General features: G+C 70.3%; 59 protein-coding genes and 1 pseudogene (1 of these 60 cut by a window edge). 24 read left to right on the forward strand and 36 right to left on the reverse strand.

Going from position 1 to position 54,991, the window contains the following annotated elements; genetic code table 11:
• Window positions 1–19: 19 nt before the first annotated feature.
• The 5 genes from nadE to ACFUN8_RS06270 form a co-directional block, all read right to left on the reverse strand.
• Window positions 20–862 (reverse strand): ammonia-dependent NAD(+) synthetase, encoded by an 843-nt coding sequence (gene nadE, locus ACFUN8_RS06250; protein WP_383632269.1) that lies wholly within the window; start codon window positions 860–862, stop codon window positions 20–22.
• A 98-nt stretch (window positions 863–960) separates the two neighbouring features.
• Window positions 961–2,085 (reverse strand): GuaB3 family IMP dehydrogenase-related protein, encoded by a 1,125-nt coding sequence (locus ACFUN8_RS06255; RefSeq protein WP_383632272.1) that lies wholly within the window; start codon window positions 2,083–2,085, stop codon window positions 961–963.
• A 130-nt stretch (window positions 2,086–2,215) separates the two neighbouring features.
• A complete protein-coding gene (guaB, locus tag ACFUN8_RS06260) occupies window positions 2,216–3,718 on the reverse strand; it encodes an IMP dehydrogenase (protein WP_382571985.1) in 1,503 nt (500 codons plus the stop codon).
• A 165-nt stretch (window positions 3,719–3,883) separates the two neighbouring features.
• Window positions 3,884–4,459 (reverse strand): sigma-70 family RNA polymerase sigma factor, encoded by a 576-nt coding sequence (locus ACFUN8_RS06265; RefSeq protein WP_329076557.1) that lies wholly within the window; start codon window positions 4,457–4,459, stop codon window positions 3,884–3,886.
• 277 nt (window positions 4,460–4,736) lie between these two features.
• Entirely contained in the window at window positions 4,737–5,348 is a 612-nt protein-coding gene (locus ACFUN8_RS06270; protein ID WP_003948568.1) for a response regulator transcription factor, read from the reverse strand.
• Window positions 5,349–5,789: 441 nt separating this feature from the next.
• Here ACFUN8_RS06270 and ACFUN8_RS06275 point away from each other — a divergent pair, with 441 nt between their 5' ends.
• Window positions 5,790–6,113, forward strand: coding sequence for a WhiB family transcriptional regulator (locus tag ACFUN8_RS06275; RefSeq protein WP_069625260.1), 324 nt, complete (start codon window positions 5,790–5,792; stop codon window positions 6,111–6,113).
• A 118-nt stretch (window positions 6,114–6,231) separates the two neighbouring features.
• Here ACFUN8_RS06275 and ACFUN8_RS06280 read toward each other — a convergent pair whose 3' ends face one another.
• Complete coding sequence (locus ACFUN8_RS06280; RefSeq protein ID WP_383632277.1) at window positions 6,232–7,131, reverse strand: LysR family transcriptional regulator; 900 nt, start codon at window positions 7,129–7,131, stop codon at window positions 6,232–6,234.
• A gap of 94 nt (window positions 7,132–7,225) precedes the next feature.
• On the opposite strand from ACFUN8_RS06280, the gene ACFUN8_RS06285 reads away from it, so the two are divergent.
• From ACFUN8_RS06285 to ACFUN8_RS06315, 7 genes are all read left to right on the forward strand, one after another.
• Window positions 7,226–7,942, forward strand: a complete 717-nt coding sequence (locus ACFUN8_RS06285; protein ID WP_383632280.1) for an MOSC domain-containing protein — start codon at window positions 7,226–7,228, stop codon at window positions 7,940–7,942.
• Between the two features lie 87 nt (window positions 7,943–8,029).
• Window positions 8,030–8,833 (forward strand): SDR family NAD(P)-dependent oxidoreductase, encoded by an 804-nt coding sequence (locus ACFUN8_RS06290; RefSeq protein WP_383632283.1) that lies wholly within the window; start codon window positions 8,030–8,032, stop codon window positions 8,831–8,833.
• Window positions 8,834–8,961: 128 nt separating this feature from the next.
• On the forward strand, window positions 8,962–10,050 hold the full coding sequence (locus ACFUN8_RS06295; RefSeq protein ID WP_383632286.1) for a substrate-binding domain-containing protein: 1,089 nt from the start codon (window positions 8,962–8,964) through the stop codon (window positions 10,048–10,050).
• Between the two features lie 126 nt (window positions 10,051–10,176).
• Window positions 10,177–11,517 (forward strand): ABC transporter substrate-binding protein, encoded by a 1,341-nt coding sequence (locus ACFUN8_RS06300; RefSeq protein ID WP_383632289.1) that lies wholly within the window; start codon window positions 10,177–10,179, stop codon window positions 11,515–11,517.
• Complete coding sequence (locus ACFUN8_RS06305) at window positions 11,514–12,506, forward strand: carbohydrate ABC transporter permease (RefSeq protein WP_383632292.1); 993 nt, start codon at window positions 11,514–11,516, stop codon at window positions 12,504–12,506. The genes ACFUN8_RS06300 and ACFUN8_RS06305 overlap by 4 nt, the downstream gene beginning before the upstream one ends.
• Window positions 12,503–13,444: a carbohydrate ABC transporter permease gene (locus ACFUN8_RS06310; RefSeq protein ID WP_383632295.1), complete on the forward strand. Its 942-nt coding sequence runs from the start codon at window positions 12,503–12,505 to the stop codon at window positions 13,442–13,444. Before ACFUN8_RS06305 ends, ACFUN8_RS06310 begins: the two co-directional genes overlap by 4 nt.
• A gap of 61 nt (window positions 13,445–13,505) precedes the next feature.
• A complete protein-coding gene (locus ACFUN8_RS06315; RefSeq protein ID WP_383632298.1) occupies window positions 13,506–14,540 on the forward strand; it encodes a hydroxyacid dehydrogenase in 1,035 nt (344 codons plus the stop codon).
• 119 nt (window positions 14,541–14,659) lie between these two features.
• On the opposite strand, the gene groL is transcribed toward ACFUN8_RS06315, so the two are convergent.
• Together groL and groES are read right to left on the reverse strand one after the other, a co-directional pair.
• On the reverse strand, window positions 14,660–16,285 hold the full coding sequence (gene groL, locus ACFUN8_RS06320; protein WP_383632301.1) for a chaperonin GroEL: 1,626 nt from the start codon (window positions 16,283–16,285) through the stop codon (window positions 14,660–14,662).
• A 99-nt stretch (window positions 16,286–16,384) separates the two neighbouring features.
• A complete protein-coding gene (groES, locus tag ACFUN8_RS06325) occupies window positions 16,385–16,693 on the reverse strand; it encodes a co-chaperone GroES (RefSeq protein ID WP_185028083.1) in 309 nt (102 codons plus the stop codon).
• 400 nt (window positions 16,694–17,093) lie between these two features.
• Between groES and ACFUN8_RS06330 the strand changes: the two genes are divergently transcribed.
• Window positions 17,094–17,666, forward strand: coding sequence for a dihydrofolate reductase family protein (locus ACFUN8_RS06330; protein ID WP_383632305.1), 573 nt, complete (start codon window positions 17,094–17,096; stop codon window positions 17,664–17,666).
• A gap of 91 nt (window positions 17,667–17,757) precedes the next feature.
• On the opposite strand, the gene ACFUN8_RS06335 is transcribed toward ACFUN8_RS06330, so the two are convergent.
• Window positions 17,758–18,768: a polysaccharide deacetylase family protein gene (locus ACFUN8_RS06335; RefSeq protein WP_383632308.1), complete on the reverse strand. Its 1,011-nt coding sequence runs from the start codon at window positions 18,766–18,768 to the stop codon at window positions 17,758–17,760.
• A gap of 57 nt (window positions 18,769–18,825) precedes the next feature.
• On the opposite strand from ACFUN8_RS06335, the gene ACFUN8_RS06340 reads away from it, so the two are divergent.
• The 3 genes from ACFUN8_RS06340 (at window position 18,826) to ACFUN8_RS06350 (ending at window position 20,962) form a co-directional block, all read left to right on the forward strand.
• Window positions 18,826–20,094, forward strand: a complete 1,269-nt coding sequence (locus ACFUN8_RS06340) for an SAM-dependent methyltransferase (RefSeq protein ID WP_383632311.1) — start codon at window positions 18,826–18,828, stop codon at window positions 20,092–20,094.
• A 1-nt stretch (window position 20,095) separates the two neighbouring features.
• On the forward strand, window positions 20,096–20,581 hold the full coding sequence (locus ACFUN8_RS06345; protein ID WP_383632314.1) for a hypothetical protein: 486 nt from the start codon (window positions 20,096–20,098) through the stop codon (window positions 20,579–20,581).
• A gap of 228 nt (window positions 20,582–20,809) precedes the next feature.
• A complete protein-coding gene (locus tag ACFUN8_RS06350) occupies window positions 20,810–20,962 on the forward strand; it encodes a hypothetical protein (RefSeq protein WP_383632317.1) in 153 nt (50 codons plus the stop codon).
• A 241-nt stretch (window positions 20,963–21,203) separates the two neighbouring features.
• Here ACFUN8_RS06350 and ACFUN8_RS06355 read toward each other — a convergent pair.
• From ACFUN8_RS06355 to ACFUN8_RS06365, 3 genes and pseudogenes are all read right to left on the reverse strand, one after another.
• Window positions 21,204–21,560 (reverse strand): annotated as a pseudogene (locus tag ACFUN8_RS06355) (hypothetical protein); the annotation flags it as partial.
• 155 nt (window positions 21,561–21,715) lie between these two features.
• Window positions 21,716–22,354 (reverse strand): hypothetical protein, encoded by a 639-nt coding sequence (locus tag ACFUN8_RS06360; protein ID WP_383632319.1) that lies wholly within the window; start codon window positions 22,352–22,354, stop codon window positions 21,716–21,718.
• A gap of 72 nt (window positions 22,355–22,426) precedes the next feature.
• Window positions 22,427–23,074: a hypothetical protein gene (locus tag ACFUN8_RS06365; RefSeq protein WP_383632322.1), complete on the reverse strand. Its 648-nt coding sequence runs from the start codon at window positions 23,072–23,074 to the stop codon at window positions 22,427–22,429.
• A gap of 159 nt (window positions 23,075–23,233) precedes the next feature.
• Here ACFUN8_RS06365 and ACFUN8_RS06370 point away from each other — a divergent pair, with 159 nt between their 5' ends.
• Window positions 23,234–24,034: an ArsR/SmtB family transcription factor gene (locus ACFUN8_RS06370; protein WP_383632520.1), complete on the forward strand. Its 801-nt coding sequence runs from the start codon at window positions 23,234–23,236 to the stop codon at window positions 24,032–24,034.
• Window positions 24,035–24,075: 41 nt separating this feature from the next.
• Here the strand turns inward: ACFUN8_RS06370 and ACFUN8_RS06375 are convergent, their stop codons facing one another.
• The 6 genes from ACFUN8_RS06375 to tsaB all read right to left on the reverse strand — a co-directional run bounded on the left by ACFUN8_RS06375 (window position 24,076) and on the right by tsaB (window position 28,569).
• Window positions 24,076–25,338 (reverse strand): RNA polymerase sigma factor, encoded by a 1,263-nt coding sequence (locus ACFUN8_RS06375; protein ID WP_383632523.1) that lies wholly within the window; start codon window positions 25,336–25,338, stop codon window positions 24,076–24,078.
• Window positions 25,339–25,422: 84 nt separating this feature from the next.
• Window positions 25,423–25,776 carry a YciI family protein gene (locus ACFUN8_RS06380; RefSeq protein WP_383632325.1) on the reverse strand — a complete coding sequence of 118 codons (354 nt, stop codon included), beginning with the start codon at window positions 25,774–25,776 and terminating at the stop codon, window positions 25,423–25,425.
• Between the two features lie 205 nt (window positions 25,777–25,981).
• Entirely contained in the window at window positions 25,982–26,233 is a 252-nt protein-coding gene (locus tag ACFUN8_RS06385) for a hypothetical protein (RefSeq protein ID WP_383632328.1), read from the reverse strand.
• On the reverse strand, window positions 26,230–27,327 hold the full coding sequence (gene tsaD, locus ACFUN8_RS06390; protein ID WP_383632331.1) for a tRNA (adenosine(37)-N6)-threonylcarbamoyltransferase complex transferase subunit TsaD: 1,098 nt from the start codon (window positions 27,325–27,327) through the stop codon (window positions 26,230–26,232). Before tsaD ends, ACFUN8_RS06385 begins: the two co-directional genes overlap by 4 nt.
• A complete protein-coding gene (gene rimI, locus ACFUN8_RS06395; RefSeq protein WP_383632526.1) occupies window positions 27,320–27,832 on the reverse strand; it encodes a ribosomal protein S18-alanine N-acetyltransferase in 513 nt (170 codons plus the stop codon). Before rimI ends, tsaD begins: the two co-directional genes overlap by 8 nt.
• A gap of 47 nt (window positions 27,833–27,879) precedes the next feature.
• Window positions 27,880–28,569 (reverse strand): tRNA (adenosine(37)-N6)-threonylcarbamoyltransferase complex dimerization subunit type 1 TsaB, encoded by a 690-nt coding sequence (tsaB, locus tag ACFUN8_RS06400; protein ID WP_383632334.1) that lies wholly within the window; start codon window positions 28,567–28,569, stop codon window positions 27,880–27,882.
• A 114-nt stretch (window positions 28,570–28,683) separates the two neighbouring features.
• Here tsaB and ACFUN8_RS06405 point away from each other — a divergent pair, with 114 nt between their 5' ends.
• Window positions 28,684–29,238, forward strand: a complete 555-nt coding sequence (locus tag ACFUN8_RS06405; RefSeq protein WP_383632337.1) for a hypothetical protein — start codon at window positions 28,684–28,686, stop codon at window positions 29,236–29,238.
• 15 nt (window positions 29,239–29,253) lie between these two features.
• On the opposite strand, the gene ACFUN8_RS06410 is transcribed toward ACFUN8_RS06405, so the two are convergent.
• The 5 genes from ACFUN8_RS06410 to ACFUN8_RS06430 form a co-directional block, all read right to left on the reverse strand.
• Complete coding sequence (locus ACFUN8_RS06410) at window positions 29,254–29,445, reverse strand: hypothetical protein (protein ID WP_383632340.1); 192 nt, start codon at window positions 29,443–29,445, stop codon at window positions 29,254–29,256.
• Window positions 29,446–29,673: 228 nt separating this feature from the next.
• Complete coding sequence (gene tsaE / locus ACFUN8_RS06415) at window positions 29,674–30,213, reverse strand: tRNA (adenosine(37)-N6)-threonylcarbamoyltransferase complex ATPase subunit type 1 TsaE (RefSeq protein ID WP_383632343.1); 540 nt, start codon at window positions 30,211–30,213, stop codon at window positions 29,674–29,676.
• Window positions 30,185–31,405, reverse strand: coding sequence for an alpha/beta fold hydrolase (locus ACFUN8_RS06420; RefSeq protein WP_383632346.1), 1,221 nt, complete (start codon window positions 31,403–31,405; stop codon window positions 30,185–30,187). The genes tsaE and ACFUN8_RS06420 overlap by 29 nt, the downstream gene beginning before the upstream one ends.
• Window positions 31,402–32,616 (reverse strand): alanine racemase, encoded by a 1,215-nt coding sequence (gene alr / locus ACFUN8_RS06425; RefSeq protein WP_383632349.1) that lies wholly within the window; start codon window positions 32,614–32,616, stop codon window positions 31,402–31,404. Before alr ends, ACFUN8_RS06420 begins: the two co-directional genes overlap by 4 nt.
• A 69-nt stretch (window positions 32,617–32,685) precedes the next feature.
• Window positions 32,686–33,333 carry a dihydrofolate reductase family protein gene (locus tag ACFUN8_RS06430; protein ID WP_383632352.1) on the reverse strand — a complete coding sequence of 216 codons (648 nt, stop codon included), beginning with the start codon at window positions 33,331–33,333 and terminating at the stop codon, window positions 32,686–32,688.
• Window positions 33,334–33,470: 137 nt separating this feature from the next.
• Between ACFUN8_RS06430 and ACFUN8_RS06435 the strand changes: the two genes are divergently transcribed.
• Window positions 33,471–34,331 carry a LysR family transcriptional regulator gene (locus ACFUN8_RS06435; RefSeq protein ID WP_383632355.1) on the forward strand — a complete coding sequence of 287 codons (861 nt, stop codon included), beginning with the start codon at window positions 33,471–33,473 and terminating at the stop codon, window positions 34,329–34,331.
• A 1-nt stretch (window position 34,332) separates the two neighbouring features.
• Here the strand turns inward: ACFUN8_RS06435 and ACFUN8_RS06440 are convergent, their stop codons facing one another.
• From ACFUN8_RS06440 to ACFUN8_RS06450, 3 genes are read right to left on the reverse strand one after another with little or no spacing between them, the layout of a single operon-like run.
• A complete protein-coding gene (locus ACFUN8_RS06440; protein WP_383632358.1) occupies window positions 34,333–34,539 on the reverse strand; it encodes a DUF397 domain-containing protein in 207 nt (68 codons plus the stop codon).
• Entirely contained in the window at window positions 34,536–34,745 is a 210-nt protein-coding gene (locus ACFUN8_RS06445; protein ID WP_383632361.1) for a DUF397 domain-containing protein, read from the reverse strand. Before ACFUN8_RS06445 ends, ACFUN8_RS06440 begins: the two co-directional genes overlap by 4 nt.
• Window positions 34,742–35,581, reverse strand: coding sequence for a Scr1 family TA system antitoxin-like transcriptional regulator (locus tag ACFUN8_RS06450; RefSeq protein ID WP_383632364.1), 840 nt, complete (start codon window positions 35,579–35,581; stop codon window positions 34,742–34,744). Before ACFUN8_RS06450 ends, ACFUN8_RS06445 begins: the two co-directional genes overlap by 4 nt.
• 106 nt (window positions 35,582–35,687) lie before the next feature.
• Here ACFUN8_RS06450 and ACFUN8_RS06455 point away from each other — a divergent pair, with 106 nt between their 5' ends.
• On the forward strand, window positions 35,688–35,879 hold the full coding sequence (locus ACFUN8_RS06455) for a hypothetical protein (RefSeq protein ID WP_383632367.1): 192 nt from the start codon (window positions 35,688–35,690) through the stop codon (window positions 35,877–35,879).
• A complete protein-coding gene (locus ACFUN8_RS06460; protein ID WP_383632370.1) occupies window positions 35,876–36,490 on the forward strand; it encodes a hypothetical protein in 615 nt (204 codons plus the stop codon). The genes ACFUN8_RS06455 and ACFUN8_RS06460 overlap by 4 nt, the downstream gene beginning before the upstream one ends.
• A 29-nt stretch (window positions 36,491–36,519) precedes the next feature.
• Here the strand turns inward: ACFUN8_RS06460 and ACFUN8_RS06465 are convergent, their stop codons facing one another.
• Complete coding sequence (locus ACFUN8_RS06465; protein ID WP_383632373.1) at window positions 36,520–37,020, reverse strand: MarR family winged helix-turn-helix transcriptional regulator; 501 nt, start codon at window positions 37,018–37,020, stop codon at window positions 36,520–36,522.
• Between the two features lie 124 nt (window positions 37,021–37,144).
• Here ACFUN8_RS06465 and ACFUN8_RS06470 point away from each other — a divergent pair, with 124 nt between their 5' ends.
• Entirely contained in the window at window positions 37,145–37,570 is a 426-nt protein-coding gene (locus ACFUN8_RS06470) for a Rid family hydrolase (RefSeq protein WP_383632376.1), read from the forward strand.
• 26 nt (window positions 37,571–37,596) lie between these two features.
• Here ACFUN8_RS06470 and tgmC read toward each other — a convergent pair whose 3' ends face one another.
• Window positions 37,597–38,796 (reverse strand): ATP-grasp peptide maturase system methyltransferase, encoded by a 1,200-nt coding sequence (gene tgmC / locus ACFUN8_RS06475; RefSeq protein WP_383632379.1) that lies wholly within the window; start codon window positions 38,794–38,796, stop codon window positions 37,597–37,599.
• A 22-nt stretch (window positions 38,797–38,818) separates the two neighbouring features.
• The gene (gene tgmA / locus ACFUN8_RS06480) at window positions 38,819–39,016 is read right to left on the reverse strand and encodes a putative ATP-grasp-modified RiPP (protein WP_383632382.1); all 198 of its coding nucleotides are present in this window, start codon (window positions 39,014–39,016) and stop codon (window positions 38,819–38,821) included.
• Window positions 39,017–39,218: 202 nt separating this feature from the next.
• Between tgmA and ACFUN8_RS06485 the strand changes: the two genes are divergently transcribed.
• Window positions 39,219–40,550 (forward strand): XRE family transcriptional regulator, encoded by a 1,332-nt coding sequence (locus tag ACFUN8_RS06485; protein WP_383632385.1) that lies wholly within the window; start codon window positions 39,219–39,221, stop codon window positions 40,548–40,550.
• 26 nt (window positions 40,551–40,576) lie between these two features.
• On the opposite strand, the gene ACFUN8_RS06490 is transcribed toward ACFUN8_RS06485, so the two are convergent.
• Both ACFUN8_RS06490 and ACFUN8_RS06495 read right to left on the reverse strand, forming a co-directional pair.
• Window positions 40,577–40,966: a VOC family protein gene (locus tag ACFUN8_RS06490; protein ID WP_383632388.1), complete on the reverse strand. Its 390-nt coding sequence runs from the start codon at window positions 40,964–40,966 to the stop codon at window positions 40,577–40,579.
• Window positions 40,956–41,561, reverse strand: a complete 606-nt coding sequence (locus ACFUN8_RS06495) for a TetR/AcrR family transcriptional regulator (protein WP_383632391.1) — start codon at window positions 41,559–41,561, stop codon at window positions 40,956–40,958. Before ACFUN8_RS06495 ends, ACFUN8_RS06490 begins: the two co-directional genes overlap by 11 nt.
• 321 nt (window positions 41,562–41,882) lie before the next feature.
• Between ACFUN8_RS06495 and ACFUN8_RS06500 the strand changes: the two genes are divergently transcribed.
• Window positions 41,883–43,286 carry an erythromycin esterase family protein gene (locus ACFUN8_RS06500; protein ID WP_383632394.1) on the forward strand — a complete coding sequence of 468 codons (1,404 nt, stop codon included), beginning with the start codon at window positions 41,883–41,885 and terminating at the stop codon, window positions 43,284–43,286.
• Between the two features lie 5 nt (window positions 43,287–43,291).
• Here the strand turns inward: ACFUN8_RS06500 and ACFUN8_RS06505 are convergent, their stop codons facing one another.
• The 4 genes from ACFUN8_RS06505 to glmS all read right to left on the reverse strand — a co-directional run bounded on the left by ACFUN8_RS06505 (window position 43,292) and on the right by glmS (window position 48,098).
• Window positions 43,292–44,227, reverse strand: coding sequence for a cyclase family protein (locus ACFUN8_RS06505; RefSeq protein ID WP_383632397.1), 936 nt, complete (start codon window positions 44,225–44,227; stop codon window positions 43,292–43,294).
• 112 nt (window positions 44,228–44,339) lie between these two features.
• A complete protein-coding gene (locus tag ACFUN8_RS06510) occupies window positions 44,340–45,803 on the reverse strand; it encodes an NAD(P)H-hydrate dehydratase (protein ID WP_383632400.1) in 1,464 nt (487 codons plus the stop codon).
• Between the two features lie 44 nt (window positions 45,804–45,847).
• Window positions 45,848–46,216 carry a holo-ACP synthase gene (locus ACFUN8_RS06515; protein WP_383632403.1) on the reverse strand — a complete coding sequence of 123 codons (369 nt, stop codon included), beginning with the start codon at window positions 46,214–46,216 and terminating at the stop codon, window positions 45,848–45,850.
• Window positions 46,217–46,232: 16 nt separating this feature from the next.
• On the reverse strand, window positions 46,233–48,098 hold the full coding sequence (gene glmS / locus ACFUN8_RS06520; protein ID WP_383632406.1) for a glutamine--fructose-6-phosphate transaminase (isomerizing): 1,866 nt from the start codon (window positions 48,096–48,098) through the stop codon (window positions 46,233–46,235).
• 125 nt (window positions 48,099–48,223) lie between these two features.
• Between glmS and ACFUN8_RS06525 the strand changes: the two genes are divergently transcribed.
• From ACFUN8_RS06525 to ACFUN8_RS06535, 3 genes are read left to right on the forward strand one after another with little or no spacing between them, the layout of a single operon-like run.
• Entirely contained in the window at window positions 48,224–48,721 is a 498-nt protein-coding gene (locus ACFUN8_RS06525) for an SseB family protein (protein WP_383632409.1), read from the forward strand.
• Entirely contained in the window at window positions 48,718–49,365 is a 648-nt protein-coding gene (locus tag ACFUN8_RS06530) for a hypothetical protein (RefSeq protein ID WP_383632412.1), read from the forward strand. The genes ACFUN8_RS06525 and ACFUN8_RS06530 overlap by 4 nt, the downstream gene beginning before the upstream one ends.
• Window positions 49,365–54,095, forward strand: coding sequence for a putative T7SS-secreted protein (locus ACFUN8_RS06535; RefSeq protein WP_383632415.1), 4,731 nt, complete (start codon window positions 49,365–49,367; stop codon window positions 54,093–54,095). The genes ACFUN8_RS06530 and ACFUN8_RS06535 overlap by 1 nt, the downstream gene beginning before the upstream one ends.
• A 306-nt stretch (window positions 54,096–54,401) precedes the next feature.
• Here the strand turns inward: ACFUN8_RS06535 and ACFUN8_RS06540 are convergent, their stop codons facing one another.
• The gene (locus tag ACFUN8_RS06540) at window positions 54,402–54,593 is read right to left on the reverse strand and encodes a hypothetical protein (RefSeq protein WP_383632418.1); all 192 of its coding nucleotides are present in this window, start codon (window positions 54,591–54,593) and stop codon (window positions 54,402–54,404) included.
• Between the two features lie 225 nt (window positions 54,594–54,818).
• Between ACFUN8_RS06540 and ACFUN8_RS06545 the strand changes: the two genes are divergently transcribed.
• Window positions 54,819–54,991, forward strand: the 5' portion of a protein-coding gene (locus ACFUN8_RS06545; RefSeq protein ID WP_383632421.1) for a hypothetical protein. The gene runs 1,774 nt beyond the window's last position; the window shows 173 of its 1,947 coding nt (coding positions 1–173); the start codon lies at window positions 54,819–54,821; its stop codon lies beyond the right edge, outside the window.

Below are 54,991 nucleotides of genomic sequence, written 5' to 3' on the forward strand. Positions count from 1 at the left end.
GCACCCGCCCGGTGGGTGATCAGCCCCGCCACCAGTCGTCGAGCGGCGTGACCGGTACGGTCCGCTTGTGCCGGGTCGCGAGATACACCGACTCCACCCTCGCCGCCAGATCGGGCGTGACGTCGACACCCTCCAGATAGTCGTCGAGCTGGGCGTACGTGAGCCCGAGGGCCTCCTCGTCGGGCAGCGCGGGCCGGTCGTCCTCCAGGTCGGCGGTCGGCACCTTCTCCCAGACACTCGCCGGCGCGCCCAACTCCGCCAGCAGCGCGGCTCCCTGACGCTTCGTCAGCCCCGTCAGCGGGGTGAGGTCCACACCGCCGTCGCCGTACTTGGTGAAGAATCCGGTCACCGCCTCCGCCGCGTGGTCGGTCCCCACGACGAGCAGACCCAGCTGCCCGGCGATCGAGTACTGGATCACCATCCGCTCACGGGCCTTGATGTTGCCGCGTACGAAGTCCCGCAGCCGGGGCTCGTCGCCCAGCAACTCCCGCAGCCCGAGGGCCGATTCGGCGCCGACGGCGTCCGCGCTCGGCTTGACGTTCACCACGATCGACCGGTCGGGCCGGATGAACTCCAGCGCGATCTGCGCGTCGTGCTCGTCGGCCTGTACGCCGTAGGGCAGCCGCACCGCGACGAAGACGGCCTCGTGCCCCTCGGCCCGCAGCTCCTCGCCCGCCAGCTGGCACAGCCTGCCGGTCAGCGTGCTGTCCTGGCCGCCGCTGATCCCGAGCACATAGCCCTTGGCGGGGGTGGAGCGCAGATAGTCCTTGAGGAAGTCGACCCGTCGCCGGATCTCGACCTTGGGCACGATGGTCGTCTTGACGCCGAGTTCGGCAAGAATCTGCTCACGTAGGTTCGCCACCCGTGCACTGTACTGACCGGCTTCGACCGCTGTGCGCGCAGGCGGAAATGCCCCGGACCTCGTACGGTCCGGGGCATCCGTCACACCTTCGGCAGGTGTCAGCGGCTGTGCTGCGAGTCCGCGACCGTCACCTCGACGCGCTGGAACTCCTTCAGCTCGCTGTAACCGGTCGTCGCCATCGCCCTCTTGAGCGCGCCGAAGAAGTTCATCGACCCGTCCGGGCTGTGCGAGGGGCCGGTCAGGACCTCCTCGGTCGTCCCGACGATGCCCAGGTCCACCAACTTGCCACGCGGCACGTCCTCGTGGACGGCCTCCATGCCCCAGTGGTGCCCCTTGCCCGGCGCGTCGTTCGCCCGCGCCAGCGGGGAGCCCATCATCACCGCGTCGGCCCCGCACGCCACGGCCTTGGGCAGGTCGCCGGACCAGCCCACGCCGCCGTCGGCGATCACGTGCACGTACCGGCCGCCGGACTCGTCCATGTAGTCGCGCCGGGCCGCGGCCACGTCCGCGACCGCCGTCGCCATCGGCACCTGGATGCCCAGCACGTTACGGGTGGTGTGCGCGGCCCCGCCGCCGAAGCCCACCAGCACACCGGCGGCGCCGGTGCGCATCAGGTGCAGCGACGCGGTGTACGTGGCGCAGCCGCCGACGATGACCGGGACGTCCAGCTCGTAGATGAACTGCTTCAGGTTCAGCGGCTCGGCCGCGCCCGAGACATGCTCGGCGGAGACCGTCGTACCCCGGATGACGAAGATGTCCACCCCGGCGTCCACGACGGCCTTGGAGAACTGCGCGGTGCGCTGCGGCGAGAGCGCGGCGGCCGTGACCACGCCCGAGTCACGCACCTCCTTGATGCGCCGGCCGATCAGGTCTTCCTGGATCGGCGCGGCGTAGATCTCCTGGAGCCTGCGGTTGGCGGTGGCCTCGTCCAGCTCGGCGATCTCGTCCAGCAGCGGCTGCGGGTCCTCGTAACGGGTCCACAGACCTTCGAGGTTGAGCACGCCGAGCCCGCCCAGCTCACCGATGCGGATCGCCGTGCTCGGCGAGACCACGGAGTCCATGGGGGCGGCCAGGAACGGCAGCTCGAAGCGGTAGGCGTCGATCTGCCAGGCGATCGAGACCTCCTTGGGGTCGCGGGTGCGCCGGCTGGGGACGACGGCGATGTCGTCGAAGGCGTACGCGCGGCGTCCGCGCTTGCCGCGGCCGATCTCGATCTCAGTCACGATGTGTGGCCTTTCCTCTACGTCTGCGCCTTCAGTATCCCCGACCCGGCCCGGCACATCCGTGAGGGGCGGTCCCGAGATGAACGGGACCGCCCCTCACCGACAAGCCGGACGTCGGGTCGCCAGGTCGTCAGCGACCCGTGTAGTTCGGTGCCTCGACCGTCATCTGGATGTCGTGCGGGTGGCTCTCCTTGAGACCGGCCGCGGTGATCCGGACGAACCGGCCCTTGCGCTCCATCTCGTCGATGGAGGCCGCGCCCACATATCCCATGGTCTGCCGCAGACCGCCGATGAGCTGGTGCAGTACGGCGCTCAGCGGGCCGCGGTAGGGCACCTGGCCCTCGATGCCCTCGGGGACCAGCTTGTCGTCCGAGGACACCTCGCCCTGGAAGTAACGGTCCTTCGAGTACGAACGGCCCTGGCCGCGCGACTGCATCGCGCCCAGCGAACCCATCCCGCGGTACGACTTGAACTGCTTGCCGTTGATGAACTGCAGCTCGCCGGGCGACTCCTCGCAGCCCGCGAGCAGGCTGCCGAGCATCACCGTGGACGCGCCGGCCGCGAGGGCCTTGCCGATGTCGCCCGAGTACTGGAGCCCGCCGTCGCCGATGACCGGGACGCCCGCCGCCTGGCAGACCACCGCGGCCTCGTAGATCGCGGTGACCTGGGGGACGCCGATGCCGGCGACGACGCGCGTCGTGCAGATCGAGCCGGGCCCGACGCCGACCTTCACGCCGTCCACGCCCGCGTCGATCAGCGCCTGGGCGCCGTCGCGGGTGGCCACGTTCCCCCCGATGACATCCACCGGAACACTCGACTTGATCTTGGACATCCAGCTCAGCGCGTTGCTGTTGTGGCCGTGCGAGGTGTCCACGACCAGGAAGTCCACCCCGGCCGCGACCAGTGCCTGGGACCGCTCCAGCGCCTCGGGGCTGGCCCCGACGGCCGCGCCGACGAGCAGCCTGCCCTCGCCGTCCTTGGCCGCGTTCGGGTACTTCTCGGCCTTGACGAAGTCCTTGACCGTGATGAGGCCCTTGAGAATGCCCTTGTCGTCGACGAGCGGCAGCTTCTCGATCTTGTGGCGGCGCAGCAGCTCCATGGCGTCCACGCCGGAGATGCCGACCTTGCCGGTGACGAGCGGCATCGGGGTCATGACCTCGCGCACCTGGCGCCCGCGGTCCGACTCGAAGGCCATGTCGCGGTTGGTGACGATGCCGAGGAGCTTGCCCGCGGCGTCGGTGACCGGGACGCCGCTGATCCGGAACTTGGCGCAGAGTTCGTCCGCCTCACCGAGCGTCGCGTCGGGGCGGACGGTGATCGGGTCGGTGACCATGCCGGACTCGGAGCGCTTCACGAGGTCGACCTGGTTGGCCTGGTCGGCGATGGAGAGATTGCGGTGCAGCACACCGACGCCGCCCTGCCGGGCCATGGCGATCGCCATGCGGGCCTCGGTGACCTTGTCCATGGCGGCGGAGAGCAGGGGGAGGTTCACCCTGACGTTCCGGGAGACCAGGGACGTGGTGTCCACCTGGTTCGGCAGGACTTCCGAGGCGCCGGGCAGCAGCAGCACGTCGTCGTATGTCAGCCCGAGCGTCGCGAACTTCTCGGGCACTCCGTCGACGTATGCAGTCATGACACCTTCCCCAATGGCCTTGATCGGTGCGGATGCCCATGCTAACGGGAAGCGGGGCCGTCGAATTCCACGCTCCCGCGCCGCCCTGTACCCGGCACCGCTCTGTGCCCGGCTACGGCTCCGTGCCCGGCTCACCGCTCGTGTGCGGCGTACCGCTCTGTCCGGTTACTGCTCGGCCAGCGCGCGCAGTCTGCTGAGCGCGCGGTGCTGTGCGACCCGTACGGCGCCGGGCGACATCCCCAGCATCTGGCCGGTCTCCTCGGCGGTCAGCCCCACGGCGACCCGCAGCACGAGCAGCTCGCGCTGGTTGTCCGGGAGGTTGGCGAGGAGCTTCTTCGCCCACTCGGCGTCGCTGCTGAGCAGCGCGCGCTCCTCCGGCCCGAGGGAGTCGTCGGGCCGCTCGGGCATCTCGTCCGAGGGCACGGCCGTCGAGCCCGGGTGCCGCATGGCGGCCCGCTGGAGATCGGCGACCTTGTGCGCGGCGATGGCGAAGACGAAGGCTTCGAAGGGCCTGCCGGTGTCCTTGTAGCGCGGGAGCGCCATCAGGACGGCGACGCAGACCTCTTGTGCGAGGTCCTCCACGAAGTGGCGGGCGTCACCCGGCAGTCGGTTCAGCCGGGTGCGGCAGTAGCGCAGCGCGAGGGGGTGCACATGGGCCAGAAGATCGTGCGTCGCCTGCCCGTCCCCGTCGACGGCACGATGAACGAGCGCACCGATCACCGTGGTCTCGTCATCGCGCATCGGACCATGGTGCCTCGGCGGCCGCTGATCCGTGGCACCGCGTTCATAGTTGTGCACCGAAGCGTTATGAGCAGGTGCGCCGGAACTCATCTCCTGCGCCCTCCCCTTCCGCTCGCCCGACTCGTCCCCGAGGAACTCCACAACTCAAGGATGCGGCATCGGGCGGGAAACTGTGGCGTACGGGCACCGACAACCCGCTCCGCCGCCCCGTCCGCCGCACGGCAGACGGGGTTCCACGACTCTCCGGACGAGCTGTCCGTACCGCCCCGACCAGGGCCTAACGGACCAGACCCCAGCGGAATCCGAGGGCCACGGCATGCGCACGGTCCGACGCTCCGAGCTTTTTGAACAGACGCCGGGCGTGCGTCTTGACCGTGTCCTCGGAGAGGAAGAGCTCGCGCCCGATCTCCGCGTTCGACCGGCCGTGGCTCATGCCTTCGAGCACCTGGATCTCCCGCGCGGTGAGCGTGGGGGCGGCGCCCATCTCGGCCGACCTGAGCCGGCGCGGGGCGAGCCGCCAGGTCGGGTCGGCGAGGGCCTGGGTGACCGTCGCGCGCAACTCCGCGCGGGACGCGTCCTTGTGCAGATAGCCGCGGGCACCGGCGGCGACCGCGAGTGCGACACCGTCCAGATCCTCGGCGACCGTGAGCATGATGATCCGGGCGCCCGGATCGGCGGACAGCAGCCGGCGGACGGTCTCGACGCCGCCCAGACCGGGCATGCGTACGTCCATCAGAATCAGGTCCGAGCGGTCGGCGCCCCAGCGGCGGAGAACTTCCTCACCGTTGGCCGCGGTCGTCACGCGCTCGACGCCGGGCACGGTCGCAACCGCGCGGCGCAGCGCCTCTCGGGCAAGCGGGGAGTCGTCGCAGACGAGGACGGATGTCATGGCCGCCCTCCGCAGCTGATGCGCGTCACCTTGAGCCTCCAGGCTGAGTACATGTGGTCACCTGTGCGATTGACGCCATCGGACATGTGCCCGATCGCTTGTTCCTTCAATCGCCTCGACCACTCAACGACGGTCACTCGAAAGAGTTACGGGTCCAGAACCGCCTTCGGCACTCTACGTGAGGAGGCGCACACAGAGCAGAGCCTCGCAGGTGATCCTTCGATCACTCTGAGCCATGCCCCATTTAGCGCCATTTCTTCCCTTTTGCTGGTGTCTGTGGCTAGATTCGCAATGAGTCATATTTACATCTACTTACACAGGAGATGTACGGTCGTGAGCACGATGTGGTCAGCGCGTCGGGCTCGCACCCGGCGCCCCGGGGCGCATCTCACGCCCTAGGACGCCGGTATCCGCCTCCACGGATTCAAGGGGACATGAGCAATGGCAGATTTCTCCCGCCTTCCCGGACCGAACGCAGATCTGTGGGACTGGCAGCTCCTCGCGGCCTGTCGCGGCGTCGACAGTTCGCTGTTCTTTCACCCGGAGGGAGAGCGGGGCGCGGCACGCAGCGCTCGCGAAACCTCGGCGAAAGAGGTCTGCATGAGATGCCCGGTCCGCGCGCAGTGCGCGGCGCACGCGATGGCGGTGCGGGAGCCGTACGGCGTGTGGGGCGGGCTGACGGAGGACGAACGCGAGGAGCTGATGGGGCGCGCGCGCACCCGGCTGATCGCGACGTCGGGGGCGAACGGGTCGGGTCGGGCCTGACCCGCGACAAGCATTCGAAGAAACGTTCCTGCACTTTCCGGCGGAACCTCGGCGGCACCCCGGCCGGACTTCGGCCGCACCCCGGACTTCGGCCGCACCCCGCCCGGAACGGGCCGCGTCAGCGCGACGCGGCCCGTTCCAGTTGGTCCAGCGTCGCCGCCACCGCGGGGACCCGCGCCAGATCGGGCAGCGTGAGCGCGACGATCTCGCGCCGGACGGCGGGTTCGACGGCGACCGTACGGGCGGCCTTCGGCAGCACCGACTCCAAGGCCAGCTCCGGCAGGAACGCGACCCCGAGCCCGGCCCCGACCAGGCCGATCACCGCCGGGTAGTCGTCCGTCGCGAAGTCGATACGAGGGGTGAAGCCGGCCTTCTCGCAGGCGTCCACCAGTTGGTGACGGCAGCGCGGGCAGCCCGCGATCCAGGACTCGTCGGCGAGGTCCGCGATGGAGACGGCGGCGGCCCCGGCCAGCCGGTGCCCCTCGGGCAGCAGCCCCACCAGCCGGTCCGTGAGCAGCGGTCGTACGACCAGGTCGTCCCACTCCTCGGCGCCGCCGCCGGTGGAGTCGTAGCGGAAGGCCAGCGCCACGTCGCAGTCGCCGTCGCGCAGCATCTCGACGGAGCGCGGCGGCTCGGCGTCGACCAGTGAGACGCGGGTGCCGGGGTGGGCGGCGCGCAGGGCGGCCAGTGCGGCGGGGACCAGCGTGGAGCTGCCGCTGGGGAACGAGACCAGCCGGACCCGCCCGGCGCGCAGGCCCGCGATGGCCGCGACCTCCTCCTCGGCGGCCGTGAGGCCCGACAGGATGCCCGTCGCGTGCCGTACGAGCGCTTCACCGGCCTGGGTGAGCCGCATCGCGCGGCTGGTCCTGATCAGCAGGGTCGTACCGACGGAGGCTTCGAGGACCTTCATCTGCTGGCTGACGGCCGGCTGGGTGCATCCCAGCTCCCGTGCCGCGGCGGAGAACGAGCCGGTGGTGGCGACGGCGCGCAGGACACGGAGATGGCGGGCTTCGATCACCCCTCAAACATAAGGGACGCTTGGAGGCGGGGCGAAATTCAGGGCAAGCCTTTTGAGAGGCGCGGGCGGGGCGCGGGGGGTTAGCGTGCCCGTCATGAAGCTTCTGACCGTGAATGTGGGGCGGCCCAAGACCGTCGAGTACTCGGACGCGCCGGGTGGCGCCACCGGCATCGACAAGCGGCCGGTGGACGGCCCGGTCGCGGTGCGCGATCCCGGCCCGAAGGGCGTCGGCGCCAGCGGTCTGGCCGGGGACTCGGTGTGCGATCTGCGCCATCACGGCGGCAGCGACCAGGCCGTGTATGTGTACGCGCGCGAGGATCTGGACTTCTGGGAGCGGGAGTTGGGCCGTCCGCTGGCCAACGGCAGCTTCGGCGAGAACCTGACGACATCGGGTCTCGACCTGAACGGGACGAAGATCGGGGAGCGTTGGCGGGTCGGTCCGGAACTGGTGCTGGAGGCGACCAGCGGCCGGATTCCGTGCCGTACGTTCGGCGGCTGGCTCGGCGAGACGGGCTGGGTGCGGCGCTTCACCCGACAGGGCGTCACCGGGGCGTACTTCCGGGTCCTGGTCCCCGGCGAGATCCGCGCGGGCGACCCGATCGAGATCGTGCACCGGCCCGACCACGAGGTGACGGTGGCTCTCGCCTTCCGGGCCGTGACGACGGAGCGCGAGCTGCTGCCGCGGATTCTGGCGGCCGGAGAGGCCCTGCACGTCGAGGAGTTGCGGACCGCCAGGGAGTACGTGGCGAAGTACGGGAGCGGCGTGATCGGCGGTCAGGCCGGCAGCACCGAGAACGCCGGGGCTCTGTAGGTCCGGGGATCGGGCGCCTCGTCGGGCGGCTTCCGGTGGCCGGACGGGGGCTCGCGGCCGTCGTGCGACCGTCTAACGTGCACGCCTATGACGACTGCTTTGATTACGGGCGCGACAGCGGGGATCGGCGCCGCGTTCGCGCGCCGGCTGGCGGCGGGCGGGACCTCCCAGTCCGTCGGTGTGGGAAGCGGCCACAACCTGGTGCTGGTCGCCCGCGACACCGAGCGCCTTCAGCGACAGGCCACCGAACTCCACGACCTGCACGGCATCGAGGCGGAGGTACTGACCGCCGATCTCGCCACGGACGAGGGCATCGCGGCGGTCGAGAAGCGCCTCGGCGACCGGACGCACCCCATCGATCTGCTGGTCAACAACGCGGGGTTCGGGAACAAGGGCCGGTTCCTCGACGTCCCGATGGCCGACGAACTGACGATGCTGAAGGTGCACTGCGAGGCGGTGCTGCGGCTGACGTCGGCGGCCGTCACCGGGATGAGGGAGCGCGGGCGGGGCGGGGTGGTGAACGTGTCGTCGGTGGCGGCGTTCGTACCGCGCGGGACGTACGGCGCGTCGAAGGCGTGGGTGGTGCAGTTCACCCAGGGCGCCGCGCGGGACCTGACCGGCACGGGGGTACGGCTGATGGCGCTGTGCCCCGGCTTCACGCGGACGGAGTTCCACGACCGGGCGGGTATGGGGACGGACAACATCCCCAACTGGATGTGGCTGGACGCGGACAAGCTGGTGACGGCGGCCCTGTCCGACCTGGCCCGCGGCAAGACGGTGTCGGTGCCGGATCCGCGGTACAAGGCGCTGATGGCCGGGGTGAAGCTGGCCCCGAGGGGCCTGCTGGGCGGGATCACGTCGAAGACGGGGCGGAAGTACGGCCCGCAGTAGCCGGGCCCACGGACGGTGCCGCGGCCGTGGTGACGATCGAATGATCGAAACCTTCCGTCGTTCGATCACGCCGCATTAGAGTCCTCCTACCGGGCCATCCCCTCATCACCCTCCGGAGGACTCCCACCGTGCGCGAAGGTGCCGCCGAACGTCATGACCGGCTGCTCAATCTGGTGCGCGAGCGCGGCACCGTACGAGTGTCGGACCTCGCCGAGCAGTTGGGGGTCTCGCCCGTCACCGCGCGGCGGGACGCGGAGGCCCTGGCCGCCCGGGGGCTGCTCGACCGGGCGCACGGGTCCGTGTCCTGGCCGCGCGGGCAGGGGCCCGCCGGGACCGCGCCGGGGGGCGGGAGTCCGGTCATCGGGATGCTGGCGCCGGCCGCCGCGTACTACTTCGCCGAGGTCATCCGCGGGGCGCACGAGGCGGCGGCGCGGCTCGGTGCCCGGCTGATCCTGCGCGTCTCCGACTACCGGTCCGAGGACGACGCCTCGCACGCGGCCGGTCTGCTCGCCGCCGGTGCGGAGGGGCTGCTGGTCGCCCCCAGCTGGACGGCGCCGGACCATCCCGCGCGGTACGGGGACTGGGTCGCCGGGCTGCCGGTCCCCACCGTGCTCGTCGAGCGGCTCGGGGTGCCCGGCGGGCCGCTGGACGAGCTGGACCGGGTCCGTTCGGACCACGCGCACGGGGTGCTCCTGGCCGTACGGCATCTGGTGGGGCTCGGGCACGGCACACCGCTGCTGGTCGCCAGGGCCGACAGTCCGACGTCGATGGCCGTGCGCGGGGGATACACCCGGGCGCTGGACGTCATGGGGCTGCGGGCGCCGCTGCCCGTGCTCGACTCCTCGTCGGCCGAGCGGCATCCCGCGCTCTTCGAGCGGGCGGCCCAGGGGCTGGCCGCCGCCGTGCGGGACGGCCGGGCGACCGCGGCGCTGATGCACAACGACGAGGACGCCACCTGGATGGTGCGGCGCCTGGCCCAGCTGGACGTACGGGTGCCCGGGGACCTCGCGCTCATCACGTACGACGACGAGGTCGCCGCGCTCGCCGACACCCCGCTGACCGCCGTCGCACCGCCGAAGCGCGCGGTGGGGCGGCGCGCGGCGGAGCTGCTGGTGGAGCGGCTGACGGCGCCCGGCGCCGAGGCGGAACCCCGGGTCCATCTCGACCTGCTGCCGAGCCTGCGCGTCCGCGCCTCGTGCGGCCCGCCGACGCGCTGACCCCACCCACTGGGCATCGCGGTTCGATCATTTTTCGATCAATCAATCTTTCGCTCTTGACTTCGCTCACCACGGATCGAAGTATCACGGCCATCGCCTGTCCCCCGCCGCACAGGAGCCCGAGCCGTGAGTCATCCGTGGTCCCGTCCCATCCGCGCCGCCGTCAGCGCGCTCACCGCGCTGTCCGCTCTCGCCGCCCTCGGGGCGTGCAGCGGTGGCGGCGGCCAGGCGCCCGCCCGAGGCACCGCAGCAGATCCCGTGACCGTCACCTTCTGGGCCTGGACGAGGGGATCGAAGGAGGTCGTGGACGCGTTCAACGCCTCGCACGACACGATCAAGGTGAAGTTCGAGGAGATACCGTCCGGCGGTCTCGGCGGCTATCCCAAGATCGCGAACGCGGTGAAGGCGGGCATCGCGCCCGATCTGCTCTCCATCGAGTATCCGCAGCTGTCGCAGTTCGTCAGCCAGGGCTCGCTCCAGGATCTGAGCGGCTATCTCACCGACGACATCAAGAAGAAGTTCCTGCCGCAGGCCGTGGAGCTGACCACGCTGGGCGGCCGTAACTGGGCCGTCCCCTTCGACGCCTCGCCGCAGGTCTTCTACTACCGCAAGGACTTCTTCGAGAAGCACGACATCGCGCCGCCGCGCACCTGGGACGAGTTCCGCACCGCCGCCGAGCGGATCAAGAAGATCGAGCCGAAGACCCGGATCGGCACCTTCTTCCCCGACGACCCGACGTTCTTCCAGGCGATGGCCTGGCAGGCCGGCGGCCAGTGGTTCGACACCGGCGGGGACAGCTGGCGGGTCGACACCACGGACCCGGCGAGCGTGAAGGCCGCCGATTACTGGCAGGGCATGATCGACGACGAACTCGTCTCCACCGCCTCGTCGTTCAGCCCGGAGTGGACCGGTTCGCTCAAGCAGGGCACGACCGTCGGCTATCTCGGCGCCTCCTGGGGCGCCGGCGTCCTGTCGGGCATCGTGGCCGAGCAGAAGGGCAAGTGGGCCGCCGTGCCGGTGCCGAGCTGGGACGCCGACCGGCCCGCCAGCGGCATGATCGGCGGGTCGACCTTCGCCGTCAGCAAGGACAGCAAGAAGGCCGCCGCCGCGGTCGAGTTCGCGCTGTGGATGTCGACCACCGAGGCGGGCATCAAGGCCCGGATCGGCGCGAGCACGTCGAGCGCCCTGCCCGCCGCACCCGCGCTGGTGCCGGTCGCAAAAGAGGCGTACGACACCAGCTTCTTCGGTGGTCAGGACCTGTACGGCCTGTACGAGAAGGCCGGCGCCTCCGTCGGTCCCGACTGGCGCTGGGGGCCGAGCACCGCCGCCACCAACGGCGCGCTCGGCGACGCCCTCAGCGACGTGGTCGGCGGCAGCTCGACCTTGCGTACGGCGCTGAAGACGGCGCACGACGCCACCGTCGCCGACGCGGAGAAGCGCGGACTGAAGGTCGAGGACGCCTCATGAGCAACACGAAGAGCACAAGCAGCACAACCAGCACCAGCCGCACAGGCATCACCGGCGGCACCGGCGGCAAGGCCGCTCGTACCCCCAAGTCCCCCACCGTCAGGGCCCGTACCGGCTTCGCCGCCGGCGTCCTCCTCGCCCCCTTCTTCGCGCTGTTCACCGTTGCGATGATCATCCCGGTCGGCTACGCCGTCTATCTCAGCCTCTTCACGGAGAAGCAGTCCGGACTCGGCTTCGACGGCCCGTCGACCGTCTTCCACGGCCTCGGCAACTACACGGCCGCCCTCGGCGACGAGGCGTTCCGCGACGGTTTCTGGGTGCTGCTCGGCTACTGCGCCCTCTACATACCGCTGATGGTCGGCGGCGCGCTCGTCATCTCGCTCCTGCTGGACACGGCCATGGCCCGCGCCCGCCGCTTCTTCCAGCTCGCGCTCTTCCTGCCCCACGCGATCCCCGGCCTGATCGCCGCCCTGATCTGGATCTATCTCTACACACCCGGACTCAGCCCGGTCGTCTCCGCCATGGAGTCCGGCGGCATCGGCTTCGACTTCTTCTCCTCCGAGGGCACTCTCCCCGCGATCGTCAACATCGCCCTGTGGGAGTGGCTCGGCTACAACGTCGTCATCTTCTACGCCTCGCTCCAGGCCGTCGACCGCTCCCTGCTGGAGGCGGCGACCGTGGACGGCGCGGGCAACTGGCGGCTCGCCTTCAGCATCAAGATCCCGCTGATCCGCTCCTCACTGATGCTGGTCCTGCTCTTCACGATCATCGGCTCGCTCCAGCTGTTCACCGAGCCGCTGATCCTCAACCGCGGCAGCGGGTCCGCCGTGACCAGCACCTGGACCCCCAACATGTATGCCTACAGCGCCGCGTTCGAGCGCAACGACTACGGACTCGCCGCCGCGGCCTCCGTGCTCATCGCGCTCGTCGCCGCCCTGCTCTCCTTCGTCGTCACCCGACTCTCCAACCGGAAGGGGGCACGGGCATGACGTCCCCGACCGTGGTCGACCCGACCGCCCAGCTCCAGACCCCGAACCGCCGCGACGGCCGCCGTGCCGACCGCGCCCCCGCACCGGCCGGCCGTCCGGCCGCCGGCCGCTGGCTGTCGAAGACCGCCGTCAACGGCGTGCTGCTGATCGCCGCCGTCTATACGCTCTTCCCGCTGATCTGGCTGGTCACCGCCGCCACCAAGGACGCCGGCAATCTCCTCGGCGGCGATGTCTTCTCGTTCGAGGGCTTCGACCTCGGCCACAACCTCTCCGAGCTGACGTCCTACCAGGACGGCATCTACTTCCAGTGGTACGGCAACTCGCTGCTCTACGCGGGAGTCGGCGCGCTCGGCTGCTCGCTGGTGAGCGTCGCGGCGGGCTACGCCTTCGACAAGTACCGGTTCCGGGGGAAGGAGAAGCTGTTCGCGCTCGTCCTGCTGGGTGTGCTGCTGCCGTCGACCGCGCTGTCGCTCCCCCTCTATCTGCTGGCCGTCGAGACGGGCACCGTCAACACCTACTGGTCCGTGCTGATCCCGGCGCTGGTCAACCCGTTCGGCGTCTATCTCGCCCGGATCTTCAGCGCGGGCTACATCCCCGACGAGGCCCTGGAGGCCGCCCGTATCGACGGGGCCGGCGAACTGCGCGTCTTCTGGTCGATCGGGCTGCGGATGATCATGCCGGGCTTCGTGACCATCTTCCTCTTCCAGTTCACCGCGATCTGGAACAACTTCTTCCTCCCCCTCGTGATGCTCTCGGACCGTCAGCTCTACCCCCTGAGCCTCGGCCTGTTCAACTGGCACAGCAACGCCAACGCCGACCCGACCTTCTACCCCATGGTCGTCACCGGCTCCCTGCTCGCCGTCACCCCGCTGATCATCGCCTTCGTCACCCTCCAGCGACACTGGAAGGCCGGACTCACCGCCGGCAGCGTCAAATAGCGTCATCCGCGACGCGTGAAGTGACCTGTGCGTACGACCCACGAGGAGACCGACTTCCACCATGCACGACGCCACTGACAATCGGCCGTCCGCGCTGCTCGCGATGAGCCCCGGCATCGCGGAACGGCTGTTCGCCCCCATTCATCTCGCCCGGCTGACCGGCCTCGTACGCACCGATCCGCGGCTCGTCGCGCACACCCTGACCGGCCCCGGCCTCGACCCGGCCGTCGCCGCCGCGCTCGCGGACGCCGAACTGCTGATCACCTGCTGGGGCGCGCCCGCGCTCACCGCCGAGGTGCTGGCCGCGGCGCCCCGGCTGCGCGCGGTCGTGCACGCCGCCGGCACCGTCAAGCACCACATCACGGACGCCTGTTGGGAGCGGGGCATCACGGTCACATCGGCCGCGGCGGCCAACGCCGTGCCCGTCGCCGAGTACACGCTGGCCGCGATCCTCTTCGCGGGCAAGCAGGTGCTCCGCTCGGCGCACCGCTACCAGGAGGTGCGCGCCCGGCACGACTGGCACCAGGAGCTGGGCCGGACGGGCAACTACCGCCGTACGGTCGGCATCGTCGGCGCGTCCCGGATCGGCCGCCGGGTGATCGAGCTGCTGCGGCCGTTCGACCTCGACGTCATGCTGTACGACCCGTACGTGGACCACTCGGAGGCTCGGGCACTGGGCGTCGAACTGGTGCCGCTGACTGAACTCTGCGGGCGCGCCCAGGTGGTGTCGGTCCACGCGCCGCAGGTCCCGGCCACCCGCCATATGATCGGCGCCGCCCAGCTCGCGGCGATGCCGGACGGGGCGACGCTGATCAACACGGCGCGCGGCTCGCTGATCGACGAGGACGCGCTGCTGCCGCAGCTGGTCTCCGGGCGGCTGAACGCGGTTCTGGACGTGACCGACCCCGAACTGCCGCCGCCGGACTCGCCGTTGTACGACCTGCCGAACGTGCTGCTGACCCCGCATGTCGCCGGTTCGCTGGGGGTCGAGATCCACCGGATGGCCGATCAGGCGCTGGACGAGGTGGAGCGGTACGCGAAGGGGCTGCCGTTCGAGGATCCCGTACACCCGTCGGCGCTGCCGCACTCGGCGTAGAGGCGGCACAACGCGTCGAGGCCCGGCACCCCCGAAGGGGCGCCGGGCCTCGGCGCGTTGTGCTGAAGACCTACGGACCTGAAGACCTACAGGTCCCCGGAGCTACGGCGTTACGAGCCTCAGTGGCTGTGACCGTGGCCGCCGTGACCGGCGTCGGCCTCTTCCTCGGCGGGCTTCTCGACGACCAGGGTCTCGGTCGTGAGGAGCAGCGCGGCGATGGAAGCGGCGTTCTCCAGCGCGGAGCGGGTGACCTTGACCGGGTCGATGACGCCGGACTTCACCAGGTCGACGTACTCGCCGGTCGAGGCGTTGAAGCCGTGACCCTTGTCCAGCTCGGCGACCTTCGCGGTGATGACGTAGCCCTCAAGACCGGCGTTCTCGGCGATCCAGCGCAGCGGCTCGACCACGGCGCGGCGGACGACCGCGACACCGGTGGCCTCGTCGCCCGTCTTGCCCAGGCCGTCCTCCAGCACCTTGGCGGCGTGCACCAGGGCGGAGCCACCACCGGAGACGATGCCCTCCTCGACCGCGGCGCGGGTCGCGGAGATGGCGTCCTCCAGACGGTGCTTCTTCTCCTTCAGCTCCACCTCGGTGGCGGCGCCGACGCGGATCACGCACACGCCGCCGGCCAGCTTCGCGAGGCGCTCCTGGAGCTTCTCGCGGTCCCAGTCGGAGTCCGTGGACTCGATCTCGGCCTTGATCTGGTTGACCCGGCCGACGACCTCGGCGCTGTCGCCGCCGCCGTCGACGATCGTCGTGTCGTCCTTGGAGACGGTGACGCGGCGGGCGGTGCCCAGCACGTCGAGACCGGCCTGGTCGAGCTTGAGGCCGACCTCTTCGGCGATGACGGTCGCGCCCGTGAGGGTGGCGATGTCGCCGAGCATGGCCTTGCGGCGGTCACCGAAGCCGGGGGCCTTCACCGCGACGGCGTTGAAGGTGCCACGGATCTTGTTGACGACGAGGGTGGAGAGCGCCTCGCCCTCGACGTCCTCGGCGATGATCAGCAGCGGCCGGGAGCCACCCGCCTGGATGACCTTCTCCAGCAGCGGGAGCATGTCCTGGATGGAGGCGATCTTGCCCTGGTTGATCAGGATGTACGGGTCGTCGAGGACGGCCTCCATACGCTCCTGGTCGGTCACCATGTACGGCGAGAGGTAGCCCTTGTCGAAGGCCATGCCCTCGGTGAACTCCAGCTCCATGCCGAAGGTGTTGGACTCCTCGACGGTGATGACACCGTCCTTGCCGACCTTGTCCATCGCCTCGGCGATGAGCTCGCCGACCTGCGGGTCCTGGGCGGAGAGCCCGGCCACGGCGGCGATGTCGGACTTGTCGTCGATCGGGCGGGCCGTGTCCAGGAGTTCCTTGGAGACGGCGGCGACGGCGGCGTCGATGCCCTTCTTCAGGGCGGCCGGGGAGGCGCCGGCGGCGACGTTGCGCAGGCCCTCGCGGACCAGCGCCTGCGCCAGCACGGTGGCGGTGGTGGTGCCGTCACCCGCGATGTCGTTGGTCTTGGTCGCCACCTCCTTCACGAGCTGGGCGCCGAGGTTCTCGTACGGGTCGTCGAGCTCGACCTCGCGGGCGATCGTGACACCGTCGTTGGTGATGGTCGGGGCGCCGAACTTCTTGTCGATGACGACGTTGCGGCCCTTGGGGCCGATCGTCACCTTCACCGTGTCGGCAAGCTTGTTGACGCCGCGCTCAAGGGCGCGACGGGCGTCCTCGTCGAACTTCAGGATCTTCGCCATGGGAGCTTTCTCTTGTCCTCTCGAACGAACAACGAACTACGCCCCGGACCACCCGGCGATGCGGGGGCCAGGGGCGCAGTTCACAGCAGACTGTGGAAATTACTTCTCGATGATCGCGAGCACGTCGCGAGCCGAGAGGACGAGGTATTCCTCGCCGCTGTACTTCACCTCAGTGCCGCCGTACTTGCTGTACAGAACGACGTCGCCGACGGAAACGTCGAGCGGAAGCCGCTCGCCGTTCTCGAAGCGACCCGGACCGACGGCCAGGACGACGCCCTCCTGGGGCTTCTCCTTGGCAGTGTCCGGAATAACCAGGCCAGAGGCCGTGGTCTGCTCTGCGTCGAGCGGCTGGACCACAATGCGGTCCTCGAGCGGCTTGATGGCAACCTTGGAGCTGGCGGTCGTCACGATCCGACCTCCCCCTTCGGAGATCTCACGGGGTTAACTGTCTGGGTGGCGTGACCTGGATCGATCCGTCGTCGCGGGTGCCGGACCTGTCCTGTCACGCATTGGCACTCTCCAGTGGGGAGTGCCAGGCCTGACACTATGACCGCGATTAGCACTCGGTCAAGCTGAGTGCCAATCGAGCCCGCGCGCGGCGCCGCGATCCGGCGCCGTGGCAGGTGCGATCCGCCGCCGCGGTGGGTGCGATCCGGCGCCTTCGGGCACCTCCGGCGCGGCGGCGCCGATGAGTTTCGCCGTGGTCCACGGTCTGTCAGTGGGAGTTGGCACACTGCGGCTGCGAGGCCGCCTCGGCCGGCCCCGCCCCGTGAGAACCAGAACGCAAGACACCCCCAGGAGACCTTCGATGCGCACACTGATCAGCACCGCCTTCGTCTCGCTCGACGGCGTCGTGGAAGCCCCGGGCGGCGAGCCGGGCTACCGGAACTCCGGCTGGACCTTCAAGGACGTGGAGTTCCTGCCGGAGGCTTTCGAGATCAAGGGCCGGGAGCAGGAGGAGGCCGCGGCCATGCTGCTGGGACGGACCAGTTACGAGGCGTTCAGCCCGGTCTGGCCGGGCATGGCGGAGTTCGCCGAGTACAAGAAGATGCCGAAGTACGTGGTGTCCACCACCCTCACCGACGACGACCTGGTCGCGGACTGGGGCCCGACCTCGATCCTGCGGTCGCTCGACGAGGTCGCCGCGCTGAAGGAGACCGAGGGCGGCCCGATCATCGTCCACGGCAGCGCCGAACTGAACCGGAACCTCTCGGACGCCGGTCTGATCGACCGCTACCACCTGCTCGTCTTCCCGCTGCTTCTCGGCGCGGGCAAGCGGCTGTTCAGCGCCACGGACAAGGACGCGCAGAAGCTGCGGCTGGTCGAGCACGAGGCGTATGCGAACGGCCTGCAGAAGAACGTCTTCGACGTCGTCCGCTGAACGTGCGTGACGCCCCTGCACCGGCGCAGGGGCGTCAGCGGAACCGGCCCGACCTGACCATGCCCGGCCCGCCCGGCCCAAGAGGCAAGCCCTAGACGTAGTCCTCCAGCTTCGCCACCGCGTAACCCTTGTCGGTGATCGTCTTCATGACGTGCCGGATCATGTCGGGCATCGAGCCCTTCCAGTCCTCCTCCCCGCGGAAGTGCGTGAGGACGATGTCGCCGGGATGCAGGTCCCGGTCCCACTCGCGCCACTCCATGTGGTCGGGGAACGCCTCGGACGACCACAGCGGAACGGCCTTGACGCCACAGGACTTGGCGGCGCGCAGGGTGCTCGCGTTGTAGTTGCCGTACGGCGGCCGGAAGAGTTCGGGCCGCTTCCCGTACTGCTTCTTGAGCTTGTCCTGCTGCCCGCAGATCTCCCGCTTCTGCTCCTCGTAGGAGAGTCCGGGGAGGTAGGGGTGGGTGAGGGTGTGGTTGTGCAGGGAGACACCGCGCGCCTGCATCTTCTTGAAGTAGGCGTAGTTGTCGTTGATGACGTAGTCGCTGAGGAAGGCGCTGTACGGGATCTTCAACTCGTCCATCATGCGCAGCAGTCGGGGATCCTTCTCGGCGCCGTCGTCGATCGTCAGGAAGACGACCTTCTCCTTCGTCGGGACGGTGGTGAAGACCGGCGGCAGGGTCGCGCCACCCGTGACCTCGAAGCCCTTGCGGGTGGTGATGCGCGGCTTCACGGCGGGCGGCGCGGGCGCGGCGAGCGGGGTCTTGGCGAGCTTCCACTTCTTGGCGGCCACGGCACGGAGCGCCTGGGCCTCGGCGGCAGCGGCGGCTCCGGCCTTCTTGGCGGCGTCGGTCCCCGGTCCGGGGCCGGGCCGGCCCGGCTTCACGGGGGCGGACTCCACCGGCCCGCCACCACCGCCACCGCCGTCCCCGCTGTGACCACCGTGGCCGCCATGACCGCCGCCCCGGTCGTCGGTCCCCGCCGCGCAGGCAGAGCCGAGTGCGGCGATCAGAAGTACGGCGACGACCGCGCGGCCCCGTCCGCGCGGGTGTCTTTTCCGCAGCTCTGCGACCTTTTCGTCCTTTTGTCTTACTAGTTGCATGGCGCCGCATCCTGTCAGCGCCCGGCCCGCGCGCCCGGCCGACACCGCCGGGAAGCGATGACGGTCCCCCGGCTGGCCCACAATGGCCCGGTGACCGACTCCCCCTCGCCGCTCGCCCCCCTGCTCTCCGACGAGGGCCAGGCCCTGCTCGCCGCCCTCCGCGACCACGACCCGGCGCACGAGCTGGCGCTGGCGACCCGGCTGCGCCGAGACCACCCCGCCGAGTTGGTCTCGGCGGCCCTCGCGCAGGCCCGGCTGCGGCAGCGGGCGGTCGCGAAGTTCGGCGAACAGGACGCGTACCGCATGTACTTCACACCGCACGGCGTCGAGCAGGCCACCCGTACCTCGGTCGCCGCGCACCGGGCGGGCCGGTTCCGGGACATCGGCCTCCCGGGCCCCGGCCCGGCGCGGATCACGGACCTCTGCTGCGGCATCGGCGGTGACGCGATCGAGCTGGCCCGCGCGGGGTTCGCCGTGACCGCCGTCGACCGCGACCCTGCGACCTGCGAGATCGCCGCGCACAACATCCCCGCGCTGGCGCCTGACGCCCCGCCACCGGCCGTCGTGTGCGCGGACGTCATGGCGTACGACCTGAGCACGGCGCCCGCCCCCGACGCGCTGTTCATCGACCCGGCGCGGCGCGGCGGCCGGGGCCGGATCTTCGACCCGGAGGCGTACTCGCCGCCGCTGTCCTGGGCGATCGAGGCGGTACGTACGGTCGGCACCGGCGGCATCAAGATCGCGCCGGGCATCCCGCACGAGCTGGTCCCCGATGACTTCGAGGCCGAGTGGATCTCCGACGGCGGCGACGTCAAGGAGGCCGTGCTCTGGCACGACGCGAGCGGGGCCGGGGCCGTCGGCGCGATCACACCCGGCGCCCGGCGCGCCACGCTGCTCCCCGCGGGCCTCACCCTCACCGGCCGGGGCCTGCCGAACCCCCAGGTCAGGAAGGTCGGCCGCTATCTGTACGAGCCGGACGGCGCCGTCATCCGCGCCCATCTGGTCGCCGAGGCCGCCGACGAGCTGGACGGCGGCCTGATCGACGAGACGATCGCCTACATCACGGCGGACGAGCTGCGCCCGACGCCGTACGCGACGGCGTACGAGATCACCGACGAGCTGCCGTTCAACCTCAAGCGGCTCAAGGCCCTGCTCCGCGAGCGCGAGGTCGGCATCCTGACGGTCAAGAAGCGCGGCTCGCCGGTCGAACCGGAGGAGCTGCGACGGAAGATGAAGCTCCAGGGACGGAACTCGGCCACCGTCTTCCTCACCCGGGTCGCGGGCGCGCCGACGATGCTGCTCGGTCGGCCCGCCGGAAGGCCGTGAGGTGGCGGGCGAGACCGTGGTGAAGGTGTCCTGGGGGCCCAGACCCGAGTCCCACCAGGAGTTGGCCGGGCGCTGGCTGGACCTGCTGGGGCGGCTGACGGAGCTGTCGGCGGGCGCCTTGGCCGACTGGCGGTGGGACGGCCACGGCACGGCACCGGGCGAGCCCGTACCGCAGGACGCCGGCGCCTTCGCGGCGGCGGTCGAGGCGGCGAACCGGCACGACGACGCGGACATCATCGGCAGCACGGCCTTCGCGGTGGCCCGGCAGCCGGACGGCGGATACGCGCAGCTCAAGGCGACGGCCGGGGGTTCGAACAGGTTCTCCCCGTTCACCGCCGTACTGCTGCTCCTCCCCGGCTCCCCGGACGCGGCCGTGCCCCTCGCGGACCGGCTGCCCGAGGCGCTGGCCGCCATGGCCGGTGTCTGGGACGCGGACACCGGGAGCACCTACGACCGTGAGCTGTTCACCGCGCTGAAGACCGCCTAGGGGGTGTCTTGTCGATCAGGCCGGATCAGGGAGCGGGGTCTGGTGCCGTGGATCGCAAGGCGGAGGAGGGAGGCATGGCGGAGCCATGCCGACCGACGACAACGCGGCGAGGCGCGGCACCAGGGCACGCGAGCCCGGCAAGATCGGCAAGACACCCCCTAGGGCCTGCGGCCCTCGCACCCGCGCTGCGGCTGGTCCGTCTTCCTGTCGGCGAACCGGGCCGCGCGAGTGCCCGCGGACCTCGCCGCGCGACGCCTGGCAGCCGGGTCGGGCGGAGTCGTACTCGATATCGGCACCGCCACGGACGCGGTGCTCGCGGCACACGGGGCGCTCGCCGGAGCGGGCGCGCTGGAGCCGCTGCCCACTCCTCGGACCGGTTGAGGGCACACCGACCGTGGGCACCGACCGAACCCCCCGGCGGCGGCGATCAGTCCTGGTCCCGCCCCTTGGGCTTCGGCTCCGTGGCCGCAGACTCCTCGGCCGCTGATTCCGTGGCCGCCGGCTTCTCCAGCTTCCCGGGCTTTTTCAGCTTGTCCGGCTTCTCCGACTCCACCGGCTCTACCGACTCCTTCGGCTCCGGCCGGGAGGCTTGAAGCTGCGCCTCCAGGAGCCGGGCGTCGAGGTCGGTGATGTCGTCGGCGTAGATCACCGAGAGAGGTTGCGGGCCGACGTACTGCTGGCAGTTGCACTGCGCCAGCTCGTACCGCTTCGGTTTCTTGTTCTCGTCCCAGGCCGTCGCCACTTCGACGTTCTCGTGGCACTTGCCCTGCTTGTCATGCTTCGCGAGATGGTGTGAACACCCGCAGACGGGCTCCGGCGGCTTGTGTGACTCCTCCAGGGCGAGCCGGCCGCCCTCGACGAGCTTGATGCGCTCCACTCTTCGCTCGTGCCGGGTGCGCAGCGCGCTCCGGCTCGTGTCGGCGACCCAGCTGAAGCCACCGACCATGAAGAAGACGAAAATCCACCACAGCCAGTTCATCCGCCGCCCCTTCACCCCATGAAATGGCGCATGCGTTCCACCCAGGATAGAACGGGCGGCGTAGGAACGGCCTCAGGGAGCGGGGGGCGACTTCGGGACACATCCGGACAACACGCGCCACTCGCGTCCCGTAAATCACCGTTTTCGCGGTGGATTCAGCGGTGCGCGCCACCGCGTCCGGGCGGCCGGACCGGGCTCAGTACGTGCTCCGCCCACCGCTGGTGGCCCACCGCCCGCACCGCCCCGATGACACCGATGACCAGCGCGATCACACCGATTCCGACGAGATACGCCACTTCGCCGACTCCCGTGGAATCCGGCTGGCCGCCGCCGGTCAGGGCCAGTCCCAGACCGGTCACGCACAGCGCTACGGACAGTCCCAGCCACACGCCGCTCCGGGCGCCGGCCCGCAGCCGGTGGTCGTTCTCGGGATCCGGCGCCAGTTCGGCCCAGGCTTCGATCCTGTCGCGCACCGCGCGGTCCCTGGCGACGCTGAAACCGGTGCCGATCATCGCGGGCACCAGGACGATCGCACCGAGGATCAGCTCGACGAACCCGGTTATGTAGTCCGCGCTCCGGTCCTCGAAATGACCGAGCCCCAGGCTGACCAGCACCCACCCGAGCCCCGCGACGAGCCCGAGCGACCAGAGCGCCAGCAGCCCCGGCGCGGTCAGGCTCCGCCGCCGCAGCTCGGCCATCGCGAGGGCCCGGTCGGCGAGCATCGACTCGTCGTCGGGCCAGTCGCACAGGTGCTCGGGCGGCGGAGGGGGCGGCAGCGGCGTACGACGGAACATCCGGGGAGGCTATCCCTCATGATCACCGCCCGGTCGACCGGGATCACCGCCGCCGGAGCGGCGGGCCGGGGATCACTGCCCGGCGGGCCGGGGCCGACCGGCGGCGAGCAGCCGGACGGCCCACCGGTAGTGCGTGACGGCCTTCGTGACGCCGATCAGCCCGCCGATCCAGAGGAGGGCGCCCGCGCCCATCACATACGCGACCTCCCCGTACGTGTCCTCGCCCCGTCGCGCGCTCGCGGGCGTCTCCAGGGACAGCCACAGCCCCAGCACCCCGACCAGGAAGGAGATCAGCAGCCAGCACAGGCTCACGCCCGGCAGTCGGAGGCGCCTGTCGCCCACCGGGTCGCTCGCGAGCGCCGCCCACTGGCGCGTCAGCCGGTGCATCGCGACGTCGCGGCGGAGCAGCAGGCCGAGGACGATCCCGGCGGCCGTCAGCACGCCGAGGCCGAACGCCGCGAGGAGCACGCCGAAGATGAGGGTGATCGGGTCGACGTCCTCCACGATCATCCCCTGCAGCCCCCCGCCCGCCATCAGCCAGCCGAACTCCATCCCGCCCACGAGCAGCAGGAATTGGGTGAGCCGCGCGGGTCCCATGCCGTGCCCGACGAGCCAGTCGAGGATTCTGGCGCGTTCGGCGAGCAGTGCCTGCTCGTCGGGCCAGGTGCGTATGTGTACGGGGGGCGGAGGCGGCGGCAGCGGGGATGAGCGGCGAGACATGCGGCGAGAGTATCGCCGCGCGCCGCCCCTCCTGGGCCCCGATTGACATGCAGCCACACGGGTGCCTAAATTATAGGCAGCCGAATGGCTGCATATCCGATCCGCCGTACGAGCGGATCGGACAGCGAAGGCGACGCGTGGACGGGTGCTGGACGGGTGATGGACGAAGTCTTCAAAGCACTGGCCGACCCCGGCCGGCGCCGACTGCTGGACAGTCTCGACGCCCGTAACGGGCAGAGTCTGCGGGAGTTGTGCGCCGAGCTGGACATGGCCAGGCAGTCGGTCAGCAAGCACCTGGCGGTGCTCGAAGCGGCGAATCTCGTCACCACGGTGTGGCGCGGCAGGGAGAAGCTCCACTACCTCAACGCCGTGCCGATCAACGCCATCGCCGACCGCTGGATGAACAAGTACGACCGCGGGCGGGCGAGCGCCCTCGCGGACCTCAAGACGGCACTGGAGGACAGCACCATGGCGACAGAGGACAGCGAGACCGCGTTCGTCTACCGCACCTACATCAACACCACCCCCGAGAAGCTGTGGCAGGCGCTCACCGACCCGGCGTTCACCCGGCGCTACTGGGGCGTGACCTTCGAGTCGGACTGGCGGGCCGGGTCGGAGATGTCCTGGGAGCAGTTCGGCGTGCGGATCACCGACCCCGAGCAGGTCGTGGTGGAGTCGGAGCCGTACCGCAGGCTCTCCTACACCTGGCACACCATGACGCCGGAGTTCGCCGAGGCGACCGGGCTGGGTGAGGAGTACCGCCTGAAGGCGGCGGCCGAGGAACGGTCGAAGGTGACCTTCGAGATCGAGCCGATGGGACCGGCGGTCAAGCTGACCGTGATCCACGACGGCTTCCGGCCGGGCTCCACCATCCTGTCGAGCGTCAGGGAGGGCTGGCCGGCGCTGCTGTCGAGCCTCAAGACGCTGCTGGAGACGGGCGAGCCGCTGCCGGAGCCGTAAAGTCCGGCAGTTCAAAGCCCGGCAACTCAGAGTCCGGCAGCTCAAAGTCCGGCAGCTCGGAGTCCGGCCGCCCGCTCCTCCAGCAGCGTGCGCTCGCGTTCGTTGCGGGTCAGCCCGGCCGCCCGTACGAACTCGGCCCGCGCCTCCTCCGTACGCCCCAGCCTCGCCAGCAGATCCCCGCGCACGCTCGGCAGCAGGTGGTAGCCCTTGAGCGCGGACCCGGCGGGCCCCGCCGCCAGCGCGTCCACCAGCGCCAGGCCCGCATCGGGCCCGTCGGCCATCGAGACGGCGACGGCGCGGTTCAGCTCCACGACGGGCGAGGGGGTGAGCGCGGCGAGACGCCCGTACAGCCCGGCGATCGTGGCCCAGTCCGTGTCCTCGTACGTCGCCGCCCCCGCGTGACACGCGGCGATGGCGGCCTGGAGGGCGTACGGGCCGGGGGCGCCGCCCAGCGCGTTCGCCCGGGTCAGGGCCTCCACGCCGCGGCGGATGAGCAGCCGGTCCCAGCGCGCGCGGTTCTGGTCGGCGAGCAGGACGGGCGCGCCACCGGGCCCGGTACGGGTGGGCGTGCGGGACGCCTGAAACTCCAACAGGGCCGCCAGGCCGTGCACTTCGGGCTCTTTGGGCATCAGCCCGCTCAGCACGCGCGCGAGCCGCAGCGCGTCCTCGCACAGGCCGGGGCGCAGCAGGTCGTCCCCGGCGGTCGCGGAGTAGCCCTCGTTGAAGACGAGATAGATGACCTCCAGGACGGAGGCGAGGCGCGCGTCGCGCTCCGCGCCGTACGGCACCTCGAAGGGGACGCCCGCCTTGGCGAGGCCGCGCTTGGCACGCACGATGCGCTGGGCGACGGTCGCCTCGGGCACGAGATAGGCGCGGGCGATCTCCTCGGTGGTGAGTCCGCCGAGCAGCCGCAGGGTGAGGGCGACGCGCGCCTCGGTGGACAGGACGGGGTGGCAGGAGACGAAGACGAGCCGCAGCAGGTCGTCGTCGATGTCGTCGGCGTCGGCGGGCTCGGGCGGTGGCGGCGCCGTGTCCTCAAGGGTGCGGCCGACCTCGGCGAGCTTGCGGGCGTACGTCTCCCGGCGGCGTACGAGATCGATGGCGCGGCGCCTGGCCGTGGCCATGAGCCAGGCTCCCGGGTTGTCCGGGACGCCCGACTCCGGCCACTGCTCCAGGGCGGCGACCAGCGCGTCCTGCGCCAGTTCCTCGGCGATGCCGACGTCGCGTACGACACGGGCGACGGCGGCGATGATCCGCGCCTGCTCGATCCTGAATACCGCTTCCACCGCGCCGTCTGCCTTCACGGCCACCCATCAGAGCACCGGGGCGAGCGGACGGCAAACGGATCGCGGGGGGATGCGGGGCGGGCCCGGCTCGGCCTGTTCGGCCTATTCGGCGATCTGGCGGGTCTCGGCGGTCAGGGTCCAGTAGTCCTCGTGGATCTGGAGGAACCGCTTGGCCCACTCGACGGCCTCGGCCTGCGTCTTCGCCTGGACGATCGAGTACCCGCCGATGACCTCCTTGGACTCGGTGAACGGCCCGTCGGTGACCGACAGCTTCCCGCCCGACCAGGTCACCCGGGTGCCCTCGGCGGACGGGTGCAGCCCGCCCGTCTCCAGCATGGCGCCGGCCTTCTCCATCTCCTGGGCCAGCTTGCCCATCCGTTCGCCCAGTTCGGCGCTGTGGCCCTCGGTGGGCTGGTTGGCCTCGTCCAGGTGGATGAGTGTCATGAAACGCGGCATGGTGACTCCTCGGTGCGCGATGTGCGGTGGGTGGTGTGCGGGGCTGTTTCCCGCCTCTCACCCTTGCGTCGAACGGGCCGGTCCCGGATCGACACACGCCGCGATTTTTCTTCGAGAAGTTTTCCGCGAGCGGTCCGCGGGTCCTGTGGCCAGGAACGTCGGCCGGGTTGCGCGGCTCGTGGGCCGCGCTCCCCGCGCGCCCAGGTCAGTCCGCCGTCTCGAACCGCCAGCGGTGCACCGCGCGCGCCACCAGCTCGTCGGCCGGCTCCGGGATCTCGGGCAGTTCCGCGTCGTACGAGGCGTCCCACCAGGTCATCACCAGTACCCGGCCGCCGGGCGCGGTCAGCGTCTCGCGGCGGTGCGGGGCCGGGGCGAGAGCCCGCGCCCTGACCCACGCCAGCAGCTCGGCGCCCCGGCCGGGCGCGGCTTTGGCCTCCCACATCAGGGCGACGGTCATGAGTAGAGGTTGTCCTTACTGACCTCGTGCACGTGATCATGCGTCGGGAAGTGCCCGGGCACATGCGTCTCCGTCACCGGCAGCGAGGAGTCCGCCGACAGGTCCCAGTCCGACGCGGGCCGGTTCCGCGCCACCATCTCGGCGCCGAGCGCGGCGACCATCGCGCCGTTGTCCGTGCAGAGTCCCGGCCGGGGCACCCGCAGCCGGATGCCCGCCCGCTCGCACCGTTCGGCGGCCAGCGCGCGCAGCCGGGAGTTGGCCGCGACGCCGCCGCCGATCATCAGATGGTCCACGCCCTCGTCCTTGCAGGCGCGCACCGCCTTTCGCGTCAGCACGTCCACCACGGCCTCCTGGAAGGACGCGGCCACATCCCGGACGGGCACGTCCTCACGGGCCGCGCGCTTCGCCTCGATCCAGCGGGCGACGGACGTCTTGAGACCGGAGAAGGAGAAGTCGTACGGCGCGTCGCGCGGACCGGTCAGTCCGCGCGGGAAGGCGATCGCCGCCGGGTCGCCCTCGCGCGCGAGCCGGTCGATCACCGGGCCGCCGGGGAAGCCCAGTTGGAGGACGCGCGCGATCTTGTCGAACGCCTCGCCCGCCGCGTCGTCGATGGTCGCGCCCATCGGCCGTACGTCGGCGGTGATGTCCGGCGCGAGCAGCAGCGACGAGTGCCCGCCGCTGACCAGCAGCGCCATCGTCGGCTCGGGCAGCGGCCCGTGCTCAAGCTGGTCGACGCAGATGTGCGAGGCGAGGTGGTTGACGCCGTAGAGCGGCTTGCCGAGCGCGTACGCGTACGCCTTCGCCGCCGACACCCCGACCAGCAGCGCGCCGGCCAGTCCGGGCCCGGCCGTGACCGCGATCCCGTCCAGGTCGCGGGCGCTGACCCCGGCCTCCTTCAGCGCGCGCTCGACCGTGGGCACCATGGCCTCCAGGTGCGCGCGGGAGGCGACCTCGGGCACGACGCCGCCGAAGCGGGCGTGCTCGTCGACGCTGGAGGCGATGGCGTCGGCGAGCAGCGTCGTACCGCGGACGATGCCCACGCCCGTCTCGTCGCACGAGGTCTCGATGCCGAGGACGAGAGGTTCGTCAGCCATGGATCTCTGTTCCTTGTTGATTCGGCGGGCGGTTCGGCGGGCGGTTCGGTGGCCGCCGCTCGTCGTGCATGGACAGCCGCATGACGAGGGCGTCGACGTTGCCCGGCTGGTAGTAGCCCCGGCGGAAGCCGACGGGCTCGAACCCGAACCGCTCGTACAGCTTCTGCGCACGGGGGTTGTCCACCCGTACCTCCAGCAGCACCTCCTCGCACTCGAAGGCGGTGGCGTGCTGGAGAAGATCGGTGAGCAGCCGCGAGCCGAGCCCGGTCCCCCAGTGGTCGCGGGCGGCGGCGATGGTCTGTACGTCGCCGAGGCCGCCGGCGGCGGCGAGTCCGGCGTAGCCGACGATCCGGCCGTCGCCGGTCACGGCGACCACGTAGCGGCGGGTGGCGGCCGGGCCGCGCGCGTGGGCCAGTTCGGACCAGAACATGCCCGGTGACCAGGCGTCCTCGGGGAACAGCTCGTATTCGAGCGCGAGCGCGGACTCGATGTCCCACCAGCGCATCTCGCGCAGCGTCACACCACTCGCGTCGGTCTCGTCGGTCACTTCGGTCACTTCGGCGTGACCACCTTGTAGTTCTTGGGCACCTGCGCGTCGGGTCGCCGCAGATAGAGCGGCAGCGCCGGCAGGAACCCGTCGGCGCCGCCCGCCGCGAGTCTCCCCGCCGCGAGTCTCCCCGCCGCGAGTCTCTCCGCCGCGAGGGAGGCGAGCGCGGCGGCCGACTGGTGCTCGGGCGTGCGGGCGTCCGGGAACGCCTCCGGGTAGAGCACTCCGCCCGCTCCCACGACCGGCAGCCCCGCCAGCTCCGCCGCGATGTCGGCGGGCCGGTCGACCGCGGGCTCGGTCAGCCGCGTACGGGAGTCCGCGTACCGCGCCCAGTAGACCTCCTTGCGGCGGGCGTCCGTCGCCACCACGAAGGGCTCGTCGAGCCCGGCGGCGTACGCGAGCCCGTCCAGCGTGCACAGCCCGTGGACCGGCACCCCCAGCGTCGAGCCGAAGGCCGCGGCCGTGACGAGGCCGACGCGCAGTCCGGTGTACGGGCCGGGGCCCACGCCGACGACCAGGTCCGTGACGGCGCCGAGCGCGAGGCCGGCCTCGGCGAACACGCGGTCGACGGCGGGCAGCAGCAGCTCCCCGTGCCGGCGTGCGTCGACCTGGCTCTCGGCGGCGAGGACGGAGACACCGTCGTGGAGGGCGACGGTGACGGCGGGCGTGGCGGTATCAACGGCGAGCAGGAGCACGCAAACAGCCTACGGCTCCCCGGAGGGGCCCCGGGGCCGGGCACGGCGCCCCGTCCCCTCTACCGCCTGCTGCTAACGTCACCACGCATACGTACGTACGAGAGGTGGATCAAGGTGTCCAGGAGCAGCTCGGGATTCGTGGCCGGGCTCACCGCGTTGGCCGTTGCCGCCGTCGGTTTCCTCGCGTACCAGGCGTCGGCGAACGTGCCGGACCAGCTCGCTTCACCCAAGAAGCCCGGCTCGTCGGCCTCCGCCTCCGCCGCGCCCAAGGAGAAGAAGAAGGACGCGCACGCGGTGCCCGCGGAGTCGGGCAGCGGTCAGCGCGTCGTCTACGCGCTGGACGCCAAGCGTGTGTGGCTGGTGGGCAAGGCGGCGGAGAAGCCGCGGAGTTTCGAGGTCATGCCGAGCACGGTGAGCCCGCCGCCCGGCACGTATCAGGTCACGTCGCGGTCCGGGAAGATCACGGGATCGGACGGGGTCGACATCGAGCACGTGGTGCGGTTCGCCAGCGTGAACCAGGTCGCGATCGGGTTCAGCGCCGCGGTCGACGGGACGATGGCGAGCCCCGACCCGAATCTGAAGACGGGCGGCGTCCGGATGACACCGGAGGACGGCGACGCGATGTGGACGTTCGCGACGATCGGCTCGAAGGTCGTCGTCGTCCCGTAACGCCTGGCTGTGACGTTACGCGGCGGCTTCGTCGGCCTGACCGGTGGCGGTCCCGCGGTTCTCGGCGACGGGCGCGGCCGGCGGGGTCGATACGGCGCTCGCCGCCGCGCAGGACGCCAGCAGATCGCTCATCGACACGGACGACGGATCGGGAGACGCGACCGTCGGCTCCGACGGTCGCGTTTCGGTGCTCTCTGATGCCGGCATGGATGCCTCCTGAGGCTCCGGGGGCAAGCTTGGTTAGGTAGACCTAACCAAATCTCGTTTACCATGTGACCACGCGCCGCACGCCACATGCAAGAGTTTACCGACGTCTTGTCGGAAAGCACGGACGCTCAGGTCGGCGAGGGCCCCGGCGAGAGCCCCGACGAGCGCCCCGGAGGGCGCCCCGGCGGGCGACGACTCGGGCTGATGAGAGCTGTGACCGGCGAAGGCTCAGACGAGCGAGGCCAGGTCCACGTCGGCCCAGCGCGTGCCGATCCCGGTGAGGGTGACCACGCGCCGGTCGTCCTCGTCCACGGTGAGCGGGTCCACCGCCCCCACGGCACGGTCGATCACCACGTGCAGCCGGTCGTCCGACAGTTCCTCGACCTTGCCGTCGCCCCACTCCACGACCACCACCGAATCCGGCAGCGACACGTCGAGGTCGAGATCCTCCATCTCGTCGAGACCGCCGCCGAGCCGGTACGCGTCCACGTGCACGAGCGGCGGGCCCGAGGTCAGCGAGGGGTGCACCCGTGCGATGACGAAGGTCGGCGACGTGACCGCGCCGCGTACGCCGAGCCCGGCGCCCAGGCCCCGCGTCAGCGTCGTCTTGCCGGCGCCGAGTTCGCCCGTGAGCATCACCAGGTCGCCGGGGCGCAGCAGACCGGCGAGTCTCCGGCCCAGCTCACTCATCCGTTCGGGTGAGTCGACGGTGACGCGGGCGGTGACGGCGGTACGGGGCTCAGCTGCCGGGCTGTGCGGTGCTTCCATACGAACCCACGTTAGTGGCTGCCGGGACGGCGCCGACCCGTACCAGCAGGTCGGCGAGCCGGTCCGTGACCACCTCCGGGTGCTCCAGCATCACCAGATGGCCCGCGTCCGGCACGATCACCAGCTCGGAGTCCGGCAGCAGGTCCGCGATGGCCTCGCTGTGCGAGCTGGGCGTGATGAGGTCGCGGTCCCCCGCCACCACCAGCACCGGCACCTCCATGAAGACCGGCAGCGCGTCCGACTCGTCGTGCTCGGTGAACGCCGGGTAGAACTCCGCCACCACGTCGATCGGCGTCCCCTCGATCAGCCGCTCGGCGAACCGCGCGACGGCCGGGTCCACGTCCTTCGAACTGAACGAGTAGCGCTTGATCAGCCCGGCGAAGAGATCGGCGGTGGCCCGCCGCCCCCGCTCGACCAGTTCGGTCTGCGAGCCGAGAGCCTTCAGGACACCGGGCAGTACGCGGCGTACGGCGTTCACGCCCGCCACCGGCAGCCCGAAGCTGACCTCGCCGAGCTTCCCGCTGGAGGAGCCGACGAACGCGGCGCCGACGACCCGGTCCCGTACGAGTTCGGGGCAGTGGCCCGCGAGGGCCATCATCGTCATGCCGCCCATGGAGTGGCCGACGAGGACGAGCGGCCCCTCGGGCGCGGCCTCCTCGATGACCGCCCGGAGGTCGCGGCCGAGCTGGTCGATCGAGACGGCCACCCCGTCCGGGCCCTGCTGTGCGACGCCCCGGGCTGACCGGCCGTGGCTGCGCTGGTCCCAGAAGACGGTCCGCACCAGACCGCGCAGCGCGGCGCGCTGGAAGTGCCAGGAGTCCTGGTTGAGGCAGTAGCCGTGGCTGAAGACGACGGTGACGGGCGCGGGGGCCTTGCGTCCGAAGAGCCGGCGGCGGCGCGGGGTGCCGGCGCCGGTCTCCGGGTCGACGTCGTCGACCTCGAAGTACAGCTCGGTGCCGTCGTCGGCGACCGCCTTGCCGGGGGTGCCGCGCAGGGCGCCGTACGGCCCCGTCGAGTCGAGTGCGAGCCGGGCCTTCTTGCGCATGCCGCGGCCGACGGTCAGCCGCTCGATGGCGACGCCCGCGGCGGCCCCGGCGGCGATCACGCCTATCGCCGTCCCGGCGATACCGGCCAGCCGCCAGTTGCCGCCGCCGACGGCCGACGTGATGTCCCCTGCGGTGTTCTCGCTCAACGTCCCGCTCCTCGTCCGTCTCCGCCGACACGCTCTTCATGCCCATCCACGCCGTCCGTATAGACGCGGGGAACGCGGGGACCGATGCGGGTGACGATCTCGTACGCGATGGTGCCGGCCGCCTCCGCCCAGTCGGCGGCGGTCGGCCCGCCGTCGTCGCCGGGCCCGAACAGGACGGCGGGCGCGCCTTCTTGGACGGCGTCGGCGTCCGGCCCCGCCCCGAGGTCCACGACGAACTGGTCCATGGCGACCCGCCCCGCCACCCGCCGTACCGTCCCGCCGACGAGCACGGGGCCCCGGCCCGAGGCGTGGCGCGGGACGCCGTCCGCGTACCCGAGGGGGATCAGGCCGAGGGTCGTCTCGGCGGCGGTGCGGTAGGTGTGGCCGTAACTGACACCGTGGCCCTCGGGGACGCGCTTCACCAGCGCGACGGACGCGGCGAGCGTCATGACGGGCCGCAGCCCCAACTCCCGCGAGGTGCCCAGCTCGGCGCTGGGCGAGATGCCGTAGACCGCGATGCCGGACCGTACGAGATCGAAGTGCGACTCGGGGAGGGTGAGGGCGGCGGCGGAGTTCGCGATGTGCCGGACCTCGGGCTCGATGCCCGCCTTCTCGGCGTACGCGATCAGCTCGTCGAACACGTCGAGCTGCGCGGTGATCGAGGGGTGGCCCGGCTCGTCCGCGCAGGCGAAGTGCGACCAGAGACCGGTGACACGGACGGTGCCCGCGGCCTCGGCGGCGCGGGCGGCGGCGACGAGTTCGGGCCAGTCGGCTGGCTGGCAGCCGTTGCGGCCGAGCCCGGTGTCCGCCTTGAGCTGGATCCGCGCGGGCCGCCCGGCCTCCCGCGCGGCCCCGGTCACCTCGCGCAGGGCCCACATCGCGGACACGGACATGTCGAGACCGGCCTCGATGCCGGCGCGCCAGGGGTCGCCGGGGGTCCACAGCCAGCACAGGATCGGGGCGGTGATCCCGGCGGCGCGCAGCGCGAGGGCCTCGTGCGGCGTCGCGGTCCCGAGCCAGGCCGCCCCGGCGTCGAGGGCGGCGCGCGCGCAGGGCAGCGCGCCGTGCCCGTACGCGTCGGACTTCACGACGGCCATGAGATCGGCACCGGGCGCGAGGCCGGCCCGCAGGGCTCGGACGTTGCCACGGAGCGCGCCGAGATCGATCACGGCGCGGGCGCGAAGGGGCGAGGTGGGTACGGTTCCGGTCATCCCCGACAGTCTCTCAGAGGCCCCCGCCGGGGAGTCGCGGGTCGCGCCGGGCCCGTGGGTGTGGGCGGTTCACTGCCCCTTACGAGTGAACGTCACATGCGTGACCCCGCTGGGCGAGGAGGCGCTCTCGATGTCGTAGTCCTTCTCCAGGCCCTCCGTCCCGTCCCAGAGGCGTTCGCCCCGGCCGAGCAGGATCGGGACCACCACGACGTGCATATGGTCGATGAGCCCGGCGGCGAGGAACTCCCGGACGAGGGTGGGTCCTCCTCCGATACGTACGTCCTGGCCGCCCGCGGCCTCACGGGCCGCCGCGAGCGCCTCGGCGGGCGAGGTGTCGATGAAGTGGAACGTCGTGCCGCCCTCCATCTCGACCGACGGGCGCGGGTGATGGGTGAGGACGAAGACGGGCGTGTGGAACGGCGGGTTGGGCCCCCACCAGCCCTTGAAGTCCGGATCGTCCTGCCAGCCGGGATATCCGAACTTCCCGGCCCCCATGATCTCGGCACCGATCCCGGGAGCGAACCGCCGCGCGAACGCGTCGTCGAGCCCGCCGTTCCCCCCGGCCTGGCCGGTCATCTCGTGCCAGAACCCGGTGGCGAACATCCACTCGTGGAGCCGTTCGCCGGCGTGGCCGAACGGCGCGTCCTGGCTCAGCCCCTCACCGGTGCCGAAGCCGTCGAGCGAGACGGAGAAGTTGTGGACGCGGGCGAGTGACATGGCTGGCGACTCCATTCCTTCGGTCGGCCGGGCTGCGTCGGACGAGCCCGGCCATGGGCGATGAAGCGATGATGGCCGCCGCGATGTCATGACGTCCAATGCCAGTTCACCCCGCGTCCCATAGATAAACTTAATTTATGCTGAACCTGACGCAGCTCAAGGTGCTGGAGGCGGTCGCCCGCCATGGATCGGTGACCGAAGCCGCGAAGGAGCTGCACTACTCCCAGCCGTCGGTCAGCCATCACCTGGGGCGACTGGAGACAGCCACCGGGGCCAAGCTCCTCCAGCGAGTGGGCCGCGGGATCCGGCTCACCCCCGAAGGAGAGCTGCTGGCGCAACGGGCGACGGAGATCCTGGGGCGGGTGAACGCCGCGTCCGTCGAACTGGCCGCCCACGTGGGGCTCCGCGCCGGACGGGTACGGCTCGCGGGTTTCCAGACCGTCCTCAGCACCCTCGTACCGAGAGCGGCCACCGAGCTGTCCCGGACGCACCCGGGAATCGAGTTGAACCTCGTCGACGCCCACCCGGCCGAGGGGCTGAAGATGCTGCGGGCCGGGCACGTCGACATCGCCCTGATCTTCCGGCACGCCGACACCCCGCTGGAAGAGGAGGGAGTCCGGCTCATCCACCTGCTGGACGACCCCCTCCACCTCGTCGGCGACCGGCCCCGCCCGCGCCTGGAGGACCACCGAGACTCCGCCTGGGTCGGCGGCTGCGAACGCTGCCGGGCCGCGACGGTCGCCGCGTGCGAGCGCGCCGGCTTCGTCCCGCGTATCGCCTACTCGTGCGACGACACGGTCGTCGCCCAGTCGCTGGTGGCCGCCGGACTGGGAGTCGCCATCCTCAACGGGCTCGCGCTGCGCGCACACCGGGCGCCGGGCATCCACACCACCCAGCTCCCCGGCAACGCCCGCCGGATCTACGCCGCCACCTACGGCAACCCGCCGGACCCGCCGGCCACCACGGCGCTGATCGAGATCCTGACGTCACTGGCCTAGGTCATACGGCGCCGGACTTGACGCCGGCGACGAAGGCGGCGAACGAGCCGGGCGCGAAGCCCAGTACCGGCCCGGTCGGGTTCTTGGAGTCACGGACGGGGACGATGCCGCGTGTCGCCATGAGGTTGGCGGCGACCTCGACGCAGTCGCCGCCGTTGTTGCTGTACGAGGACGTAAACCAACGGGGGGACTCGGTCGTGGTCGTCACGGGGTGCCCAACTCTCCGGCCTTGACGCCGGCGACGAAGGCGGCGAAGGAGTTGACGGGGAGGTCGAGGACCGGACCGCTCAAGACCTTGGAGTCACGGACGGGAACGATGCCGCGCACGGCGGCAAGGTTGGCGGCGACCTCGACGCACGCGCCGCCGTTGGAGCTGTAGGAAGACGTGAACCAACGGGGGGACTCGGTCGTCACGGAATGCCCTTTCGTACCTCATTGATCATGGCCACGGATTCTGCCTGCGACAGGGACTCGGCCTGCAACTGATGGTAGTCCGCCAACGCAGGGAGCACGAAGGCGGATTGACGGTCCAAGTGCCCCTGAATCTGGGACTCCGCGTATGCCATCACGGTACGGTCCGACAGCGTCAGAATGTAGAGCGGCAAGTTGAACGGCCGTCGTTCGCCAATGTCATACGGGGCGATCTGGAGCACGGTGTTCGGCAACGCAGCGAACGCCACGAGGCGTTCAAGCTGCTCGCCCATGACTTCGGGGCCACCGACCGGACGGCGAATACAGCTCTCGTCCATCACCACAAGGAGCGTAGGGGGTCGGCGCCGTACCAGCGTCGCTTGTCGTTCCGCGAGCACCGCGACACGTTCGGCAGCCTGATCGGCCGTGATGGTGCCTCGGTGTACATCACCGCCCGCCAAGGCGCTGGCGTACGCGGGCGTCTGCAACAGACCGGGAATGATCCCGATCTCGAACAACCGAATCTCCGCCGCCCGGCCCTCATGCCCCACGTACTCCGGAAAGCCCTCCAGCAGCGATCCGTGCCGGATGTCCCGCCATTCGCGCTCGAACGAATCCGCGGAATCAACGGCGCCGAAGGCGCGGTCCAGTTCACGCGCGAAGGGAAGGGTCGGCGGTTTCCGACCAGTTTCCACCGCGGAAATATGCTGGCTGGAATATGACAAGTGCCCGGCAAGGGCTTCCTGGCTCCACCCACGATCCTCCCGGAACCGCCGAATACGGGCACCGAAGGCCGCCCTCGGCGAGCTGTCCGGGTTCAACTCCTTGCGATTGACCACGCGTCGCCCTTCCCTTCCTTCGGTCACAGCTAGTTGAAGGAAGCCCAACTCTAGGTCACGCTGAGCGCCCTTGGTAGTGGAACGACTACACAGAGGCGTGAGAGCCATGACCAACAACGCACCGGACACCGTCGCCGGCACGGTCGGGGACGACGTACGAACCGTGCACAGGCTGCGGGTACTTGACGAACACAGGCGCCAGGCGGTGTGCGGGGTGGGCGACCCCGACGGTGTGACGGACGTGTGGCTGCGCGCCGTGAACTGCCCCGCCTGCCTCGCGGCCGACAAGGAGGCGTGACGGTGCCGCCCGCCACCCCGTACGTCGCCGCGCGCAGCACCGACAAGGGCCCGCGCAAGGCCGAGTTGAGCGTCGAGTTCACGGCGAAGGGTCCCCGCCTCGCGTACAAACACCCCCGGCCCGGCGACCGCGACAGCCACGGCAACCTGTGGATCCGCATGGAAGAACCCACCGAACCCGGCAGGATCCTCTACGACTCCATGCACCCGGCCCGTCAACGCACCTGCATGGAAAGGATGTTGTGTCAGATCTGCGCGGGGCCCGCCGACCGTGACAGGCACGGCTGGCTGTTCATCGACTGGCGACGCGAGGACTCACCACCCACCTGGCCGGAGAGGTCCATCACCTCCATGCCACCCCTGTGCACCGCACACGTCCAACTGTCCCTGCGCCAGTGCCCGTTCCTGCGCCGCACCGAGCACGCCGTACTCCGCGTACGAAAACCCCACCTCTACGGAGCCTCCGGCACCCTCTACCGCCTCACCGACCACGGCTGGCTCGCCTCCGAGAACGACGCGCTCTTCCCGTACAGCAAGCCCCGCCACCCGGGCCTGCTCGCGTCCCGTCTCCACCGCGAGCTGCGGGGCGTGACGGTCACGGATCTCGCGTAGAGGAGTACGAGCCGGTCCGGGCGATGCTGTCAGCCGAAGTCGTCGGGGACGATGCGGAGCTTCTGCGCGATGCGAGCGAGGGCCTTCTGGTCGGTCGTGTTGAGCGAGTCGAGGACGGTGCGGCGTACGGCGCGCAGGTGTGTGGGCGCCGCCAGGTGCACGATGTCGTAGCCGGCGTCGGTGAGTTCGGCGAGGGTGTAGCGGCCGTCGGCCGGGTCGGGTGTCCGTACGACCCAGCCGCGCTGTTCACAGCGTTTGACGACGTTGGACAGGCGGGAGAGCGACCCGCTGGCGAGGAAGGCCAGCTCCCCCATCCGCAGCTTGCGCCGCGGCGCCTCGGAGAGGTGGCTGAGCACGAGGTACTCGAACAGAGTGAGGCCGTGTTCCTGCCGCAGCGGCGACTCCAGCTTGGCGGGCAGCAGCAGGACAAGGGAGATCAGCCCCGTCCACGCCGCTTTCTCCTGCTCGTCGAGCCAGCGCGGCTCCTCGTCGCCCTCGTGTTCCTGTTCATGTTCGCCCGTGCCGCTCATGGTTCTTCCTGTCCCGGCGAAGCCGCCATCACTTTGCGCTTGAAGTCATCGCTTGATACTGTCACTTTACGCGTGAACTCATGGAAGAGGAAACGCACCCCTGTGGACAGGAAGAGGAAGCATCATGAGCAGCGTCACCTTCGGCATCGTTCCGGGCTACGGCGAGAAGCTGCACGCGGCACTCGGCTACAGCGGGGCCGTCCGCGTCGACGACCGGGTCGAGATCTCCGGCCAGGCCGGGGTGGATGACGACCTGGTCATCCCCGACTCGCTGGAAGCCGAGATCATCCAGGCCTTCGACAACGTGGAGCGCACGCTCGCCACGGTCGGGGCGACATGGCAGGACGTGATCCACGTCAACTCGTACCACAAGGTCGCACCGGGAGATGACGTCATCGGCGACGACCACAACACGGTCATGGCCGAGCAGTTCCGCCGCCGACTCGCCGGCCGCGCGCCGATCTGGACCGAGACCGGCGTCACGGTCCTCGGCCTCGCCGCCATGCGCGTGGAGATCCGCGTCACCGCCGTCGTCGGCTCCGAAAGCTGAACCATCTCCCCTACGGCGGACGTGACCTAGCGGGACGGCAGTCGTAGGCCGGGCAGCCGCGGGTGCCGCACGTACTGCCCGCCGTCGTACACGTGCAGCGTAAACGGCTCCGGCCCCGGCCGGTCCGCCGCGTCGTACGCGTCCAGGACACCCTCAACGCGTTCCCACAGCCGCACCGGACCGCCCTCGCGTACCTGCCACGCACCGCCGGCAGGGGTCAGGGTGGCGGCGGAGCCGGTGACGACGTCGACCAGGTGCACGACCTCGCCGACGGTGGTCATCTGGGCGTCGGCCACGGCACATTGGGCGAGGAACCGCAGATGGAACGCCTCCTCGGTGGCGGCGCTGAGCCGTTCGGGGCTGTGCCGCGCGGTGCGGGGCGTCTCGGGCAGGCCCGCGGCCCAGTGGGCGGGGTTGCCGAACGCCGGTGCCGCGTGGGTCCGAGCAGGCATGAACGACACGGTGCCGCCCAGCAGTTGGCCCTCGGCGGTGCCGTCCTCGGCGACGGTGAGCAGGACTCGGGCGTACCCGTACAGCCAGCCCGACAGGGTGAGCAGAATCTTCCCGCCCGGCCGGGCCTGCGCGAGCAGGGCCGGGGGTACGGCGCGGAAGGAGCAGGCGGCGACGATACGGTCGAACTTCGCCTCGGGCCAGTAGCCGTACAGTCCGTCGGCCACGGCGAGGGTCGGGGTGTAGCCGCACCCGTGCAGCGAGGTCGCGGCTGCCGCCAGCCGGTTCGGGTCCACCTCGATGCTCGTGACACCGGCGGAGCCGAGCCGTTCGCAGGCGAGCGCGGTCGAGTAGCCGGTCCCGGTGCCGATCTCCAACACCGTTTGCCCTTCGGTGATTTCGGCGTCCGCCCACATGCGTACGACCAGCGACGGCAGCGTGGAGGAGGAGGTCGGTGCTCCACCGTGGCGTACGGCCGGGTGCGTCCAGTCGGGCTCGTCGCCGTCGAACTGCGTGATGAGCGTGGTGTCGGAGTACGCGGCGGCCAGCCATCGGCCATGGTCGAGTGCGGCGGTGACCGGCTCCCACACGGTCAGCCCCTGCCCGTCCCGTTCACCGGCAGGCAGATAGAAGCCCGGCACGAACCGATGCCGGGGCACCGTCTCCACGGCTCGCCGCCAGGCCGGATCGGCGAGGACACCGTCCTGCGCCAGGGCCTTCGCCATCGCCTCCCGCAGCCGTGGGGCGTCCTTCTCCAGATCGGCGGGCATCGTCACGTCGTACCGCCTCCTTCCGTACTCAGGACATCGAGGCGGTGCCCTTCGTCTTCGAAGTGCCGTGCCTGCCCATATCGACAACCTGGCCGGCGGTGTCGGTGTAGCGGGCGGTCTGCGTGACCGGATCGAGCGTCACCGTCGCGTACGACGGCGGGCCGGCCGGAAGCCGGTCGGTGACCAGCCGCATCGCCCACGGAGCCTGGAGTGCGTGCGTCGCCATGCGTTGTTCCTCTCCTTCTGTGTCGGTGGTGGTCGGCCGGGCGTCTGCCGGCCGAGCGGAATCGGTGATCCGCAACCGAATACCGATTACCGATTACAGGGCAACAGGCCCACCTCGCACCATCGTTCGGTTGTCATCCCCCTGTCGTCTCCCTCCCTCCGATCGACCGGCGGGGCGGCGACCCGGCTGCTTTCATAAGAGAGTGGACGAACTCATCCGGCATCCGCTGGCTTACGCGCGAGCGCTGCGCGGCTGGTCCCAGTCCGACCTCGCCCAGCAGATGAGAAACGCCGCCCGGCGCCGCCAACTGCGTGCCGGCACGTCCCGTCAGCGCGTGTCCCTGTGGGAGAAGCGTGTCGTCCCGGACGAGTTCTCCCAGATGCTCCTGTCCGATGTCTTCGACATCCCCTACGAACAGGCAACGGCTCTGGGCTGGCCTCACTGGCTGCCCGGCCACGAGACGCCCGCCTCCCTCGGGGCAGGGCTGACCGTCGCCGTTCTCAGAAAGGCCGTACTGATGGCCGTCGACCGCCGCACCTTCCTGACCGTCACTCCGGCCGCCCTCGGCTCCCTTGCCCTCCAGTGGGCCACGATCGAACCGGCGTCGGCCGGCGGCGTCGCCGGTGGACGCCCGGTGGATCCCGCGTTCGTCGGCCGGCTGGAGGAATCGGCCCAGGGCCTCACCAGCATGTCCACGGCACACCGTCAGCACACACGTCCCCTCCTGGACGGGCACCTCGAAACGGTCGTCAACCTGCTGGAGCACAGCAGCTACAACCGCGCCCTGGGCAAGCGCCTGCACACCCTGGCCTCGGCCCTCGCCCAGACCGTCGCCTGGCACCGGTTCGACCAAGAGCACCACGCGGCGGCCAACCGTTACTGGCATGCGGCCGTGCACTCCGCTCATGAGGCCGGAAACACCGACATGGGCGCCGGGGCGCTCTCCGACATCGCCTACCAGAGCATCTGGCTCGGCCGGCCCCGACTCGCCGTCGACTGCCTCGGCCACGCGCTCTCGCGCACCACGAACCCCACGGCCCGCTCACTGCTGTCGCTCCGGAAAGCGCGCGCACACGCGATGCTCGGCGAAGCCCGGGACTGCTACCGCGAACTCGCGCGAGCCGAGCGACTCCTCAACTCGACCACCGAGGAGGCCCCCGGGTGGTGTGCCTGGATGAGCCCCGCCGACCTGGCGGTGGACACCGGCAGATGTCTGATCGATCTTGGCCGACCGCGCCGCGCGCACGATCAGATCACCCAGGGCGTCAGCCTGCTGCCCGACGCCCGGGACAAGACAAAAGCGGTCTTCCTCGCCTACGAAGCGGAAAGCCTGCTGGCCGGGGGCGAGGTCCCACAGGCCGCGGAGCTGGCCCGCCGTTCCCTCGCCCTGGCCACACAGATCGGCGCGTCGCGCTGCGTCCAGCAGATCCGCGAGCTGTCCGGCAGGTTCTCGGCGTACGGCTCCGAACACGGAGTCGAACTCCTGCGGCACGACGTCGCCATGGCCGACTCGCCCCGAGGAGGGACCAGTTGACCCGCGCCGTCAGCGAACCGGCTCCGCTACGGCGCCAAGGTGCGTAGCACGTCGAACTCGTTGCCCTCGGGGTCGGCCATGACCACCCAGTTCCGGTCCGGGCCCTGACCGACATCCGTCGTGGTGGCGCCGAGGCCGAGCAATCTGGTCACCTCGTCCGCGGTGGTGCCGTCGATCGGGCTGACGTCGAGGTGGAGCCTGTTCTTGGCGGTCTTGCCCTCGGGCACCCGGATGAACTGCAGGGTGGGCGGCATCTGGCTGGCCCGTACCTCCTCGACGGTCGGTACCCAGGAGCCGATCTCGACCCTGCCCTCGCTCCGGTCGATCACCTTGAAGTCCAGGACCGCGCACCAGAAGGACGCGAGTCTCTCCGGGTCGTGGCAGTCGACGACCAGCTCGGTGAACCTACTTGTCATGACTCTCCTGGATAGTGGGTTCAGAGGGTTTTCCCATGCCGGTGAAGAGTGCGGCCAGGACACGGTCGACGTACGCGTGGGTCAGAGGTTCCTGGGTGATCAGGAACTGGAAGTAGAGCGGTCCGGAGAGGATCGACATGGCCAGGCTCAGGTCGAAGGTGGGCGACAACTGGCCCTGGTCGCGTGCCGTTCGGAGTCGGGCGACCGTCATCGCGGCCTGCGGGGTGATGAAGCGCTCGTTGAGCGCGGCGGCGACCTGGGGGTCGTACTGGGCCTCGCCGACCAGGGCCCGGAACAGCGGGCCGAAGGGCGGATTGGCCAGCAGGTCGACGGCCGCGTGGATCTGCGTACGGAGGTCGGCGACCACGTCGCCGGTGTCCGGGTAGTCCAGGCTGGACTCGTGGAGTGAGAGCAGTGAGTCCAGGAACAGGGCGCCCTTGGACGGCCATCTGCGGTAGATGGTGTGCTTGCCCGCGCCGGCCCGGGCCGCGATCGCTTCGATGCTGAGCTTGGCGTAGCCGATCTCCTGACCCAGCTCCAGCGCGGTGCGCATGATGGCCTCGGTCCGGTCGGCGCCGCGGCTGGGGGTAGGCATGCCGCCATGGTAACGGAGCGGCACGGCACGTGCCGTACTTGACGAGTCTCGGGTCGGTGGACTTTCCTTTCCGGCACGATGCCCACGTTCCCGCCGGTCCGACCCTGGTGCGTCCGATGCCCACCGGGAGTTCTGCGCGCTGGGCGAGGACGTGCGGTTCACCGTGAACGGCGCCGACCACCGGACCGGAGCACGGTGCTGCCCGCCGTCCGCGTCGGTCACGGCGCGATCATCGCCTCCGGCACCGTCGCGCCCTGGAGGCCGTAACCCCCGGCCCCACCACGCCCCGCCCCGCCCCGCACTGAGAATCGAGCCATCAGCATGCCTCGTTCATCCCCCGGCACCCCGTTCACCGAGTGGTTGCGAGCCCACGCCGTGCCGCTCACCCATCTCGACCCCGAGGCGCCGCTCGACGACCTGGAACCGCTGCGCGGCATCATCGGCGACGCCCGCGTCGTCGCGATCGGCGAACACTCTCACTTCATCGAGGAGTTCGCGCTTCTGCGCAGCCGCCTCCTGCGCTTCCTCGTCGAACGCTGCGGCTTCACCGTCCTGGCCTTCGAGTACGGCTTCAGCGAAGGCTTCGCCCTGGACGCCTGGGCCCGGGGAGAGGGAATGGACGAGGACCTGGCGGTCCACCTCGCCGACGCGATTCCCGTCGGGCTCACCGAACCCCTGCGATGGGTACGCCGACACAACCGCACCACCGCCTCATCGCCGGTGCCGCCGGTGCCACCCGTGCCATCCGTACCGCCGGTGCCACCCGTGCCGCCCGTGCCGCCCGTGCCACCCGTGCCGCCGGTGCCGCCGGTGCGCTTCGCCGGGATCGACATCCCGGCGGCGGGCGGTTCCCTGCTGCCCGCCCTGGCCCCGGTCGCCGACTACCTGCGCCGCGTCGACCCCGAGACCACGCCGGCGGTCGAGACGGCGATGCGGATCGCCGCGTCGTTCGCGGGCGGCTCCGCAGCCGTGGCCGCCCCCGCCTGGGCGCGCCTGCCCGCCACCGAGCAGAACGACCTCACCGCGATCCTCGCGCGCCTGCTCGTACGAGTCCGTTCCCTCGAACCGCTGTACGCCACCCGCGGCAGCGACCGGTACGACTACGACCTCGCCCTGCACCGCCTCGAAGGCGCCTGCCACGGCGACTACACCTTCCGCGCCATGGCCGGCCTGTTCGCGGGCAACGGTCTCACCGCCGATACCTCGGCGCGGGACGCCTACATGGCCAGATCGGTCCGTTGGCACCTGGAACGCCTCGATCCCGGCACCCGTATCGTCCTGGTTGCCCACAACGCCCACATCCAGACGACGCCCATCTCCTTCGACGGGCACCTCACGGGGCTCCCGATGGGGCAGCAACTGCGGCGCGCACTGGGCGACGACTACTTCGCGCTCGGTCTGACCAGCGTCGCCGGCCACACCGCGGACATGCTCCGCGACGAGAAGGCGCCCTTCGGCTTCACCCTCGGCGACACGACGCTGGACGCGCCCGAACCCGGAAGCGTCGAGGCCGCCTTCGCCGACGCCGGCTTCGGGCTCGGCCTCGGACTCGGGCTCGGGCTCGGACTCGCCGATCTCCGCGGAGCCCGTACGGAGACCTCAGACCTGCCCGGCCCCGACCGCATCCGGCTCCAGGGCACCTACGTCCACACCCCCGTCATCGACGCCTTCGACGCCGTCCTGAGCACCCCCGCCTCCACCGTCACCAAGGACCTCCGTATCTGACGCGGTCAGAACGTCGCGATCGGGTTGACCGGCGCCCCGGTCAGACCGTGGACGCGCGGCGGGGCGACCGTGAGCATGAAGCTGTAGCGCGCCAACTCCGCGCAGAGCGCCGCGAGGTCGTCGAGCAGTGACGCGTCGATCAGCGGCATCGCCAGCCGTCCCAACGCGACACCGTGCAGTGGGGACGGCCCGGCGGGGTCCAGCGCGGGGTAGGCGTCGCCCCGGTCGCCCGTGTAGAGGGAGACGCCGCGGCGGTGCATCCAGCGCACCGCGTCGAGGCTGATTCCCGGGGTCGGCCGGTCCGTGATCAGCGGGTCGGCCGGCCAGCCGAACCGTACCGCCAGCGCGTCGCCCGACCGCACCTCGACGCCCTGACGCTTCTCGGCTTCCTCGAAGTCGCGCGAGGTCACCGCGTGACCGGCCGGGAGGGGTTCCTCAGCGGCGAGATCGAGCAGAACTCCCCGCGTCACGATCCCGGCGGCGAAGGCCGTCGTCGAACCGAAGGTGACCCCGCCGGCCGTGACGGCCTGGTCCCTCGGGCGGCCGGGGTAGACCTCGCCGTCGCTCGACCAGTGCGCCAGGGCGTCGATGTGCGTGGACTTCGCGTGGTGGTTGGTGACCAGCATCAGATCGGCCGCCACGCCCACCCCGGTGTGGGCCATCATCTGCTGCACGGGAGAGACGTCCACCGTCGTGGGCGCGAACGGGCTGCTGATCATCGGGTTGGGGGTGATCGGCTGCGCCAGCGACGCCCATCGGCCGGTCCGCACCTCCGCGGCGGCGTTCGCGCGTACGTCGTCGGTGATCAGGTTGAGCGTGCCGAGTTCGTCGTCGGGTCCCCATCGCCCCCAGTTGTCCGGCAGGTCGGACTCGGTCGGCTCAACCAGCTGTATCGGCTCGGTCGGCTCGGTCGGCTCGGTCGGCTCGCTCAACTCGGCCATGCGGTCGGTCCCCTCTCGCCACAATCCACGATCCACGATCGCGATCCGCGATCCGCGATCCGCGACCCACGCCCCCCGTGTACGAGTAGGACGCCCCCGCCGGATCTTCGGTTCAGCCGCCGCCACCCGAGCCCGTCTCCGCCGCCACGTCCCGCCACGCCCCCCGTACCCCGGCCGCCACATCCTCGGCACTCACCGGCGCCCCCCGCGCCGCCCCGCGCGCCGACAACCCGTGCAGATACGCCCCCACCGCCCCCGCGTCCCGCGCCGCGAGGCCAGCCGCGAGCAGCGAACCCGTCAGGCCGGAGAGGACGTCGCCGCTGCCCGCCGTGGCCAGCCAGGGGGTGCCCGTGGGGTTCACCCTGACCGGGAGCGAGGTGTCCGGGGAGGCCACCAGGGTCGTGGAGCCCTTGAGCAGTACCGTCGCGCCGTAGCGGGCCGCCAGTTCGCGGACCGCCGTCAGCCGGGCCGACTCGACCTCCTCGCGCGGCACCCGCAGCAACGCCGCCGCCTCCCCCGCGTGCGGGGTGAGCAGCGTCGGAGCCGTACGCGACCGTACGGCGTCGGCGTCCAGCCCGCGCAGGCCGTCCGCGTCGATCAGGACCGGTACGTCGGACGCCAGCACGTCCGAGACGCCCGGCTCGTCACCCAGGCCGGGGCCGACCACCCACGCCTGCACGCGGCCCGCCTTCGCCGGCGGGCCGGCGTGGATCAGTACCTCGGGGAAGCGGGCGATCACCGCGTCCCCGGCGGGCCCCACGTACCGCACCGCCCCCGCGCCGCCGTGCAGCGCGCCCGCCACCGCCAGCACCGCCGCGCCCGGATAACGCGCCGACCCGGCGACGACACCGACGACCCCGCGCCGGTACTTGTCGCTCTCACCCGTCGGCACCGGCAACAGCCGTGCCACGTCCGCGTGTTGGAGTGCCTCCAGCTCCGGCACCGACGGCAGCACCGAGCCGAGCCCGATGTCGACGAGCCGTACGGCTCCCGCGTACTCGCGCGCCGGGTCGATCAGATGGGCGGGCTTGTACGTACCGAACGTCACCGTCGCGTCCGCCCGCAGCGCCTCCCCCACCACCTCGCCGCTGTCCGCCTCGACCCCGCTCGGCAGGTCGACGGCCACGACCACCGCGTCCGAGCCGCGCGCGGCGCGCGCCACCGGCACCGCGTCGGGCCGCAGGCCGCCGCGCCCGCCGATGCCGGTGATGCCGTCCAGTACGAGATCGGCGGCGGCCAGTACGTCGAACGGGTCGTCCACGACCCGGCCGCCCGCGCCCACCAGCGCCGCCAGCCCGCCCGCGTGCGCGCGCCCCGCCGCCAGCAGCACCGCCGACACCCCGGCCCCGCGCCGGGCCAGCCGGGCCCCGGCGTACAGCGCGTCACCGCCGTTGTCGCCGCTGCCGACCAGGAGGACGACCCGTGCGCCGTACACCCGGCCCCGCCGCCGCAGCAGATCCGCGCACGCGGCGGCGAGCCCGGCCGCCGCACGCTGCATCAGTACGCCCTCGGGGAGCCGGTCCATCAGCTCCCGCTCGGCGGTCCGTACGGTCTCGACGCTGTACGCAGTACGCATGACTCCGAGTCTGCCGCACAACGAGAGACGTCACCCCTCCGCGATCACCCTTCGGCGATCACCACCGCCGACGCGATCCCCGCGTCATGGCTGAGCGACACATGCCAGGCCCGTACGCCCAGTTCCGCCGCGCGCGCCGCCACCGTGCCCCGCACCCGCACCCGCGGCTGCCCGCTCTCCTCGACGTACACCTCGGCGTCCGTCCAGTGCAGCCCGCCCGGCGCGCCCAGCGCCTTCGCCAGCGCCTCCTTGGCCGCGAAGCGGGCGGCCAGCGAGGCGACACCGCGCCGTTCCCCGCCGGGAAGCAGCAACTCGCTCTCCACGAAGAGCCGTTCGGCCATGGCCGGTGTGCGCTCCAGCGCCGCCGCGAAGCGTTCGATCTCCGCGACGTCGATCCCCACCCCGATGATCACTGTGCAGTCCTGCCTCTCACTCCACCGTCACGGACTTCGCCAGGTTCCTCGGCTGGTCCACCTCGTTGCCGCGCGCCGTCGCCAGTTCGCACGCGAAGACCTGCAACGGCACCGTCGAGACCAGCGGCTGAAGGAGCGTCGGCGTCACCGGGATGCGGATGAGATGGTCGGCGTACGGCACCACCGCCTCGTCCCCCTCCTCCGCGATCACGATCGTCCGCGCTCCCCGCGCCCGGATCTCCTGGATGTTCGACACGATCTTGTCGTGCAGCACCGAACGCCCGCGCGGCGAGGGTACGACGACCACCACCGGCAGGTCCTCCTCGATCAGCGCGATGGGCCCGTGCTTCAGCTCGCCGGCCGCGAAGCCCTCGGCGTGCATGTACGCCAGTTCCTTCAGCTTCAGCGCGCCCTCCAGCGCCACGGGGTAGCCGACGTGCCGCCCCAGGAACAGCACCGTCCGCTTGTCGGCGAGCGAGCGCGCCAGCGCCCGTACCGGCTCCATCGTCTCCAGCACCCGCTCGACCTCGTGCGAGATGCGCGACAGCTCACGGATGACGCCGCGGATCTCGTCGCCGTACTTCGTGCCGCGCAACTGCCCCAGATACAGCGCGACGAGGTAGCAGGCCACGAGCTGCGTCAGGAACGCCTTCGTCGACGCGACCGCGACCTCGGGACCCGCGTGCGTGTAGAGGACGGCGTCCGACTCCCTGGGGATGGTCGAGCCGTTGGTGTTGCAGATGGCGAGGACCGTGGCGCCCTGGTCACGCGCGTGCCGCAGCGCCATCAGCGTGTCCATCGTCTCGCCGGACTGGGAGATCGCGATGACGAGGGTACGGGTGTTCAGGATCGGGTCCCGGTAGCGGAACTCGCTCGCCAGCTCCACCTCGCACGGGATGCGCGTCCAGTGCTCGATGGCGTACTTCGCGATCAGCCCGGCGTGGAAGGCGGTCCCGCACGCGACGATGACGACCTTGTCGGCCGCCCGCAGCACGCGCGAGGGGATCCGCAGGTCGTCCAGCGTCAGTGAACCCTCGGCGTTGATGCGCCCGAGGAGGGTGTCGGCGACGGCCTTCGGCTGCTCGGCGATCTCCTTGAGCATGAAGTAGTCGTAGCCGCCCTTCTCGGCGGCCGACGCGTCCCAGTCGATGTGGTATTCGCGCACGTCCTCGGACGCGTCCTCGCCTTCGAAGTCGCTCACCGTCACGGCCACCGTCACGCCGTCGCGACGCAGCTCCACCACCTGGTCCTGGCCCAGCTCGATCGCGGAGCGCGTATGGGCGATGAAGGCGGCGACGTCGGAGGCGAGGAACGCCTCGCCGTCGCCGACACCCACCACGAGCGGCGAGTTACGGCGCGCGCCCACGACGACACCCGGCTCGTCCGCGTGCACGGCGACCAGCGTGAACGCCCCCTCCAACAGCCCGCACACCCGCCGCATCGACTCGGCCAGCCCGCCGCAGGACGAGAACGCCTCGGCGAGCAGATGCGCCACGACCTCGGTGTCGGTCTCGGAGGACAGGTCGTGGCCGCGGTCGGTCAGCTCGGTGCGCAGCGCGGCGAAGTTCTCGATGATCCCGTTGTGTACGACGGCGACCCGGCCCGCGTTGTCGGCGTGGGGATGCGCGTTGGCGTCGGTCGGGCCGCCGTGCGTGGCCCATCTGGTGTGCCCGATACCAGTACTCCCGCTCGGCAACGGCGCCTCCACCAGCGCCTTCTCCAGATTGACGAGCTTGCCCGCCTTCTTGGCCGAGGCCAGTCCACCGTCGGCGAGCACCGCGACACCGGCCGAGTCGTAGCCCCGGTATTCAAGCCGCTTGAGCCCGGCGATGACCACATCGAGCGCCGACTGCCCACCGACGTATCCCACGATTCCACACATGTCCGGCAGCCTACGGCGACCGGCACCGAGGTCCGGGGAGCGCTCGCGGGGGACTTTCCGACCGCGCGGGCCGGCCGGAGCCGGGATCTTGCACGCGGAAACTCTCCCGTGACAGCCTCTCGACTATGCGTGACAACGGGGACGACATAGTGGGGCCTGGCCGCCCGTCGAGACTGACCGAGTTGGTTGACTGGTCCGAGGCGGAGCGACCGACCACGCCGCAGGACGTCGGCCCGGTGCCCGACCCGGCGCCGGTGGATGAATTTGCGTTCGCGAGGCGTCAGTTCAGGATGTTGTTGGGGGAGTTTCGGCGTGCGGCGGTGTTGGTGCCGTTGGATGCCGCTGGTGATTTGTGGTCGGCGGATCAGGGTGGGGTTCGGTGGATCTGTGCGTTCTCGGACGAGGAGGCGTTGGCGCGGTTCGCTGGGGTGCGTGGTGACGCGGGGCGGGAGTGGGTGTACCGGACCGTGTTGGGTGCGCGGTTGCTGGATGTGATGGTGCCGTTGCTGCCGGGGCCGGCGGGGGTGGCGCTGGATGCGGGTGGTGAGGGCGGGGTGCTGTTCCCGCCGGTGGCGGGGATCGTGCCGGATGCGGTCGCGGTGGATCTCGGGGGGACGCGGTGAGCGGGGATGGTGCTGACCTTCAGGTGCCGCCGGAGGCGTTGGCCGCGATCGCGAAGGGGATCGATCTGGCGCATGCCGAGCTGAAGGATCTCGGGATGATCGGTGACGCGTCGGCGGGGCGTGGGTTCTCGGATCTGGCGTTGTCGGGGCTGGAGTTGGGGCATGGCGGGCTGGCGTCGAAGTTCGGGACGTTCTGTGACCGCTGGGAGTGGGGTGTGCGGGCCCTGACGCAGAAGGGGAACGGTTTCGCGCAGGGGGTGGGGCTGTCGGCGGGCGCCCATGCGGAGCAGGAGAGTTACGTCAAGGACTCGATCAAGATCGGTGTGAACTCGGTCAACGGGAATCCGCATCTGTCCGAGGACGAGGTCAAGGCCAAGAGCTGGGACACGATCAGCAACCAGTCGGCCTTTGACAATCCTGACTGGAGCGCGGAGTCGTTCTCCGAGGCCCACGGGGAGGTCAAGCAGACCTGGAAGGACACGACGTACGACGTGGAGGACGCCGCGCTCGACTCCCTGGAACGCAACGGGCTGGTCGACCCGGAGGTGCGGTCGGCGGTGGACGAGGAGCTGAAGGAACGACTCGATCCCTCGCAGGCGACGATCGATCAGGCCGAGCAGCCGCGATGGGGTGACAGTCGCTGATGACGGACTGGGGGAAAGTCGGCGGAGACCTCTGGGACGGTGCCGGGAAGCTGTTCGACGAGGGCAAGGAAGTTGTCGGTAAGGGCATCGACAAAGGCACCGACGTGGTCGGCTCCGGTCTGGAGAAGGTCGGTGCCGACGAGTGGGCGGACACGGTCGAGGACTGGGGCGACGAGACCGCGTCCTCGCTCGGCGCGGAGGTCGGTGAGCAGCAGCTCGGCCAGAGCGAGGAAGCGAACGAACTGGTCCACGGGCGGCCGGAGAAGATCACCGCGGCGGTGAAGAACCTCCGTGACTTCCAGAAGGCGTTCGATCTCGTCGGCGGCGGGATGAAGAAACTCGACGCCGGTCACTGGAAGGGTGAGGGCGCCGATGCCTTCCGGGCGAAGTTCGCGCCGCTGCCCACCGACTGGCTGCGCGCGGCGGACGCGTTCGAGGCCGCGGCCAAGGCGCTGGAGACGTACGCGACGGCGGTCGTCAGCGCGCAGGGCAGGGCGGGTGAGGCGATCGCCCTGTTCAAGGAGGGCAACGAGGCTTCCAGTACGGCCGCGGCCACGTTCAACAAGAAGGCGGACGCCTACAACGCCGCCCGTAACAGCGACGCACCCCTTCCCCATCCGGGGGAGTTCTCCGACCCCGGCGTGGCCATGCGGCGGCGTGCGCGGGAGATCCTCAACGACGCCCGGCGGGCGCGCAACGAGGCCGCCGTGTCGGCGGAGGGCGCGGTCGGTACGGCGATGGCACACGCGCCGAAGGAGCCATCCGGTCTCGACCGGGCGAGGCAGGAGATCCTCGACTACGGCTTCGGCCAGGGTGTGGAGCTGGCCCACTTCGGTGGCGGCATCATCAAAGGCACCGCCGGACTGGCGAACTTCGTCCGCTCGGTCAACCCACTGGACGCGTACAACCTGACCCACCCGGCCGAGTACTACAAGGGCGTCAACATGACGCTCGCCGGCCTCGCCTCCACCGTCGCCAACCCCGACCGGGCGCTGAAGAACGCCTGGGACTCCGCCAAGGGCGACCCCTCCGAATTCATGGGCCGACTCGTCCCCGAACTCATCGGCACCAAGGGCGCGGGCGTCGTCAAGGGGCTGGTGCGCCACGGGGTGAAGGACGGGGCGGAGAGCGCCGCCCGCAAGGGCGTCGACGATCCGGCGAAGCCGTCTCGGCCCAACGAGGCGGTGGAGAACGGGCCGTCCGATCCAGTCGACATCGCTACCGGAACGATGTATCTGCCGCAGACGGACATCATCCTGCCCGGAACGCTTCAGCTGGCCTTCCGCCGTCGGGTCGCCTCTGATTACCGCGCGGGGCGGTGGTTCGGGCCCTCATGGTCCTCCACGGCCGACCAGCGGCTGGAGATCGACTCCGAAGGGATCGTCTTCGTCTGCGAGGACGGCTTGTTGCTGTCCTACCCACACCCCGCGCCCGGCGTTCCGGTTCTGCCCAGCCACGGCCCGCGCCGGCCCCTCAACCTGGACGCTGCCGGGAACTACACGATCACCGATCCGGATACCGGCAGGGTCTGGCGCTTCACCGGCCACAGCGCGAATCTCGCACTCCTGGCACAGATCGACGACCGTAACGGCAATTGGATCAGCTTCGAGTACGCCGACGGGGGCGCTCCGACGGATATCGTCCACGGAGCCGGATACCACCTCAAGCTCAGCACACACGAGGGCAGGATCAACGCACTGCGTCTGGTCGGCGCGGCCCCGGACGGCACCGACCAGGAGATCCTCCGCTACGGCTACACGGACGGACACCTCACCGAGGTCATCAACTCCTCCGGCCTGCCCCTGACTTTCGAGTACGACGAATGTGCCCGGGTCACGTCCTGGACCGACACCAACGGCAGCCGCTACGAGTACGTCTACGACAACCAGGACCGCTGTGTCGCCGAAGGCGGCACCGAAGGCCATGTGGCTCTACGGCTGGACTACGACGGCACCGACCCGGAGACCGGCCTGCGTGTGACCACCGCAACCACCGTCACCGGCGCAGTCCATCGGTACGTGATCAACGACGTCCATCAAGTGGTCACGGAAACGAACCCGCTGGGTGCCGTAACCCACTTCGAACGCGACCGCTACAACAGGCTGCTCTCCCGAACCGACCCGCTCGGGCGCACCACGCGCCTCCACTACGACGACGCGGGCCATCTCACTTCCGTCATTCGGCCGGACGGGCGCGAAGCCACTGCCGCGTACAACGAACTCGGCCTGCCCGTAAGGGTGACGCGCCCGGACCGGACGTCGGTGCGCCAGGAGTTCGACGAGCGGGGCAACCGCACCTCGGTCACCGATCCGTCCGGCTCCACCACACGGTATACATACGACGAAGCAGGCCGCGCGACCTCGGTCACCGACGCAGCGGGCGACACCACACGCATCCGGTGCGATGCGGCAGGCCTGCCCACCGAGATCACCGGTCCGCTGGAAGCGGTCGTGCGCTGCGAAAGGGACGCCTTCGGCCGGGCGGTTGCCCTCACCGATCCGCTCGGTGCCACAACGCGCTTGGAATGGACGGCAGAGGGCAAGCTGGCCCGCCGTATCGAGCCGGACGGCAGTGAGCAATCGTGGCTGTACGACGGCGAGGGCAACCGCGTCAGCCACACCGACGCCATGGGCGCGGTGTCCCGCTTCGAGTACACCCACTTCGACCTCATGACAGCCCGCACCGGCCCCGACGGCGTACGCCACGAATTCACCCACGACCACGAACTACGCCTCACCCAGGTCACCAACCCACAGGGCCTGACCTGGAACTACACATACGACGCCGCCGGCAACCTCATATCGGAAACCGACTTCGACGGCCGGGCCCTCGTCTACGACCACGATCGGGCGGGGCGCCTCACCGCGCGCACCGACTCGCTGGGCCGGACAGTCCGCTACGAGCGGGACGAACTGGATCGCGTCGTCGCCAAGGACGCCGACGGAACGCTCACCACGTATACCTACGACTTCGCCGGCCAACTGGCCCGAGCGGAAAGCCCGGACGCGACGGTCACCTACCTCCACGACCGCTTCGGACGCCTCAGGTCCGAGACGGTCAACGGGCGCACGCTCACCTACGACCACGACTCACTGGGCCGCCGCATCCGCCGGACGACACCATCCGGCGCAGTGAGCACCTGGGCCTACGACGCAGCAGGACGCCGAGCGGCACTCACCACCTCAGGCCACACACTCACCTTCGAACACGACGCCGCGGGCAACGAACTGACCCGGCACATCGGCGACACCGTCACTCTCACCAGCCAGTGGGACACGACCGGCCGCCTCACCAGCCGATCCCTGCACAGCCCGAGCACAGAACTTCTCCAGCACCGCGCCTACAACTACCGGGCGGACGGGCACCTCACCGACGTGGACGACCACCACGCCGGCACCCGCCACTTCGACCTCGACCCGGCAGGCCGCGTCACCGCCGTCCAAGCCGCGAACTGGACGGAGCACTACACCTACGACGAAGCAGGTAACCAGACCACCGCCTCCTGGCCCACCACGCACCCCGGTGCGGAGGCCACCGGCCCACGCACCTACACCGGAACCCGCCTCACCCGAGCCGGCAACGTCCGCTACGAACACGACGAACTCGGCCGCATCACCCTCCGCCAAAAGACTCGCCTTTCCCGCAAGCCCGACACCTGGCGCTACACCTGGGACGCCGAAGACCGCCTCACCTCCGTCACCACCCCCAACGGCACCTGCTGGCGCTACCTCTACGACCCACTCGGCCGCCGCACAGCAAAACAGCGCCTCGCCACCGACGGCACCACCGTCGAGGAACAGGTGAATTTCACGTGGGACGGCACGACTCTCTGCGAGCAGACCACCACATCAGCAGAGCTGCCGGATCCGGTCACCCTCACCTGGGACCACCAAGGCCTGCATCCCATCGCCCAGACCGAGCGCATTACCGCCGCGCACGCCCCACAAGAAATAATCGACCAGCGATTCTTCAGTATCATCACCGACCTCGTCGGCACCCCCACAGAACTCGTAGACGAACAGGGCGGCATAGCCTGGCGCAGCCGCACCACCCTCTGGGGCACCACCACCTGGAACAGAACCGCAACCGCCCACACCCCGCTCCGATTCCCCGGCCAATACCACGACCCCGAAACCGGCCTCCACTACAACTACTTCCGCCACTACGACCCCGAAACCGCCCGCTACCTCACCCCCGACCCTCTCGGCCTCACCCCGGCGCCCAATCCCGCAACCTATGTCGAAAATCCACACAGCCAAGTAGACCGTTTTGGCCTGAATCCATGCCCCGGCAAAAGCGACTCAAATACACGATCCGGCACGGCCCCGAGCTTCGTAGCTGAAGCTTCTGGGCCTCTTCAAGACGTCCGAAATCTTGGACGCCCCGACAGTCAGTTTGTGTACAGTGGTCATGGCGGAATACAAGCCGGTGACGGTACGCCTGTCATCGTCCCCGAGGGGACTAGTATTTCCATGTACTCGTATCACGGTGATCCAATTTCCGACTGGCTCGGAAATCAAATAGAAACAGGAACAAAACATGCGATCCCGCTCGAGATTTATGGCCCCGGCGAGAAGCTCCCAGATTACACACTTTACCCTCCGGGTGGATTGAACATCCTAGGGCTACCGAGGAACCTTACCGTGGACAACCCCTACTACCTCTCCCAACTAATCCAAGAAAACATGGGGATGGTACACTGGGCCGCCTGCCGCTCCGTCATCAAATAATGGTGAACTTTTGTGACTCATTATGAGGATCTCACTCCTTACTCTTACCTTCAGGAAGCAATCCCGAGATCTTCACCAGCTCTCAATGTTGGCTGGTTGGAGAATGGGATGAAATTTCGAGTCGGCGAGACGTCCGAAGAATTCAAGACGAGTCTCATTCGGATCATCCAAAACCACCCCCGCGCAAGAACGCGAGGATGGCATTCCTGCACCCTTCCTCATCATGTTCGCATTCCGTATCCCTGTGTGGTCGAAATAGGCAATCAAAAGATCTCACTCGGCTCCGCCGAGGTCCGCGTCATTGATTCAGACGGCCGGGTCCTCATAGCTCCAGATCTTGTCTACCACTACGTCGTCGACCACCATTATCTCCCTCCTGAAGAATTCATCGAAGCAGTAATCCAAGAGAATTACTTCCCGGAAACCGTCGGCACGTGACCTCGATCCGTGGACAAGGATTTCAAGTGATCTCCTGAGCGAGTTCGCGGTGTCGGGCACTGTGCGCGATCGAAACTGGCGGAATTCGACGGCGGCGGCCCAGAGCCGTCCTCGCGGGGACGCTCACGCTGCTGATCCAGAGGTCTCTCTGGAACTCAACAGAATCCTCCCAGCCCTGTCAGCAATCCAACGCGGTGGGACGACTCCTCGGTCCCCCTACGCCATGCGATACGGCTTTGTCACCGAAAGCCTCTGGTGGCGGCAACCTCCGACCGCCTTCAATGGATGACCGTGACGATGACCGCGACGCTGCGCGCCTTGATCACCCTGCCGCGGATGCTCCGCCACGGGGCCGCCGTCGGCGCGCAGTTGCCGCCCGACGCGTCCGTCGTCCTCGACCCGCCCGCGCCCGAGCTGCGCGCCGCGCTCGCCGCCGCGTACGCGGGTGACCACGCGCC

The organism is Streptomyces sp. NPDC057307 (genome assembly GCF_042667665.1).
Classification (GTDB): domain Bacteria; phylum Actinomycetota; class Actinomycetes; order Streptomycetales; family Streptomycetaceae; genus Streptomyces.

Excerpts from the sequence above, each read along its gene's own strand:
- guaB (WP_382571985.1), bottom strand. The coding sequence starts at position 3,718 with ATGACTGCATACGTCGACGGAGTGCCCGAGAAGTTCGCGACGCTCGGG.
- ACFUN8_RS06265 (WP_329076557.1), bottom strand. The coding sequence starts at position 4,459 with ATGCGCGATGACGAGACCACGGTGATCGGTGCGCTCGTTCATCGTGCC.
- ACFUN8_RS06270 (WP_003948568.1), bottom strand. The coding sequence starts at position 5,348 with ATGACATCCGTCCTCGTCTGCGACGACTCCCCGCTTGCCCGAGAGGCG.
- ACFUN8_RS06275 (WP_069625260.1), top strand. The coding sequence starts at position 5,790 with ATGGCAGATTTCTCCCGCCTTCCCGGACCGAACGCAGATCTGTGGGAC.
- ACFUN8_RS06285 (WP_383632280.1), top strand. The coding sequence starts at position 7,226 with ATGAAGCTTCTGACCGTGAATGTGGGGCGGCCCAAGACCGTCGAGTAC.
- ACFUN8_RS06290 (WP_383632283.1), top strand. The coding sequence starts at position 8,030 with ATGACGACTGCTTTGATTACGGGCGCGACAGCGGGGATCGGCGCCGCG.
- ACFUN8_RS06305 (WP_383632292.1), top strand. The coding sequence starts at position 11,514 with ATGAGCAACACGAAGAGCACAAGCAGCACAACCAGCACCAGCCGCACA.
- ACFUN8_RS06310 (WP_383632295.1), top strand. The coding sequence starts at position 12,503 with ATGACGTCCCCGACCGTGGTCGACCCGACCGCCCAGCTCCAGACCCCG.
- ACFUN8_RS06315 (WP_383632298.1), top strand. The coding sequence starts at position 13,506 with ATGCACGACGCCACTGACAATCGGCCGTCCGCGCTGCTCGCGATGAGC.
- groL (WP_383632301.1), bottom strand. The coding sequence starts at position 16,285 with ATGGCGAAGATCCTGAAGTTCGACGAGGACGCCCGTCGCGCCCTTGAG.
- ACFUN8_RS06330 (WP_383632305.1), top strand. The coding sequence starts at position 17,094 with ATGCGCACACTGATCAGCACCGCCTTCGTCTCGCTCGACGGCGTCGTG.
- ACFUN8_RS06335 (WP_383632308.1), bottom strand. The coding sequence starts at position 18,768 with ATGCAACTAGTAAGACAAAAGGACGAAAAGGTCGCAGAGCTGCGGAAA.
- ACFUN8_RS06340 (WP_383632311.1), top strand. The coding sequence starts at position 18,826 with ATGACGGTCCCCCGGCTGGCCCACAATGGCCCGGTGACCGACTCCCCC.
- ACFUN8_RS06360 (WP_383632319.1), bottom strand. The coding sequence starts at position 22,354 with ATGTTCCGTCGTACGCCGCTGCCGCCCCCTCCGCCGCCCGAGCACCTG.
- ACFUN8_RS06365 (WP_383632322.1), bottom strand. The coding sequence starts at position 23,074 with ATGTCTCGCCGCTCATCCCCGCTGCCGCCGCCTCCGCCCCCCGTACAC.
- ACFUN8_RS06370 (WP_383632520.1), top strand. The coding sequence starts at position 23,234 with ATGGACGAAGTCTTCAAAGCACTGGCCGACCCCGGCCGGCGCCGACTG.
- ACFUN8_RS06380 (WP_383632325.1), bottom strand. The coding sequence starts at position 25,776 with ATGCCGCGTTTCATGACACTCATCCACCTGGACGAGGCCAACCAGCCC.
- ACFUN8_RS06385 (WP_383632328.1), bottom strand. The coding sequence starts at position 26,233 with ATGACCGTCGCCCTGATGTGGGAGGCCAAAGCCGCGCCCGGCCGGGGC.
- tsaD (WP_383632331.1), bottom strand. The coding sequence starts at position 27,327 with ATGGCTGACGAACCTCTCGTCCTCGGCATCGAGACCTCGTGCGACGAG.
- rimI (WP_383632526.1), bottom strand. The coding sequence starts at position 27,832 with ATGCGCTGGTGGGACATCGAGTCCGCGCTCGCGCTCGAATACGAGCTG.
- ACFUN8_RS06410 (WP_383632340.1), bottom strand. The coding sequence starts at position 29,445 with ATGCCGGCATCAGAGAGCACCGAAACGCGACCGTCGGAGCCGACGGTC.
- tsaE (WP_383632343.1), bottom strand. The coding sequence starts at position 30,213 with ATGGAAGCACCGCACAGCCCGGCAGCTGAGCCCCGTACCGCCGTCACC.
- alr (WP_383632349.1), bottom strand. The coding sequence starts at position 32,616 with ATGACCGGAACCGTACCCACCTCGCCCCTTCGCGCCCGCGCCGTGATC.
- ACFUN8_RS06430 (WP_383632352.1), bottom strand. The coding sequence starts at position 33,333 with ATGTCACTCGCCCGCGTCCACAACTTCTCCGTCTCGCTCGACGGCTTC.
- ACFUN8_RS06435 (WP_383632355.1), top strand. The coding sequence starts at position 33,471 with ATGCTGAACCTGACGCAGCTCAAGGTGCTGGAGGCGGTCGCCCGCCAT.
- ACFUN8_RS06455 (WP_383632367.1), top strand. The coding sequence starts at position 35,688 with ATGACCAACAACGCACCGGACACCGTCGCCGGCACGGTCGGGGACGAC.
- ACFUN8_RS06465 (WP_383632373.1), bottom strand. The coding sequence starts at position 37,020 with ATGAGCGGCACGGGCGAACATGAACAGGAACACGAGGGCGACGAGGAG.
- ACFUN8_RS06470 (WP_383632376.1), top strand. The coding sequence starts at position 37,145 with ATGAGCAGCGTCACCTTCGGCATCGTTCCGGGCTACGGCGAGAAGCTG.
- tgmA (WP_383632382.1), bottom strand. The coding sequence starts at position 39,016 with ATGGCGACGCACGCACTCCAGGCTCCGTGGGCGATGCGGCTGGTCACC.
- ACFUN8_RS06490 (WP_383632388.1), bottom strand. The coding sequence starts at position 40,966 with ATGACAAGTAGGTTCACCGAGCTGGTCGTCGACTGCCACGACCCGGAG.
- ACFUN8_RS06495 (WP_383632391.1), bottom strand. The coding sequence starts at position 41,561 with ATGCCTACCCCCAGCCGCGGCGCCGACCGGACCGAGGCCATCATGCGC.
- ACFUN8_RS06500 (WP_383632394.1), top strand. The coding sequence starts at position 41,883 with ATGCCTCGTTCATCCCCCGGCACCCCGTTCACCGAGTGGTTGCGAGCC.
- ACFUN8_RS06505 (WP_383632397.1), bottom strand. The coding sequence starts at position 44,227 with ATGGCCGAGTTGAGCGAGCCGACCGAGCCGACCGAGCCGACCGAGCCG.
- ACFUN8_RS06510 (WP_383632400.1), bottom strand. The coding sequence starts at position 45,803 with ATGCGTACTGCGTACAGCGTCGAGACCGTACGGACCGCCGAGCGGGAG.
- glmS (WP_383632406.1), bottom strand. The coding sequence starts at position 48,098 with ATGTGTGGAATCGTGGGATACGTCGGTGGGCAGTCGGCGCTCGATGTG.
- ACFUN8_RS06525 (WP_383632409.1), top strand. The coding sequence starts at position 48,224 with ATGCGTGACAACGGGGACGACATAGTGGGGCCTGGCCGCCCGTCGAGA.
- ACFUN8_RS06535 (WP_383632415.1), top strand. The coding sequence starts at position 49,365 with ATGACGGACTGGGGGAAAGTCGGCGGAGACCTCTGGGACGGTGCCGGG.